This window comes from Alkalibacterium psychrotolerans, assembly GCF_054784355.1.
Genome location: NZ_BAAGPH010000011.1, coordinates 1 through 53,916, shown reverse-complemented (window position 1 = coordinate 53,916; position 53,916 = coordinate 1). Strand labels below are relative to the sequence as shown.

The window sequence follows — 53,916 nt, the reverse complement described above, 5'->3', positions numbered from 1 at the left end:
GATCATCAAAAGTGACTTTTTGAAATTTTTCTCCCCCATGGGGGAGAAAGCTCCATTCTTTCAAACAGTTAATCAATCAACTAAGTTAAGAACAATTCTTAACTACAAACTTATTATACGAGGAGGGTTACATCATGTCAGCTACAGATACACTTTGGGTATTGTTGGGAACCATTTTAGTCTTTTTCATGCAGGCGGGTTTTGCCATTTTAGAATCAGGTTTGACAAGAGCAAAGAATTCGGGAAATATTATTATGAAGAATCTCACTAGTGTTGCATAAAACTGAAAATCACTGTTACTTGTTTATTGTTAATTAAATCACATGTAGTTTTCGTTAAAAATTTCAAAAAAGTCAAATGCTGGCGCAGCGGATGACTTTTTCCAGAATTTTTTTGACTTATTTAGTTGTAGATAAATCGATTTGCAGCTTCTTTCACTTAGTCAGGTTCGAATATTTCCTTAAATAATTCGAACGGTTCATACTGTAACGCTCGTAAATGCCTTAAAACGTGGAAAACTGTTTGTTTTAAGTCTAATTCAAGCTTGATGAGTAAGGTCAGTAAGTAGACAATCAGTGCCAGTATGACTTGATTTTCCACACCTTCTTCTGACTTTGAAAAGTAGTTTTTAATCGTCATGTGTTGCTTGATATGCTTGAAAAAGAGCTCGATTTGCCACCGTGATTGATACATTTTACTAATCTCTTCAGCTGATACATCCATGCGGTTGGTGATAATTCTTAAATTGACTTGCTGCTTTCTTTCTATCGTCACAAGTCGAAAGAGACTCGTCAAGTAGACTTGACTGCCCAATTGAACCAACTGGTCACTGATAATACCCGTTCCTTTAGGAACGTCTAGATGGCCTTGCACATGTACCTTCGTATTCTTCTTAATCCGAGAAACGAAGAAATACCCATCCCAATGCATTTGATCGAATTGAGCAAAATCAAGATACCCACGATCAAAAACGTATGTAGCCAATGGCTCATTGATAAAGACCTCTAAGTGCTCATGATCATGTTCAGAAGCAGGAGATACTTCAAATTGTTCAGGGTGCACCCAACTTTCATTCATGAAGCAGACTTTTAAATGTAACTTTATGCCAGCTTTTGTCGGTCTAAAATGCGCCCATGGATAGGAATTCTTGCTAAATGAAAAGGTTGTGGAATCAATCAGATAGAGTTTTTCTTTCGACTTTACCTTCGTCTTTTTATGCACAAGAGAAAGTAAATGATTAAAAACCTCCAGTAATACACTTGGTTCAAGTGCCCGTAGGGCACGAGAAAGCTGAGAGTAACTGATAGAGTCTATCCCCATTACTTTTTTCAAATTCGGATTGACAAGTTGTTGATCTAGGTGTCGTAAACTTTCGGTTTCATCGTTAATGGCATACAGAAAGAGCTTTATTACTTTCTTAAATGTCAATTTCTTTGCATAACGATCAAATTGTTCGATGGTTTGACGAGAATCTAAGCTTAATTGTTCTAATTTAATATACGAAAACCATTTATTTATTGTCATTTTTGTTTTATACTTATCCATGCATAGATCCTTTGTATTGGTCTTGGATAAGTCATCCAAGTACTAGTATAAAGGATTTTTTTATGCCATGGAACAGGTTAATATTTTAATGCAACACTAGTGTTTAGCGATATTAGAACAGCTCATTATGCAACTGATTGCTGGTTATTCGGCAGACTCGTCAGCTAATCTGTTAANGTCATTTTTGTTTTATACTTATCCATGCATAGATCCTTTGTATTGGTCTTGGATAAGTCATCCAAGTACTAGTATAAAGGATTTTTTTATGCCATGGAACAGGTTAATATTTTAATGCAACACTAGTGGAAGAATCTAATGGATTTTGTTACAGGTTCTTTGCTTTACTGGTTTATTGGTTTTGGAATTATGTTCGGGCCTTCTTTATACGGCTTTATTGGCTCGTCAGACTTCTTCGTAACGCAGAATTACGATTCAAACATACCGGGATATGTTTTTCTCATGTTCCAGACGGTATTTGCTGCAACAGCAGCAACTATTGTGTCTGGTGCAATGGCAGAACGAACTAAATTCAGTTCATATCTTTTGTACACTGTTATTATTTCGGGGTTTATCTATCCTATCTCTGGACACTGGATTTGGGGTGGAGGATGGTTAGCTGGATTAGGGTTTGAAGATTTTGCAGGATCCGTAGCTGTACACATGGTAGGTGGTGTCACAGCATTGATTGGTGCAAAAATAGTCGGTCCTAGAGTAGGGAAATATGACAGGAACGGACAAGCTCAGACTATACCTGGTCATAATTTAGTACTTGCTGCTTTGGGGGTCTTCATCCTCTGGTTTGCCTGGTTTGGTTTCAACGGAGCGTCTACTCTTGAAGCTTCAGATGAAGCATCGCTGAGTTTAATTGGAACCATTTTATTAAATACAAATCTGGCGGCCGCCACAGGAACGTTGATTGCTATGAGTCTATCATGGGTAATACAAGGAAAACCCGATCTTGGCTTGACAATGAATGGGGCGCTGGCTGGCCTGGTAGGCATTACTGCGGGTTGCGCAGTCGTCAGTCCGTTCGGGGCCGTTGCCATCGGCTTGCTTTCCTCAGTAGCGATGATTTATGGTAGTGAATTTGTTGAACATAAAGCTAAAATAGATGACCCTGTCGGAGCCTTTGGTGTTCACGGTATTGCAGGTGGATTAGGAACTGTACTAGTCGGACTATTTGCAGTGGAAGGTGGATTGTTTTATGGCGGAGGATTTGCCATGCTGGGGGTTCAGTTCATTGGTGTAGGTGCTGTGGCGCTTTGGGTCATAGTGACCATGACAATAGTCTTTAAACTTATTGACAAGACTATTGGATTGCGCGTTACACCAGAAGAAGAAGAGGCTGGCATGGATGTGAGCGAACATGGATTGAAAAGTTCTTATCCAGACTTTGCTCTTCCAGCTATTGTTCCCTCACAAAAATTACCAGAAGCATAATAGTGAGTATAAAAGAACAGTAATTTAGAGGAAACCTCTAAATTACTGTTCTTTTTCCTTGCAGGCATACTGTTCATCTAACTCTTGCTTTTCAGATTATTCTCCAGGAACAGAAGCGATAGTAGTGAGATCGCCATTGATTGTCCAGTTATCGATTCCGTAAGGCAGTACAAAGTGCATGCCCTGGTTCAAAGTATAGGAGGAATCCTCTATCGTTAATTCCCCTTTGCCTTCTAATACACTAACTAGAGTGTAAGGACCTTCAGCATTGAAGGTAACAGGTCCATTGACGGTCCATTTCTGAACAGTAAAAAAGTCATTGCTGACAAGAGTGGTGAGTGTCGATTGTCCAACTTTTCTAATGGTTTGATCCGGTTCTGGATCAGTATGCGGCACAGTGGTGACGGCAAGCGAATCAATGATGTGCAGGTCTCGCAGTGTACCGTCATTCTGCACACGGTCATAGTCATAGACACGGTAGGTCGTGTCACTGGATTGCTGGGTTTCCAGAATCATGATACCGGAGCCTATCGCATGAATGGTCCCGCTCGGTACGTAAAAGAAGTCACCGGCTTTAACAGGTATGCGTCTGAGAAGATTGTCCCAGTCCCCTTGAGTAATCATTTCTTCAAGCTCATCTTTCGTCTGGGCATGGTGGCCGTAAACAATTTCGCTGCCTTCATCTGCTGAAAGAATGAACCAGCATTCCGTTTTCCCCAGTTCGCCTTCTTTTTTCATTCCATAGGTATCATCAGGATGAACCTGAACAGACAAGTCATCCTCAGCATCGATGATTTTAGTTAGTAATGGAAATTCTCTTTCATCGGAGTGGCCGAATAGTTCGGGGTTTGACTGCCAGAGCTCATCTAAAGTCTGTCCCTTGTATGTACCATTCGAAACAGTGCTCGGACCATTTTTGTGCGCACTGATTGCCCATAATTCACCTGTTCTGTTGCTTGGAATAGTGTATCCAAACTGGCTTTCAAGTTTAGAGCCACCCCAGATTTTCTCTTTAAATACGCCTTCTAAAAATAATGGTTCATTCATATTGTCGCCTCTTTTCCTAGTCTTTAGTCATATCATAAATAGTTTAGCACATCCTGAGAGCCTTGTAAGCCAGAGTGAGGTATTTTTACACTGAAACAAGTCAGAGCTTGTACTTTTTTCTTGATTCGCTTATAATTTATAAGGATTGTACGGGTTAGACTTAGTTTTGTCTAATTTTTCAAGTATACTGAAGAGAGTGGGAAATAGAGCATGGCACAGCTGTTTTTTAGATACGGTGCGATGAATAGTGGGAAATCAATTGAAATATTAAAAGTTGCACACAATTATGAGGAACAGAACAAGCAGGTCGTTCTGTTTACCAGCGAGCTGGATGACAGAGAAGAAGTGGGTGTCATAGCCAGCCGAATAGGGATAAAGCGTAAAGCGACACCGGTCTCTGATGACACGGATATTTTTCAGTCTGTCAAAGACATGGATAAACCAGTGGCATGTGTGCTAGTCGATGAAGCTCAATTTTTAAGCAAGAAACACGTGAACCAGCTGGCGCAGATAGTCGATGAACTGGCTATTCCGGTTATGGCATTTGGTCTGAAAAATGACTTTAGAAACCAGTTGTTCGAAGGATCTGAGCAGCTGCTAATCTTAGCTGATAAAATTGAAGAGATGAAAACCATCTGCTGGTTCTGCCATAAAAAAGCTATTATGAATATGCGTATGCATGACGGCAAACCAGTATACACAGGCGAACAAATTGTTATTGGCGGAAACGAATCCTATTACCCGGTCTGCCGTAAGCATTATCACTTTCCACCTGCTGTGGAAGAATAAGAAAGGAGACCATTGAATGAGTCTATTTGACCGATTAGATGAAGTTGAAATTCATTATGATGAATTAAATGAACTATTAAGTGATCCGGAAGTTATCAGTGACACGAATCGTCTGATGAAGCTCAGCAAGGAAGAAGCGAATCTTAGAGAGACAGTGGCTAAGTACAGAAAATATAAAGAAGTGACATCAGAACTTGAGGACACTGAGGAAATGCTGAAGGAATCTCTGGATAAAGAAATGGAAGAAATGGCTAAAGAGGAAAGAAGTGCCTTAATCGAGGAAAAAGAGTCTCTCGAAGATGAACTGAAAATCCTCCTATTGCCTAAAGATGAAAATGACGAGCGTAACGTCATCATGGAAATCAGAGGTGCAGCCGGCGGGGATGAAGCCCAGCTGTTTGCAAGTGATCTGTTTGAAATGTATCAGAGATATGCAGATGCTCAAGGATGGAAAACTGAGGTAATGGACCGAAGCAGCGGAAATGCTGGAGGCTTTAAAGAGATTACGTTACTAATTACCGGAGCAAATGTGTATTCAAAACTCAAATATGAAAATGGGGCTCACCGTGTACAGCGTGTACCGGAAACGGAATCCCAGGGCCGAATTCATACATCGACAGCGACTGTGGTTGTTATGCCGGAAGCGGAAGATGTTGAAATCGACATTGATGAAAATGACATTCGAGTCGATATCTATCATGCGAGTGGAGCGGGGGGACAGCACGTCAACAAGACAGCCTCTGCTGTAAGACTGACACACGAACCAACAGGCATTGTCGTAGCTATGCAGGACGAGCGTTCGCAACTTAAAAATAGAGAAAAAGCCATGAAAATTCTCCGTTCACGTATTTATGACAAGATAACTCAGGAAGCACAAGCAGAAGTGGATGCAGAAAGAAAATCGGCTGTCGGAACAGGAGACCGTTCAGAACGTATTCGAACGTATAATTTCCCGCAAAGCAGAGTCACCGATCACCGTATCAATCTGACTATCCAAAAACTGGATCAGATTTTATCCGGAAAAATGGATGAGATTATCGATGCGCTATTGATGTGGGAACAGTCCCGAAAAATGGAGCAACTGAAAAATGACTACTAATTCTGAACCGACGGGCACCACATATGAAGAAGTCCTCCAGTGGGCTTCTTCTTTTTTAAAAGATAAAGGACAGAGTCCCCACAGCGCAGAATGGCTTTTGAAAGAAGAGATGGGCTGGTCAACTACTGAGCTGCTGACCAGCAGAAAAACCGACATGCCGCTGAAAGTACGCAAAAGCTATATAGATGGAATCTTAGACGCTTCAAAAGGAATTCCTGTCCAGCATATCATCGGACACGAATGGTTTTTCGGGAAACAATTCAAAGTGACTCCTGATACACTCATTCCAAGGCCGGAAACTGAAGAATGGTTCCATCGTTATCTATCCAGACTGCCGGAAAAACCTCTTACAGTTCTGGATATCGGAACAGGCAGCGGGGTGCTGGCCATAAGCCACAAACTAGAAAGACCACAAGATAAGGTAATAGCAGTGGACATCAGCCCAGAGGCCGTGGAAGTAGCAAAAACGAATGCAGCAAGACTGCATGCAGAAGTTACTTTCATAGTGAGTGATTTAGCCCAGTCGCTCAGCGAAAAAGTAGATGTGGTCATCTCTAACCCTCCATATATCAGTGCGGAAGAGATTACAGTCATGGATGCCTCAGTTATTAACCATGAGCCTCATTTGGCTTTATTTGCCAAAGATAATGGACTCGCTATTTACAACAGACTTGCGCAGGAATTGCCGTCTGTCCTGAAAGCAGAGGGCTGGGTCATACTCGAGTACGGATATAAGCAGAAAGACAAGGTAGAGAGTATTTTTAGAGAGGCTTTTCCTTCCGCACAGATTGAAATGTGGCAGGATATGAGCGGGAACGACCGGGCTCTTTATTTATCTAAAAAGGAGGGAATTCATGAAGACAGAGGTACTGACTAAAGAGGACATTTCAAAAGCAGTGAAGTTGCTTAGAGAGGGAGAAATTGTGGCTTTTCCGACAGAGACCGTTTATGGTTTGGGTGCAGATGCCACGAATGAAGAGGCAGTCCAGAAGATTTTCCAGGCTAAAGGCAGACCATCGGATAACCCGCTGATTATTCATGTGGCGAGTGTGGAGCAGGCAGAAGAATATGTGTCAGCTTTCCCTGAAAAAGCGAGACAGGTGGTCTCTCATTTCTGGCCAGGTGCCTGCACACTGGTCCTGAATAAAAAAGGGAGCATTGCCTCCTCAGTGACTGCGGATTTAGCTACTATTGCTGTTCGTATGCCTGATCATCCAGTGGCTCTTGAATTAATCCGACAGACCGGAGTGCCTCTGGCAGCACCGAGTGCCAATTCCTCCGGCAAGCCGAGTCCGACAACCGCTGGGCATGTTTACACGGATTTAAACGGGAAAATACGCGGGATAATTGATGGAGGAGCTACCGGAGTGGGGCTGGAATCAACGGTTCTGGACATGACCAATCCTGAGAAACCGACGATACTCAGACCTGGTGGTGTAACAGCAGAACAGCTGGAATCAGTCTTAGGGACAGTTTATTATGAACAAGCCAACACTTCTGAAAACTTTGCTCCCCGCTCCCCCGGAATGAAGTACCGTCATTATTCTCCTGATAAACCTGTATATATTTTGCCAGTAAATGTAAAAGAGGCAGCGGTTCTCGTTAAGGAGTATGAAAAAAAGAATCAGCGTATCGGACTGCTGGTCAGTGATGAAACGTTTGCGGTTTTGGAAAACAACACTGCTCTGTACTTTCTTTTGGGAAAAAAAGATCACCCGGAAGAAGCGGCCAGCAGGCTTTATAACGGCTTAAGAAAGCTGGATGAATCTGAGGCTACAGTGATTCTCGCGGAAGCATACAATAAATCGGGCATTGGCAGGGCCTATATGAACCGACTGGAAAAAGCTGCGGAGTGGCTGAAATAAATGCATCTGCTGATTTTTCTGGAATGTTAATCCATCTTTATGTACAATGGAATAGGAAAAGAATAAGTAAAAATAAAGGAGCTAAACCATGGGAAAATTTCAAGTCATTGATCATCCACTCATTCAACATAAACTGACCATTATTAGAGATAAAAGCACAGGAACTAAATACTTTAGAGAAGTCGTAAACGAAATTGCTCGGCTGCTCGCTTACGAAGTTTCAAGAGAAATGCCCCTTGAGGACGTTGTTATTGAAACACCTCTCGTCAAGAGTACACAAAAAAGACTGGCCGGTAAAAAAGTCGTTATTGTACCGATTTTAAGAGCCGGTTTAGGGATGGTTGACGGAATGCTGGATTTGATACCAGCTGCTAAAGTTGGTCATGTGGGAATGTATCGTGATCATGAAACGATGGAACCTGTGGAGTACTTCATCAAAATGCCTTCTGATTTGCCAGAGCGCGAGCTCCTGGTTGTTGACCCGATGCTAGCGACTGGTGGATCTGCAGTAGCTGCGATTGACGCCCTTAAAAAACGCGGCGCAACAAATATTAAGTTTGTCTGTTTGGTAGCAGCTCCAGAAGGTGTGAAAGTCCTTCAGGAAGCTCATCCAGATGTGGATATTTACACTGCTTCTCTTGATGAAAAGCTAAATGAAAAAGGATATATTCTTCCTGGTTTAGGTGATGCAGGAGACCGTTTATTCGGAACATTATAGCAATAAAACTAAAAAAGAGTTTAGTTCGTCAGGCAATTTTGTCTGGCGGATTTTTTTGGCATAAAAAGCGTCCGATTGTTACAAATGTATCATAAGCATAACAAATGAAATATAATACGTTCTATGCTATTATTAACTCGAAAGGATGAAGGACATGACAATTATCGCTATGCAGTCTATTGTTCAGCTTGTTTCACATGTGTTTTTTGTAATGGTTGCTTTTTGGGCACTTCAAGCACTGCGTACCGATGCTTTGCTGAAAAAATATCACATCCCTCAAGCACGAACCCTCTACATACTAGTGGCAATTGCAATAGGGTATACAGCAAGTAATTTTTTTATTGATTTTATTCTTTCGATTCAGAATTTATTTCTTTTATTCTAAGGTGTTCGACAGATGTGAACAAAGTTGTGTCTAATGTCACAGAAATGTCATGCTTAAAGGGATTTCAAATAGTTTCCCTTTCAAATATTATCTGTTATACTATATCAGGCATTCATTTCGAATGGATGATTAGAGATTTTTACACACAAACAATTAATTGACGGGTATTGAAGACAGACGATGAGAAGTAAGCTTGGTTTATAAAAACGGAGGGCATAGAATGGACAAGATTTTAGTAAGTGGAGGACGAAAACTATCGGGAAGCGTCGAAATAGATGGAGCGAAGAATGCCGCTTTACCTATTTTGGCAGCTACGGTATTAGCCAGTACAGGACAGAATGTGTTAACTAATGTTCCGCTATTATCTGATATTTATACTATGAAAGAAGTGCTGGCACACTTAAATTTAACAGCAGAATTAGACGAAGATAACAAGCAGATGGTTATTAATACTACTGACCAGTTGAACAGTGAGACACCATTTGATTTCATGAGTAAAATGCGTGCATCGATTGTCGTAATGGGACCACTACTGGCACGTACTGGATACGCTAAAGTAGCTTTGCCTGGCGGATGCGCCATTGGTTCAAGACCAATTGATTTGCATCTTAAAGGTTTTGAAGCTATGGGAGCGGAGGTACATATTGGCAATGGTCATATAGAAGCCACTGTCGATAAGCTGAAAGGTGCGCACATCTACCTTGATTTCCCTAGTGTTGGTGCAACACAGAATATCATGATGGCTGCAACTTTAGCTGAAGGAACAACAACAATTGAAAACGTAGCAAGAGAACCGGAAATCGTTGATCTAGCTAACTTCCTGAATAAAATGGGAGCAAAAGTTGTTGGAGCAGGAACTGAAACACTTAGAATCGAAGGAGTTAAAGAACTTAAAGGCATTGAACACGCCATCCTTCCAGATAGAATTGAAAGTGGCACGTTCATGGTTGCCGCTGCCATTACGCAGGGAGATATCCTTATTAAAGAGTGTGTTTCTGAGCATAACAAGCCGCTCATTTCGAAGCTGACTGAGATGGGAGTTGTGTTCACTGAAACTTCAGAAGGGTTACGTGTTATTGGACCTGAAAAATTGAAGCCGACAGACGTCAAAACCATGCCGCATCCTGGTTTCCCAACCGATATGCAGGCGCAGATGACGATTGCACAATTAGGAGCCCAAGGCACAAGTATTATGCGTGAAACAGTTTTTGAAAACCGCTATATGCATATGGAAGAGTTGCGTAGAATGAACGCTTCTTTCCAGATTGACAGTCAGAGCCTGATTATTCAAGGCGGACGTACTTTGCAAGGAGCTGAAGTAGCTTCCAGCGATTTGCGCGCTTCTGCCGCACTAATCTTAGCTGGCTTAATTGCAGAAGGCTACACGCGTGTGACGAAGCTGAATCACTTGGACCGTGGGTATTCCAATTTCCACATAAAAATGAAAAATTTAGGTGCGGATATCGAACGCATCTCTGAAGAACAAACAACGGTTGTGAAGACTGAAAAGTTGGCAACAAACTAAACAAACCAATATTAGAGAGCTTACTTGCTTATTCATTGAGTATAGTAAGTTCTTTTTTTGTACACTTTATAACAATTTTCAAAATATGGTTGCTCTTTTTTTCTATCTTAAGTATCATAGAAAGAGTGAATATAATTATGAAGAAGTATCCCGAATTTATTAAGGCACCGGAGAGTTGAGAGGAGACAAACGATGGCTAGAGATATTGGCATCGACTTGGGAACAGCAAATGTGCTTGTTCACGTTAAAGGTAAAGGAATCGTTTTGAATGAGCCTTCAGTAGTAGCGCTCGATACAAAAACTAATGAAGTACTGGCTGTAGGTGAAGATGCCTACATGATGGTTGGACGAACACCTGGAAACATTAAAGCGGTAAGACCCCTTCAAGGTGGTGTCATTGCTGATTTTGATATTACAGAAGCGATGCTGACTTATTTTATTGATAAACTGAATGTAAAAGGTTTTCTATCTAAACCCAATATTTTAATCTGTTGCCCGACAAACATAACTGCAATCGAACAGAAAGCAATTATTGAAGTCGCTGAAAAGAGTGGCGGGAAGAATATTTATCTTGAAGAAGAACCGAAAGTAGCGGCTATTGGTGCGGGAATGGATATTTTCCAGCCAAGCGGGAATATGGTTATTGATATTGGTGGAGGCACCAGTGATATCGCCGTGTTATCTATGGGGGGCATTGTTACCAGCCGATCCGTTAAAATCGCCGGCGACACACTGGATAATGACATTACGCAGTATATTAAGAAAAAACACAAATTACTGATTGGTGAACGAACTGCAGAGACCATCAAAAAGGAAATTGGCGTTATCTTTGATAATGGTCAAAACGAGGAAATGGAGGTACGCGGACGAGACATGGTTACTGGTCTACCGCGCACTATCACTATTTCTTCTCTTGAAGTACTTGAAGCAACACGCGAATCAATGGTAATAGTAGTAGAACAGGCGAAAGCGGTACTCGAACAGACGCCGCCGGAACTGTCAGCTGACATTATTGACCGCGGAATCATACTGACTGGCGGAGGCGCATTGCTGAACGGCATTGAGCTGCTCTTTGCAGAAGAACTGAAAGTTCCAGTTTTTAAAGCTGAAGATCCACTTGATTCAGTTGCTTTAGGGACAGGAATATTGCTGGAAAATCTTAAAAAATAGAACAAATTAATCTAATGTTGACGAAAAACGATTAAACGGTCTGAGTTGGGGTGATCACTGATGACATGGAAAAGTATATTAAAAGATGTCGGTTTTTACATTTTAAAAATTCTTGTTGTCCTTCTTCTGATTGCAGCTGCATTCATTGGAGGAACAATGTTAGGTTATAGTGTCATTGGCGGGTCTGGAGATCCAATGGACGTATTTAATCCGGAACTTTGGCAGCATATAATGGATTTCATTTTTTAATTGGATAAACTGTGAAAAAGCGTAACGCTCTAATTGAGCGCTGCGCTTTTTTTGACTTTATAAGTGCATAATCGTCTCTTGGTCAAACTCAAACAGGTTAGAGTATATGAACAATGATTATCAGAGTGATAATCATTGTTTGCTGCCTAAATAATTTATGAAAGACGATTATCTTGAGTTAATCATCCTTCAGGTTGAACGGCTTCACCTGAAGGATGATTATAGGATCTATAATCATTGTTCAGGTCATTAAAACGCTCTGAGTTGACCTGGCGGACAAAATACAAGTTCAGGCTATAGTGTGTGTGCTTTTTTCATGTATCCGACTAAAAAATATCTTAAAAGACTAATTTCTTGTATTTTTTTCGTGAGAATTTAAATAACTTGGCAATATGTAATAGTAGGGAAAGAAATTCTTTCCACTATTAATGAAATGAGGAAGATGGATGAACACAATAGCACTAGTCGGACGAGTGACAAAACCTTTTGAACTGCGGGAAGTGAAAGACGGACTGACGGTAACTAATAATACCTTAGCCGTCCGGAAGAATTTTAAAAAAGACGGTGGCAATGAAGCGGATTTCATTCCATTTGTTGCCTGGGGCAAACGGGCTCAACTGCTGGAAGAATACTGCTCTAAAGGGGATCTCATCGGCTTGATAGGCAAGATGCAGTCCCGGTCGTATAAGAATGACAAGGAAGAAACGAAGTATGTGGTGGAAATGCTTGTAGAAGATATTGAATTTATTCAAAAAAAAGCGCCTGAAAAGATGCCAGTGAAAAACGACGCGTGAACAATTATTAAGCCGGTCAGCCTCAGTTGACTGGCTTTTCTTTTTAATCTGGACACTTTGTGACAGATTAAGCTATTCTTTATTTAATGGACGGATTTACATAGAAAATTCATCAATTTTAGGTATACTGATAGAAAGATAGTGGATAGAAAGAAGGCTAAGTATGCATATATTGATGATTGAAGACAACGAATCCGTTTGTGAAATGATTGAAATGTTTTTTATAAAAGAAGAGTGGGAATCAACCTTTATTCATAATGGCAAAGCGGGGTTGAACACCTATTTAGACAGCCCAGAGACGTTCGACTTAGTCGTACTTGATTTAATGCTGCCTGAGATGGATGGCATTACCATTTGTAGAGAAATCAGAAAACAGTCGCCAACCGTTCCTATTATTATGTTGACCGCTAAAGACTCTGAAAGTGATGAGGTTATTGGCCTGGAAGTGGGAGCCGATGACTATGTGACGAAGCCTTTCAGCCCATTAACACTTGTAGCGCGAATCAAATCTTTACTAAGACGGGCACATCAGAGCAGAACTGATTCTGATAGTATTCAATATGAAATCGAAACAGAACATTTAAAAATGGATCGGACGACGAGAGAAGTCATTTTATATAATAAGCTTCTTGATAATCTGACACCAAAAGAATTTGATTTGCTGTATACATTAGCCAACAGTCCGAGACGGGTCTTCTCGAGAGAGCAGCTGCTGCAGCTGGTTTGGGATTATGAATACTTTGGCGATGAGCGAACAGTGGATGCACACATTAAAAAGTTGCGCCAGAAACTGGCTGAAAACGGTCCGCAGGTTATTCAGACCGTCTGGGGAGTTGGGTATAAATTTGATGACACGGAATCAATCGATTAAAATGAAACTGCCATACTTTTACCAGCAGTTTCTGGGCTTTTTAGCCGTTATAATCATTTTAATGACGGTAACGGTTATTTCTCTGGTCATTTTCGGCAGAAACAGTGCTTTTCAAAGCATAGAAAACCGCTTGTTTCAATATGCAGAATCTATATCTGATGAAGATATAGATAATCAGGAACTGGCGACAATCCAGCAGGTGTTAATGGATCAGGAAGTCTCTTTTTTCCTATTTAATGAGAGAGGGACATTAGTGTATCCCACTTTGCCGCCTCATATTGAAGCAAGAGTCGCATCTGAGCGTGAAGATCGGCTTCGTTCGGGAGAAGCATTTGCTATCCGGACTGAACAGGAGGATATGCTTGGAAACCCGAGAGAAATTGTCCTGGTCTATAGACCTTATTATGACGATGTAACCGGAGACTATGACGGCTTCGTGACGGTTAGCGCTCCTATTAGTCATATCGATCAGCAGATGGTGGATTTGAAAGCCAATCTGTTTAACGCATTCTTGATTTCTACTATACTGGCTGTGGTTATGAGTATGATTTTTGCACGCTATCAGGTCAACAGAATCAATCGTCTAAGAAAAGCGGCCCACTTAGTTGCTGAAGGAGAGTACAGCATAAAGCTGGACCACAAGGAAAGAGATGAAATAGATTATTTATCCAGAGATTTTAACCGCATGATTGATGCCTTGAAACAGTCACGCGAAGAAGTGAATCGTCAGGAAGAAAGGCGTAAAACCTTCATGCAGGATGCCGCGCATGAAATGCGTACGCCCCTGACAACGGTTAATGGAATTCTTGAAGGTCTGGAGCATGATGTCATTCCGGAAAACCAGAAGCTGCGAAGTATCAAGTTGATGCGGAAAGAAACGAGACGCCTCATTCGACTGGTTAATGAAAACATGGATTACGAAAATATCCGTTCGAATCGAATCATTTTAAACAAGCAAGTAATCCCGCTAGACGAACTGCTTGAAGAAATTCAGGAGCAGATGAAAGACATTGTCTCCGCCTCCACCAATTCACTGGTGATTAAAGAAGTCAAAGGTAAGAACGTTTACGCAGACTACGACCGGATTAAACAGATCCTTGTTAATCTGATTAAAAATGCTATTCAGTTTACGGAGAACGGTACGATAAAAGTCTATGCAAGTCAGACTGATACAAACACTCGGATCTGTATTCATGATACGGGTATTGGGATGACAGACGAAGAACTGCGCTTTATTTGGGATCGGTACTATAAAGCTGATACGTCGCGCGTGAATACAAAATACGGGGAATCTGGTTTAGGTCTGGCGATTGTTAAACAACTCGTCGATTTGCATGATGCCAAAATTACTGTCGAGAGTACGCCAAATGAAGGCACCCGTTTCACATTGGTTTTTCCGCTTTCTGATAGCAAAGCAGCCGCTGATAGTTGAACTAAAGCCAATAAAGGCAGCGGTTTGTGGTATACTTGATAGTGAACGATTAGGTGCGAAAGAAGGAGTGGGATTGTGAAAGTAGTAAAAGTAAAATCACTGGCAGCCAACCGTATAAAAAAAGGGTATCCGGCGCTTGAAAGCTATGACTTTAAAGACAGAACAGAAGCAGAAGAAGGCGACTTGATTAAAATAGTCGACACAGCTAGACGATTCGTAGCCTTAGGTTATATAGGTGATGAAAAGAAGACAGCTGGCTGGGTTCTGTCACTTGATGAAAAAACTAAGATTAATGACCGTTTTTATGAAGATTTATTTAGAAAGGCCATGGATACGCGCAGTGCCTTTTATGCCGATGATCAGACTACGGCTTTCCGCTTTTTCAATGGAGAAGGCGATGGACTTGGTGGTCTGACTATCGATAATTATGATGGCTACTACGTATTCAGCTGGTATAGTGAAGGGATTTATACATTCAAGAAAACTATTCTGAAAGCTTTCAAAGCTGTGGTCCCGGATCACATCGGAATATATGAAAAACTACGCTACCCTAATCCGCCTGTTAAAAGCCGTTTTGTAGAAGGCAAGGAAGTTGAATCAGTCACTATTAAAGAAAATGGTATCCGTTATAAAGCTTATTTGAATGACGGCTGGATGACAGGTTTATTCCTGGATCAGCGTAATGTCAGAAGACGCATCATGGAAGACTGGGGAATGGGACGAACCGTTCTCAATGCATTCAGTTATACAGGTGCCTTTTCAGTTGCTGCGGCAATGGGAGGCGCGTTGAAAACCGTTAATGTGGATGTTGCAAATAGAAGCAAGGAACGGACGCAGGAACAGTTTGAGCTAAATGGTTTAAGCACGGATAATCATGAGATCAGAGTAATGGATGTCTTTGACTATCTGGACTACGCGAAAAAACATAAGCTGCTGTTTGATTTGATTGTCCTTGATCCGCCGACATTTGCACGCACTAAAAAGCGTACATTCAGCGTCGACACGGATTATACAGAACTGGTTAAAGATGCCCTGGAGGTTCTGGCACCTAACGGCATTCTGATAACCTCTACTAATTCATGGGGAACGTCGCGAGATGATTTCTTTGAAATGGTCAATGATGCCTTGGAAGAAAAAGATGTGGATGCTTATCTGATGGATGAGCAGGGCTTGCCGGAAGATTTTGCAGTAAGCGCCGGTTATCCAGAAGGACATTATCTGAAAGTGTTTGTCCTGGAGCGAACGAAATAATCAGTTTGGCAATATAATGACAGTCAATTTAAAAATCACGTTCTCAATTTTAGCAGCTGTTTCTGCTGATGGTGAGTGCGTGGTTTTTTTACAATGATGATTAGCAGGTCGAGGTGTCGCCATCTGTCTTTCTGTAAATATGATGAAAGTATGAATATTCGCCTATTTTAAGCGGTTTTTACTTTGAATCAGGAATAATATGATAAAATAATAAAGATACAGAGTGAGAGGGAGAGAAATATGACTGCGTATATATCAGTGAAAAATGAAGTGAAAAAATATAAGTCCGGTGAAACGGTTGTAGTAGCAAATGACGGCATAACATTTGATATCGAAGAAAATGAATTTGCAGTTATTGTTGGACCAAGTGGTGCTGGAAAAACGACCGTATTGAATATATTAGGTGGAATGGATGCTGCAGATAGTGGTGAAGTGATTATTGATGGAACTAATATAGTAGGGTTTGATTCAAAACAGCTCACAGAATACCGGAGAAATGATGTCGGCTTTATCTTCCAGAATTATAATCTCATTCCAAACCTGACGGCAAAAGAGAATGTCGAACTGGCAGCAGAAATTTCACCCGATGCACTGGACGCGACTGAGGTGCTGAAGAGTGTCGGACTTGAGCATCGGATGGATAATTTTCCCGCGCAGTTATCTGGTGGAGAACAGCAGCGAGTGGCCATTGCCCGAGCGCTAGCGAAGCAGCCGAAACTACTATTGTGCGATGAACCTACTGGGGCATTGGATTATGAAACAGGCAAACGCGTACTGGATTTGCTGCAGCGTTCAAAAGAAGAATTTGGAGCTACTGTTGTAGTGATTACACATAACCGCGCTATAGCGCCTATGGCTAATCGAGTCATCGATATTAATAATGCAAAAGTGCGTAAGGTTACGGTAAACGAACAGCCTGAACTGGTTGAGAATATAGAATGGTAATCATTTTAAGACTGAGGTGTATTTATGAAAACTAAAGCCGTCTGGAAAGACACGGTTAGAGAAATTGGACGGTCAAAAACCCGTTTTCTATCCATATTCGCTATCATAATGATTGGTGTCGCTTTTTTTGCCGGACTCAGTGCAACGGGACCGGTCATGCTCCATACTGCTGATGCTTACTTTACAGATACGCAGCTGAGTGATCTGCATATCTTTTCAACGATGGGGCTTGAAGACCAGGATCAGGACCTGATTGAAGAGCTGGAAGGGGTCGAGGCAGAATTTACTTACAGTAGAGATGTTGTTTTCGAGGGAAGTGGTTTGTCTTCAAAAGTGATGGCTTACTCTGACGAACGGACCATTAATAATCTGGTCATTGTGGAAGGCCGACTGCCGCAAGCTGACAATGAAATTGCACTGGATAACACGGGAAGTTACCGTGATGAATATGAAATTGGTGATACTGTCAGGATAGAAGAGGGTACGCCGGATGAATTTGAAGAGTTTTTCCATCAGACTGAATTTGAAGTAGTTGGCTTTGTCAATCACCCGAGGTACATTGAGCGGGGAACACGAGGCGGCACTCAAGTAGGAACGGGCACACTAGCCGGTTTCTCAATTGTTCCGGAAAGTGTGTTTGACAGTGAATTCTATACCGATGCTTTTTTGCTGTTTGATGAAAGCCAAAGCTATGAGGCTTACTCAGCTGAGTACAATCAGTATATTGAGAGCCGGAAAGAAGAAGTAGAAGACCTACTGGCAGACCGGCCGGAAGAACGGCTCGAGAACCTGACAGAGGAAATACAGGAAGAAATAGATGAGGGTTACGCTGAAATCGAAGAATCCAGACAAGAACTGGCTGATGCCGAAGCGGAACTGGACGAGGCCAGACAGGACATAGATCAAGGCCTAGCGGATTATGAAGCTGGGCTGGCTGAGCTTGAAGATGAGGAAGCACAGGCAAGAGCAGAAATTGAAGCCCAAAGAGCAGAGTTACAGGCTGCTCAAAGTGAAATTGAGGCGAACAGAAACCAGCTTGAAGCCGCTCAAGTTGAAGACCCGGAAGTCTGGGCTGAAATAGAAGCTCAGGAAGCTCAAATTGCCCAAGGGCTTGAAGAGTTGAATCAGGCTGAAAATCAGCTGAACACAGAACTGGAACAGGCACGATCGGAGCTGGAAGAGGCCGAGAGTGAACTGGCGGAAGCAGAAGCAGACTATGAAGAAGGCTTAGCAGAATTTGAAGAGGAACGAGCCGATGCGGAAGCAGAAATCGATGAGGCCCTTGACGAGCTGGAAACAGCTGAAGCAGAATTGGCAGATCTGGAAGAGCCTGAGTATTTCATAAACGACCGCTCTTCCTTTCAAGGGTATGCTGAATTTGATGAAAATGCTGAACGCATCAGTGCGATTGCACAGATTTTTCCAGTGTTCTTCTTCCTTTTAGCCGCTCTCATATCCTTGACTACTATGACACGTATGGTTGATGAAGGAAGAAATCAGATTGGAACTCTGAAGGCACTGGGTTATGGTAATGGAACCATTGCGATGAAGTATTTTACCTATGCTTTTATTGCTACCTTTTTCGGTGGAGTAATTGGTCTCTTTGCAGGTTACTGGATTTTCCCGAATGTAGTAATGGATGCATACAGTTCGCTGTATAACCTGCCATCTGCCGACACACAGTTTTACTGGACCTATGCAGTTATCTCAATCGCAGGAGCACTGCTGGCAACAGGGCTCTCTACTCTCATTTCTGTGAGGTTATCCTTGAGAAGTAACGCAGCTGCACTGTTACAGCCAAAAGCCCCAAAAAAAGGGAAACGAATCTTTCTGGAATATATGCCATTTATCTGGAATCGATTTACCTTTACCCAAAAAGTGGCTTCGCGAAACTTGTTCAGGTACAAGCGGCGAATGCTGATGACTATTTTTGGAGTGGCCGGGGGAACAGCACTTCTCCTCACCGGCTATGGGTTGTCGGATTCGATTGCCGATATCGGCGATATTCAGTTTGGTGAAATTAATTTATACCAAGCAATCGTATCTGAAAATACAAACGCATCGGACAGTCAGCTTGCATCTTATGAAGAGACATTAGCATTCCTGGATGAACTGGATGATGACTTGGCAGTCAGTATGGAAAATGCAACTGCCGGTTTTGGGGAGGAATCACAGGATGTCAACGTGATGGTTCCGAGTGATCCAGACGAATTGAGTCGTTTTATTGTTCTTCGAAATCTGGAAGATACTTCTGAACAGCTTTCACTGCCGGCTGAAGGAGCGATTATTACCGACAAGCTGTCAGACCTCCTGGAAGTGGAGACCGGAGACGTTATTTCGGTAGAACTGAATGATTCAGGTACAGTAGATATCGAAGTAACTGGAGTGGTCGAGCATTATATTCAGCACTACGTCTATCTTTCACCAGTAGCTTATGAAAGTCTGACTGGAGAAGAAGCTGTATACAACAGTCGTCTGCTGGTTTATGATGAAGCTGAAGTGGATGAAAGTCAAATGGGTGAGTTGTTGACCAATGAGGATGCCGTACAAGGTGTTTTATTTGCAGAGTCAGTCCAGGATGCTTTTCAGGATTCCATGGATAGTCTGGATGTCGTAACTGTTGTGCTGATAGTTTCAGCTGCCTCTCTAGCTTTTGTTGTGCTATACAATTTGACGAATATCAATGTGTCTGAGAGAATCCGTGAACTGTCTACGATTAAAGTTCTGGGATTCTTTGACAAGGAAGTGACCATGTATGTGTACAGAGAGAACTTTGTGCTGACTATCCTGGGCATTATATCGGGCTTTGTCCTGGGGTTCTTTATGCACCGATTTGTACTTCAGACAGCGGAGATAGACATCATGCGTTTTGCGAGACAGATTAATTTAAGCAGTTATGGTTATTCATTCCTGCTGATGTTCTTCTTCTCAAGTATGGTTATGTTAGTCATGCATTTCAAATTGAAACGTGTAGATATGGTAGAAGCACTCAAAACACAAGATTAAATAGAAGAGAGGGAGGAGGAATAAAATGGATGGATTTCAAGAAGCCCAGTCACTTTCAGAAGTGAGAGCTGTGGTTGAAGAGAACGATTTGGCTTTTGTCTTCTTATACGGTGAACACTGTTCAGTCTGCCACGGTGTGCTTCCTCAAGTTAAACCCATCGTAGAAGAATACGAGCAGATAGCAACCGTTCAAGCCGATGTGGAACATATTCCTGAGCTGTCTGGAGAATACACCGTTTTTACAGTACCCGTCATTCTTCTCTTTTTTAATGGAAAAGAAGTGCTGAGGATGGCTCGATTTATTGGAATGGATAAGCTTTCTCATCAATTAAAAAAAATAACGGAAGCTGTTTAAAAAGGAAGCAGCACCCCAGCAGATTGCTGAGGTGCTGCTTGAGTTTTTTTGAAGCACTAAATTCTATAATGTTGATAGGTCAATAGAATCAGAAACGAACCGCTTCTTTTTATCTGCCAGCTTAAATACTTCTTCCCGATCCTGCGGGTTTAAACTAGTCAGTTTTATGCAAACGACATGCTTTTTGGCTTTCAATGCCGTTAGAATAGTATGTTATAGAATGCTATCTGGCACTGCGATAAAGACACTATGGATTTCTGGATCATAAGCAAGCTCTTCGTGACTGCCATAAGCTTTCTTTAAAGCGTATTTTTCTGAAAAGTCAAAAGCCTTTTGCAGTGTTCTAGAGGAAACAGCTGTTAACTCAGCAGACTCTGGAGCAACTGACTCTGCAAACTGCCGGGCCAGATTATCTGTCCCCATAATGCCCCATTTTACTTTATCCAATAAGGAATCCCACTTTCTGTGAACAATTTGTTTTATTATAACAAAAAAGATCCACTACGAGAGAGAATCTTACAGTCACGTCTATCACGATTTGCTGTACTTATGGTAAAATGAGAAGAAAGTAATCTGTCCTGGTGAGATATCAGGCAGTTGAATAATGAAAGATGTAACGAGGTCACTCATAACAAAGGAGGAATGACTTTGTCTAAAAGAAAGAAGAAGACGAACGGTCTTTCCTTGCTTAAAAGAAGTACGATAGTAATACTTGCGTTTATAGCAACGCTACTACTTTTGGCGCATTCAGTAGAGCAGGAAAGAATTGAACAAGAGTCAGAATTTAATGACCGGCAGTCCTTTATAGATGCCGTGGCCAGCTATGCTGTTCCGCTTCAGGAAACGCACGGCATTAAACCCAGCATTGCCATTGCTCAGGCTATTGTAGAATCAAACTGGGGGAAAAGTGGTTTGTCTGTCAGAGAGCATAATTATTTCGGCATCAAGGGATCTGCTTCAGAGCCTGCCTATGCCACGCTTGAATATGACGAAGAGTGGATTGAAATCAGAGCCTCTTTTAGAACCTATTCTTCAATGGAAGAATCAGTGAGAGATTATGCCAATCTTCTTGCTGGGGGGACACAGTGGAATCCGGATTTGTATCAGCCCGTTCTAGAAGCAGACGACTACAAGGAAGCGGCCCACGCGCTTAAATCGGCGGGTTACGCAACGGATCCCACTTATCCTGAAAAGCTGATTGAAATAGTGGAGTTATACAGCTTATATGAGTACGATAATTAACTTGAAAGAATAGAGGTTTTTTAAAATGGATAAAAAAAGATACCCGCATGTGCGGACGCATTTGTTTCAAAATTACGTAGCAGTGCCGGAAGTCATTAGGAAGTCAAGCGGAATACTAATCAATGGAAAACGATTTAAGGCTCTGCTATTTACTACTGATATTGCACTGATAATGAATAATGATGCTGATGCCATTATGGCAGTCTATCCATTTACCCCACATCCGGCAATTATACGAGCCATTACATCTGTCTCAACTATTTCCATTATGGCTGGAATTGCTGGTGGGACGACTCAAGGTATCCGTTCAGCAAATATGGCTCTCTTCGCAGAATCCCATGGCTGTAAAGCCGTCGTCATCAACGCACCGACGCCAACGGAAACGATTAAACGGATTAATGAAGTAATCGATATTCCTATTATCATGACAGTTGTCTCAGAATACACAGATATTGAAGAAAAAATTAATGCCGGAGTCGATATCATAAATATTTCCGGAGCCGGAAAGACCAGTAAAATTGTCCGTCAGATGAGAGAAAAATACCCGGACCTTCCTATCATTGCAACCGGTGGACCGACCGACGAAAGCATTCTGGAAACCATCGAAGCCGGAGCGAACGCCATCACCTATACCCCACCATCAAATGGAGAACTTTTCAGCAAGAAAATGATGGATTACCGAGAAAGAGAGAAAGATCGTTTTGAAGAAGAATAAGTTATAAAAGGGAGTTGCTGACTTGAAGAACAGAAGAAGTACGTCGTCTAACAAACAGTCTAAACGCTGGATCGGTTTTGCTGCTGGAGGGATTGTTTTAATTATTCTGGCAGTAGTCGGCTGGTTTTTCTACCGTGACTGGCGAGAAGAACAGCAGGCTATCCAAAGGCAGGAAGCAGTGGAAGACCGAGTCGAAGACTACCTATCTGCTCTGACCGATAACCGATATGAAGAGTTTACTGCGCACCTCAGTGATGAGTCGATGTCTCAGTACGGGTACACACCGGAAGAATTAGCCAGTCGCTATGAAACTGTATTTCAAGGGATAGGGGCCAGTCAGTTCACAGTAGATGAGTATGCTATCACACTTGATGAAGAGACCGACGAATACAGTCTCCAGTACTCGCTTTCGATGGAAACAGTGCTGGGGCCGTTACCATCCCTTCAGTACGAAACAGTCATCAATGAAACGGAAGTAGAAGACGGAGAGAACGAGAAAACCATCGTCTGGTCTCCGTCGTTACTTCTTCCTGGAATGGAAGAAGGCGACAGTGTCAGATTATCGTTCTCTGAACCTGAAAGAGGCTCTATCTACGACCGGCACGGGAACATGCTGGCGGGTATGGGAGAAGCCTATCAGGCCGGTCTGTACCCAATCATGCTGGGTGAGGGAGAAGAAAGAGAAGAAAATCTGGATAGAATCAGTGAAGAATTCGATGTATCCATCAGTCACCTTGAAAACCTGCTGGGACAGGCATGGGTAACTGATGAAAGTCTGGTGCCTTTCAAGACAGTTGATGTTGGAAGTACACCAGAGGTCCAGGGGGTTATGTATCAGCAGACGACAGACCGTCTGTATCCGCTTGGAGAGGCTGCTGCCCACCTAGTCGGTTATGTCGGTGATGTCACTGCTGAAGACATTGAAAATAACCCAACACTGGCTTCCGGTCAAATAGTCGGAAAAACCGGGATGGAAGCAGTGTTTGATGAGCAGTTAAGAGGGCGCACGGGTGGACAGATTACCATCGTGGATGCTCAGGACGAACTTAAAGAGGTCGTTATAGAAAATGATGAAGAAGATGGCCAGTCGGTCAGACTGACAGTCGATAGTGACGTACAGCTTGATTTGTTTGAAGCTTTTGATGGTGAACCGGGGTCAGGAGCGGTGATGCATCCTGAAACAGGCGAAATGCTGGCTTTAGCCAGCTCACCTTCTTATGATCCACAGCTGTTCAGTAGAGGAATTACAGCAGAACAGTATGCAGCTTATAATGAAGATGAACTGACACCTTTTGTCAATCGTTACACAGCACGTTATGCACCCGGTTCAACTTTTAAAATCATTACGGCCAGCCTGCTGATGGAGCAGGATGATTTTGATCCAGAGTATGTTCATGAAATTGAAGGGCTGCAATGGTCTCCGGAAACGGAAGCTTTTGGCAACCATAGCATTACTCGAATTAATGATGCCGAGTCCAATGTGGATCTTTCAGCCGCTCTTGTTTATTCAGACAACATTTACTTTGCGAGGGAAGCGCTGGACATGGGGACGGAGACATTTGTAGAAGAACTGAACCGTTATCCGTTCGGGGAAGACTTACAAATGCCATTCTCGATGTCACCTGCGCAGTTTGCCAATGAGAATGCAATCGAAAGTGAAACTTTATTGGCAGATACAGCTTACGGACAAGGGCAAGTCTTAATGAGCAGTATTCACCAGCTGGTTTTTTATTCAACTGTTTTGAACTCAGGGCAACTAACTTACCCTACACTGCTTGAAGATGATACGACGATTCAAGAACCGATTATTTCAGCAGAATCAGCTGAACTTGTGAGAGATCTTCTGATTGAAACGGTCACACATCCTAACGGGACGGCAAGAGACTTATCAGATTTAAACTATTCTGTCGGTGCCAAGACAGGTACGGCCGAAGTAGCCGGTGAAGAAGGCAATGACACAAACGGGATGCTGTATGTATTTGATGCAGATGATCAGACGTACTCTTTCCTCGGTTTTCTTGAAGGCCAAAGAAGCGGAGACGTCATTGAAAAATTCAGTCCGTTTCTGAACGAGTTAAAACCCATGATAAGTGATTATGCGGTGCAATAGTTAAAGTAGGTAATGATAAGTATTGTAACCGTGATAACAGTATGATATAGTAACCATGCTTTTTATAGAATGGTAAGAAAAAAAGGAGACAGTTATGAACAGTGACCCTTGGAGTATTCAGCCCTTAATTGGGCAAATATTACTTATAGTCAGTTTAATAGTCATCCATGGTCTGCTGGCAGCAGCGGAATTGGCCATGGTATCAATAAATCCAAATAAAATGATGGAACGTTCGCTTGATGGCAACAAAAAAGCGAAAAAGGTCCTGAGCTTACTCGATAGAGCGGATGCATTTTTGACAACAATCCATGTTGGATTAATGCTTACAGCCCTAATCGCTAGTGTGCTTACGTATTCACTGGTCTCAGTTCTGACATCTGCCTACGAACTGACAGGTATTTTTGATAACAGTGTCATACTGCTTATTTCATCAATACTCATGACAGGGGTGTTTATCCTATTTGGGGATAAGCTGCCTAAGGCTATAGCAACTCAAAATCCTGATAATACAGCGATGGCACTGTCATCATTGGTGCATGCGCTAAAGGTCGTGGCCTTCCCTCTAGTCTGGTTTATGAACATTGCGCTTAGAGGACTGAAACGTATTATCCCTATGGAGTTTGAGACGAATGAAGAGTCAATTACAAGAGATGAGTTCCGTTCGTTTATTGAACACAGTCATCAGCACGAAGTTATCGATGTGGATGAGTTTTCAATGCTTAAAGGGGTACTTTCACTGGATAACAAGATTGCCCGTGAAGTAATGGTCCCCCGAACCGATGCATTTATGCTGGATTACGATGATCCCAACGAAGAGAATATTCAGGAGATGCTCGAAACCCCGCACTCACGTGTTCCTCTGTATTTTGAAGACAAAGACAATATACTGGGGATTGTCCATGTGAAGAACCTGCTTCAGGCTTCCAAACATCAACCCTTGTATTCGATAGATTTGAAAGAAATTTCAAATGAACCGCTATTTGTTCCAGAAACGATTTTTATTGATGATCTGATTTTTAAAATGAAACGAACACAGAATCAGATGGCGATTTTAAATGATGAATATGGTGGAGTCGTCGGCATTGTAACTTTAGAGGATTTACTTGAAGAAATCGTAGGCGAAATCGATGATGAGTACGACGAATCAAACAAACTGATTGAAGAAATTGACGAGATTCATTATAGTGTAGATGGAGCAACCCCGCTCGACAAGTTTAATGATTATTTTGAAACGTCCATCGATTCTGAAGATGTGGATACAATAGCCGGCTATTTCATTACAGAGTACGGGAGTATTCCATCCGAAATAGAGCGAGCCACAATTAAAGTAAATGGATTGCAGATGACTGTCGATAAGATGGATGGCTCGCGAATCAGTACACTTGTCATTTGTAAAGAAAGTACAGACGAAAATGAAAATGAAGAAAATGAAGAAGAGTAACGAAGGGGAAACCTGAACTCTACTAGCAGGCTGAGGCAGGTCGTTTGTCTCGGCCCTTCTTCATATTAAATAGAAGGTGTGAATAGATTAGTGGATTTAAATTGGGGAATGCTCATAGCGATTTTTTTAATCAATGTTGTGTATGTCACTTTAAGTACTATTAGACTTATGCTGACGATGAAAGGGTACCAAAGCGTTGCTCCTTTTGTCGCAATGGTTGAAGTAGCCATATATGTTGTTGGTTTAGGTCTCGTACTTGATAACCTGGACAATGCAGTCAATGTCATGGTGTATGCTGTAGGGTTTGGTGCGGGTATCTATGCAGGCATGAAAATTGAAGACAAGCTGGCATTGGGCCACATTCTGGTCACCACCATTGTTCCGGAAAATGGCTGGGAAGTAGCCGAAGAAATTAGAGGAGACGGGTACGGTGTTACCATTTCTCAAGCTTATGGTCGTGAAGGCAGCCGTTTTGTACTCGAGATTCTAACCCCAAGATCCAATGAGCGGTCGCTGTATAGATTGATACATGAAATCGAACCGAAAGCATTCGTAATCTCATATGAGCCTAAATATATAAATGGCGGTTTCTGGACTAAGCGTATGAAAACAAACAAAGCTCAAGTGAGAGATAACCCGAAAGATGATCCGTTTGAGGAAGAGTAAAAATTGGAGTGAAGTCATATGGCTAACTGGATAAGACCAGGCAGTACAATAGGGATAATTGGAGGAGGCAGTGTGTCTCGTCTGCTGACATTTTCAGCAAAGAAACTGGGATACCGTGTGGGTGTATTGGATTCCGACCCGAATTGTCTGGCTAAAAACATAGCAGATTGGCATATTCAAGCTGATTTGAACGACGAAGAGGGATTAATGAACCTGGCAATGAAGAGCGATGTGGTAATATATGAAACGGAAGCTGTTCAATATAATCACATCAGGGAAATTAGCCGGGCGGTTTCTGTGCCGCAAGGAGAGGAGCTGCTGAGTGTATCTCAGGATAGAATGCTTCAAAAGGCATTTCTTGAGTCGGTCCGCGTAAATATAGCGCCGTTTGCCACTATAGTAACTGTCGATGACATCGCGGAAGCGGTCAAAAGCATTGGTTTTCCCTGTGTACTTAAAACGAACAACACAGACGAGCGGTTCAAGCAGCACTATGTTCTGTATGGTGAAGAAGATATCAAAGGTGCAGAGTCCTTTCTAGCTCGCGGGACTTGTGTGCTGGAAGCCTGGATTATTTCAGATAAAGAACTATGCATCGGCATTGTTAAAGATGCCAACCATAAAGTTCAAGTTTATCCGGTTACTGAAATGAAGTATGAGCAGGATGTATTTTTCCAGTCTATTTCTCCGGCACGGGTCAACGAGACGATTACTGCTGAAATAGAACGAATTGGTAAAGTGATAGCTGAAAACATCGATTTTATCGGAGTGATGGCAGTGGAGGTGTTCTCGACAGAGAGTGGAGCACTTTATGTTAATGAAATTGTTGCTCACCCTCATAGAGCCAATCATTTTACGTTCAACCTTCCGAGCGCTTCACAATATAACGCACTTATTAAGCTGGTAACAGGCTGGCCATTCAAACTTGAGTTAAACATGCCGAAGTCTTTCGTCATGCGTCCAATCAGCCAGAAGAAGTTGAATCAGGCTTATACGCAGGCTCAGTTAAAAGAAGAATGGGATTTCACATTTTATGGAAATCAGGCCAGTGAATCAACAGAAGAAGTCGGTCATGTTACTGTAGCTACAGAAAATGTTAGAGAAACCCTAAATCAGTTAAATGACACGTTCAGTTAGAGGAAAATAGATGGAAAGAAAAAGAAAGTACGAAGATAAAGCATACGTTTATATAAAAAAGAATATTGAAAACGGTGAGTGGAAACCTGGAAGACAACTTAAGGAACTGGAAGTGGCAAAGCTTGTTGACAGCAGCCGCACACCAGTCCGGAAAGCCTTTGTCCGCTTGGAAAGTGACGGACTGGTTTCGATTGTTCCTCGAAAAGGTGTCTTTGTAGAGTCGACTGAACTGGGGCTTAAGGCTATTAAAGACAGGCTATATACGCTTGAAGCTCTTTTCCAACATATCCTCTTCACGCTGGAACAATCTGAGGCAGACATCAACGGTACAAATTTAGAGACGAGTCTGAGTGAAATGGATAAAAGTATTAAAGAGTCTTCTAATCAATTTGAAACGGGTGAGATTCATTTCTGGGAAGGTGTATTTTCTTATCATGAGAATAATTACCTTAATGAACTGGTTCTAAAAACCCTCAGAGAGCTCCAGCAGGTGGAACCCGGTATGGCAAAAATACTGACCGGCAGTCGTCAGACAAAATTCACTCATTATCAGCAGATAAAAACGAAAATCGAATCAGGCGATTTTGTTTATGCCAGAAGAGAAATTCGTATTTTATTGAACCAGCTGTTAATCAATGTGATTCAAGGTATCGACTGATATTCAACCCCCATCAACTGCTTGTCAGTTGATGGGGGTTTTTAACAGCACTGCCTCTTATTAAGCTTTTTACAAAAGCAGTCTAATTAGTCTGAAAAGACACGAACAGCAGGTGACTAAAGTCTGAATCATTGTCTGGAAATGTGGAAACAGAGCTTTATTTTCTGTATAATGAAACAATGTATGAAGAGATGAAAGGAAGGATAAAGTGGTACTGCGAGATGACATTTTAGCGGGTATGAACCCCAAACAGAAAGAGGCAGTTGCCTATACCGAAGGCCCCCTTCTGATAATGGCCGGTGCCGGATCAGGGAAGACACGAGTTTTGACTCACCGTATTTCCTATTTGATTCAAGAAAAAGGGGTTAGTCCGTGGAATATCCTGGCAATCACTTTTACCAATAAAGCTGCCTCGGAAATGAAGAGCAGAGTGGCAAGACTGATTGAAGAAGGCGGTCGAGACGTGTGGGTGTCCACATTTCACTCGATGTGTGTGCTTATCCTGAGGAGAGAAATAGACCGCATAGGGTACAGTTCATCTTTTACAATCGCTGACCCGTCAGAACAAGTCACGCTTATAAAAAAAATACTTAAACGATTAAATATTGATCCAAAAAAACATAACCCAAGAGCCATTCTTTCAGAAATCAGTAATGCGAAGAACAAGCTTCAGGACGCGCAAGAATTTCAGCAGGAAGCCCACGACTACTTTAGTAAAATCGTTGCGGACTGTTATGTAAATTATCAAAGAGAATTGAGACAATCTGAAACTGTTGATTTTGATGATCTGATTATGCTTACGGTTAGACTTTTTGAAGAACACGAAGACGTACTCAATTATTATCAGAGCAAGTTCCAGTATATTCACGTCGACGAGTATCAGGATACAAACCATGCACAGTATAAACTGGTTAACTTACTGGCTGCCAAGCTGCGAAATATCTGTGTAGTGGGAGATGCCGACCAGAGTATTTATGGCTGGCGCGGTGCGGATATGGAAAACATCATGAACTTTGAAAAAGACTATCCGGATGCTAAAGTTGTCTTCCTGGAACAGAATTACCGATCAACTCAGACTATTTTAAAAGCAGCCAATGCTGTTATTGCGAATAATGTAAATCGTAAAGACAAAAAATTATGGACTGACAATACAGACGGCGAACTGATTACGTATTACCGAGCCGGTAATGAGCATGAAGAAGCCCGTTTTGTGGTTCAGCAGCTGCAAAAAGAGATGGAGAAAGATTCTAAAAAGCAGTATGGTGACTTTGCGGTTCTGTACCGTACAAACGCCCAGTCACGGGTAATGGAAGAAACGCTGATCAAAACGAATATTCCTTACCGCATGGTCGGCGGTCATAAATTCTACGATCGCAAAGAAATTAAAGATGTACTGGCTTATCTGACTTTGCTTGCCAACCCGAAAGACAACCTCAGCTTCACACGTGTAGTCAATGAACCAAAAAGAGGTATTGGAACGAGCACGGTTGAAAAATTAGCTGCAGCTGCGGAAGAAATGGGCTGGAGTTTGTACGAAGCTGCGCTCAATGCCTCTAGTATTAATTTATCACCGCGGGCAGCTAAAAAAGTGGAAAGCTTTGCAATGATGATACAGGACTTTCGTAAAATGGCCGATTTTTTGAGTATTACAGAGCTGACAGAAGAAGTGCTGGATAAATCAGATTACTTGCCAACTTTGAGGAAAGAACGCACGCTTGAAGCAGAAACACGCGTTGAGAATATCGAAGAGTTTCTGACAGTAACCCAGCAATATGACAAAGAAGAACAGGAAGAAAAAGGATTGATTGATTTCCTGACGGACCTTTCTCTGATTTCCGATATCGATTCTCTGGAGGAGGAGCCGACGAGTGAACTGACACTGATGACACTCCATGCGGCAAAAGGGCTTGAATTCCCTGTTGTATTCTTGATTGGCATGGAAGAAGGATTATTTCCGCTATCTCGTGCAGAACTGGATGAAGACGAACTGGAAGAGGAAAGACGTCTGGCTTATGTGGGCATTACCCGGGCAGAAGAAAAACTTTTTTTAACAAATGCATCGAGCCGAACCATATATGGCCGAGTTCAGGCGAATCGAGCCTCCCGTTTTCTGGATGAAATTGATGAGGACGCAGTTGAAAGAGAAGAGTCCAACACATTAAAGCCTTTCTCCAGCGGTATGTATAAAGGGTTTGGAAGCAGTGCAAATGATCCCTTCTCTAAAACTGCTAAAAAGAAAGTTAAATCAAAGATATCTTCACATCCTACCGGAAACAGCGGGGCAGAAAAGCTGGAGTGGACAGTCGGAGAAAAAGCGAAACACAAAGTATGGGGAGTGGGAACAGTTGTCAAAGTCAGTGGTAGCGGAGATGATCTGCAGCTGGATATTGCCTTTCCCGGAACCGGAATCAAACCACTACTTGCAAGTTTTGCGCCAATTGAAAAAGTTTAGCGGAACATTAAAATAGGAAAGAAGGGGACTCTATGACAGAAAGCAATCTGTCTTTTGAACAGGCTAAAGAAAGGGTACAGGAACTTGTTGCCTTATTAGACCAGTACAGTCATGAGTATTACGTACTGGACAGTCCGACAGTACCCGATGAACACTACGATGAACTGTATAATGAACTGAAAACCATAGAAGAAAAGTATCCGCAGCTGATTCAAAATGATTCACCAACGCAGCGGGTAGGCGGAGCGCTACTGGAAGGGTTTGAAAAAGTTCCGCATGATTCGCCGATGCTTAGCCTGGATAATGCCTTTTCACAAGAGGACTTATCTGATTTTGACCGACGCATCTCTCAACTGGTCGATGGACCATACAGTTACCACTGTGAGCTCAAAATAGATGGACTCGCTGTGTCATTGAAGTATTCAGAAGGAAAGCTGGTTCAAGCAGTGACTAGAGGCGATGGAACAGTCGGTGAAAATGTTACGGCTAATGTGCGTACAATAAAGTCAGTGCCGCTGACTCTGAAAGAGGCGCTCACACTGGAAGCACGTGGTGAAATTTATATGCCCAAAGACTCCTTTCTGAAGATGAATGAACAGAGAGAAGAAAACGGGGAAGCGGTATTCGCCAATCCACGAAATGCGGCAGCAGGAACATTGAGAAATCTGGATCCTAAAATTACTGCGTCTAGAAACCTCAATGTGTTCTTATATGCTCTGGCAAATACAGAAAGTACTGAGGTTGAAACTCAGAGTGAAGCATTGAATCTTCTTGACAGAGTCGGTCTCAGAACGAATCCCGACCGTCAAGTGTTTGACACGATGGAAGAAGTCTGGTCTTATGTTGAAGAATATCAAAACAGACGGACGACTTTGCCGTATGAAATTGACGGTATTGTTATAAAAGTGAATGAACTGGCTAATCAGGAAGCTGCAGGGTATACAGTCAAGGCTCCCAAGTGGGCAATTGCCTATAAGTTTCCGGCAGAGGAAGCACGAACAGTTATCCGTTCCATTGAATGGACAGTTGGACGCACAGGTGTAGTTACACCTACAGCAATTATGGACCCTGTTCAGCTTGCAGGAACAACAGTACAGAGAGCGACCTTACACAATGTGGATCTTATGATAGAGAAAGACATCCGAATAGGAGATACGGCTATTGTCAGAAAAGCCGGTGATATTATACCGGAAGTAATTAGAGTCGATGCAGACGTGCGTAAAAACAGTGAACCTTACCAGTTTCCAGAACACTGTCCGGCTTGCGGAAGTGAGTTGATGCACCTGGATGAGGAGGTTGCTCTTCGCTGCTTAAATCCAAAGTGCAGCGCTCAGACTAAAGAACGCTTAAAACATTTCGTCTCACGTAATGCAATGAACATAGACGGAGTGGGGGAACGTATAGTCAGTGAGTTCTACGATAAAGAATTGGTTCAAGACGTAGCTGATTTATACTTCCTAGAGAAAGAAGCTCTGTTGAAGCTGGACAAGATTGCAGATAAATCTGCTGATAATTTGCTGAAGGCGGTTGAAGACTCCAAGGATAATTCACTTGAGCGATTGATATTCGGTTTGGGTATCCGTCATGTAGGATCCAAAGCTGCAAGATTACTGGCAGAAGAGTTTGAGACAATGGACAATTTAAAGAATGCGTCTGAAGAGGCAATTATAGCGATTGACGGTATTGGTGATAAAATAGCTGAAAGCATCTTTTCGTTCTTCAGACTTGAAGAAGTGACTGAGCTGCTGAACAAACTGGAACGTGCCGATATTTCCATGGTTTATAAAGGAAAGAAAAAAGAGGAACAAGCCAGTTCAGAAACGATGTTCAGTGGCAGAACGGTAGTGATAACAGGTAAGCTGGAACACTATACTCGAAATGAATTAAAAGAAATGTTAATGAATGCCGGAGCAAAAGTCACAGGCAGTGTGTCGAAGAATACAGACTACTTAATAGCCGGAAGTGATGCCGGAAGCAAGCTGACGAAAGCAGAAGAGTTGAATGTTCCTGTGATAAACGAAGCACGCGTAATAGAGGAGATAGAAAAATGATTAGAAACGAGAGTGGCAGCTAGTGAAGAAACAGACATTAATAGGCCTATTGGTTGCCAACGCACTAGTATTATCGGCTTGCGGAATGTTTCCGGAGCCTGTTGACCCAGATCAGCCGGAGGTAGAAAACCTGGACCAGGTTGAACAGCCGGGACAGGAAACCAACGGTGAAGAAGAAGCATCAACGGTTGAAGCCCAATTTGATTCAGGCTATTATCGTCCGGTAATAAACGAAGACGGCACATACTCCGTGAGTCAGTCTAGAGGGATAACCCGTGGATTGAACTCAAATATCAGTCTTGAGACTTTTGAGGGAGACTTGATGCGTCATTCGCAGCGATTTTTCCCAACGGAAGACCACTTTTTCCAGGAAGGTCAATTCATTCCGTCCAGCACAATAAATAGCTGGTTGAGCAGACAGGAACCTGAAGTGGAAGAATCAGATGAGGAAAATGAAGAAACAGCTGAGGAAACAGTGGACTTAGGACTGAATCCGGAAGAAAATGAATTCGATTCAGTACAGGATCGTAACCCAATCTACCTCAGTTCCGTGCTGGAACATAATTTCTATGTCCAGTCAGAAGACGGTCTGGAACTATCCGGTATCAGTATTGGTCTGGCTTTGAACTCTGTTGACTATTTCGGTCCTCAAGGAGAAAACGAACAAGTTATTGTTAGAGAAGAACTAATCGAACAGGGCCAGCGAATGGCAGACGAGATTCTGCCTCAACTGCGGGAAATGGACGGACTGGAAGAGGTGCCCATTATGATTGGCCTTTACGAGCATTCCCGCCGGGACAGTCTTGCACCCGGTACATTTATCGCTCAATCTGTCAGTGAAAACGGCAGTACGTCTGCTGGAAACTGGCAGGGGATTAACGAGCGACGTATTGTCTTTCCGCTTGAAGGTATGCAGAGTGCAGAAGGGAACAATTTTGCCAATTTCCGCTCAGAGATTGAGAATTTCTTTCCTAATGTGAGTGGTATTACTGGAATTGCTCATTACATTGAGGAACAGCTTGTGAATCTGGAAATCAGTATCGTGACTCAGTTTTATGGGAAAGGTGAAATCATTGCCTTCACTCAATACATCAATGAAACAGCCACATCATTTTTACCGGACACGGTACCGGTCGAAATAAAACTGGAATCTTTAAATGGGATGGAATCATTCCTATACAGAGAAGCTGACCAGGACAATTATGAAGTGTATATTTTCAACTAACCATTAAAACAACTGACAGATTAGAAGGGATGATGAACATGGCGATTAACGAAGAAACAGTTAAGGAAGTAGCTAAACTGGCAAAACTTGAAATCGAAGAAGAAGATATCCACTCGTTTACTAAAGAGATAGACTCCATTATTGAAATGGTTGAACAACTGGAAGGTCTGGATACAGAAGGCATTGAAGGAACCTATCACGGCCTGTCCAGTCATAATGTATGGCGAGAAGACAAAGCCGAAAAAGGTACAGATAAAGAGCTCTTATTCAAAAACGTTAAAACACGTAAGAATGGGTTCATTGAAGTGCCGGCAATGTTTGATAATGGAGGGAGCGAAGCCTAATGAATTTTTTGGATTATACTCTGGAAGAATTACATGAGAAACTAATAAACAAAGAAGTAACAGCTGTTGAACTGGCTGAAGCTTCCTTCAAGCGTATTGAAGAAACGGATGAAGAAGTCGGTGCCTTCTTGGCATTGAACAAGGAAAAAGCACTGGAAGCGGCAAGAGAAGTAGACGAAAAAGGCATAGATGAAAACAACATTTTAAGCGGGCTGCCTGTCGGAATTAAAGACAACATTATGACTAAAGATTTGACAACAACGGCTGCGTCCAAAATGCTGGAAGATTTCATTCCGGTTTATGACGCAACAGCAACGGAAAAATTGAATGAAGCGGGTATGATTACAGTGGGTAAACTGAACATGGACGAATTTGCCATGGGCGGTTCCACTGAGAACTCGGCCTTCAAGAAAACCCGCAACCCATGGGATTTGAATAAGGTTCCTGGAGGGTCTTCTGGAGGATCAGCTGCGGCAGTAGCGGCAGGTCAAGTACCTGTCTCACTAGGGTCAGATACTGGAGGGTCGGTTAGAGAACCGGCAGCTTTTACCGGCCTGGTCGGCATTAAACCGACTTACGGTCGCGTATCCCGTTACGGTCTGATTGCCTTTGGTTCAAGTTTGGATCAGATTGGACCGTTCACGCGTACAGTTAAGGATAATGCCTTAGTGCTGAACGCCATCAGCGGACATGATCCAAAAGATTCAACGTCTTATAAAGGAGAAACACCTGACTTTACAGAAGGCATTGATAAAGGCGTGAAAGGTCTGCGTATTGGTGTACCGAAAGAGTACTTCAATGAAGATGCCAAGGAAACAGGCGTCATTGAATCTGTTCGTGAAGCCATCAAGCTATACGAAAAAATGGGCGCTGAAATAGTGGAAGTCAGCCTGCCGCATTCCCGTTTTGGTATTCCGGCTTACTACATTATTGCATCTTCGGAGGCTTCAAGTAACTTGCAGCGATTTGACGGTATCCGTTACGGTTACCGATCAGAGAATGTCGAATCACTTGAAGATATCTATGTTAAATCCCGTTCAGAAGGATTCGGACTGGAAGTGAAGCGCCGTATCATGCTTGGAACATTCTCTTTAAGTTCAGGCTTCTATGATGCACACTTTAAAAAAGCTGCCCAGGCGCGTACGCTTATTCGAAAAGATTTTGATACAGTATTTGAAGAGGTTGATGTTCTTGTTGCACCGACAACGACAACGACTGCTTACGGAATCGGCGAAAAAATTGACGATCCACTTGCCATGTACATGTCAGACATTCTGACCGTTCCAGTTAACTTGGCGGGTGTGCCGTCCTTGTCTATCCCTTGTGGTTTCTCTAACAATATGCCAGTCGGTCTGCAGATAATCGGAAATCATTTTGAAGAACAGATGATTTACCGAGTGGCCCAGGCATTTGAGAAGGAAACAGATTTTTCTTCACAGAAACCGTCATTTAAAGGAGGGAAATAAGTCATGAATTTAGAACCAGTTATTGGCTTAGAAGTACACGTCGAACTGAAAACCGACTCTAAAATGTTTTCGCCGTCTCCAGCCCATTTTGGTGCGGAGCCAAACACCAACACAAACGTTATCGACTGGGGACACCCGGGTGTTCTTCCCGTTGTAAATAAGACAGCGATTGAATATGGAATGAAAGCAGCGCTGGCTTTGAACTGTAAGATTGCGAACCATACAAAGTTTGACCGCAAGAACTATTTTTATCCGGATAATCCAAAAGCTTACCAGATTTCCCAGTTCGATCAGCCCATCGGCTACGACGGTTGGATTGAAATAGAAGTGAACGGCGAAACGAAAAAAATCCGTATTGAGCGAGTCCACCTGGAAGAAGATGCCGGGAAAAACACTCACGGCGAAGACGGTTCGTCTTATGTGGATTTAAACCGTCAGGGAACACCTCTGATTGAGATTGTATCGGAAGCAGATATGCGTTCACCCGAAGAAGCCCATGCTTACCTGGAAACCATCAAACAACTGATTCAATTTACCAAAGTTTCAGATGTGAAAATGCAGGAAGGGTCTATGCGTTGCGATGCCAATATCTCTCTGCGTCCATATGGTCAAGAAGAGTTCGGGACAAAAGCGGAAATCAAGAACCTTAACTCATTCTCATATGTCAAAAAAGGACTGGAATATGAAATTAACCGTCAGGAAAAAGTTCTGATTGCAGGAGGCGCGCTTCAGCAGGAAACACGCCGTTATGATGAAGCAACTGGTGGAACGATTCTTATGAGAACGAAAGAAGGATCAAGTGATTACCGTTACTTCCCAGAACCGGATATTCCTAATCTTGAAATTAGTGACGAGTGGATTAATGAAGTGGCACGCTCACTTCCAGAAATGCCGAAAGAGCGTCAGGAACGTTACGTCAAAGAATACAGTTTACCCGAGTACGATGCGGTTGTCTTGACAGCGACTGTTGAGATGTCTGATTTCTTCCAGGATACTGTGTCACATAATGCGGATCCAAAACAGGCATCAAACTGGCTGATGGGAGAAGTGTCAGCTTACTTGAACAGCGAGCAGGTTGAGCTACACGATACGAAACTCACACCGAAGGCTCTTGCAGAAATGATTAACCTGATTGCAGACGGTACGATTTCTTCCAAGATTGCCAAAAAAGTCTTCAGAGAACTGATTACTAACGGCAGTGATGATGTAAAAGCGCTTGTCGAAGAAAAAGGCTGGGTACAGCTCAGTGATCCATCTAAACTGCTGCCAATGATTTCTGAAACGCTGGACAAAAACGAACAGTCCATTGAAGACTATAAAAACGGGAAAGACCGTGCACTCGGCTTCCTGGTCGGTCAAGTGATGAAACAGACGCGTGGTCAGGCTAACCCGGGAATGGTCAACAAACTGTTAAAAGAAGAACTCGATAAACGATAATAGGCACAAGATGGAGGAGGCAGGGATATGACCAGACGAGCGAGAATTATATACAACCCAACATCGGGTAGAGAAACTCTGAAACGCTCCATTCCTGATATATTAAATGTATATGAAGCAGAAGGGTATGAAACCAGTACCTACTGTACGACTCCTTCTCCTTTAAGTGCCCAAATAGAAGCGGACAGATGCACAAGAGAGGGATTTAATTTGATTGTCGCTGCAGGCGGTGACGGCACTATTAATGAAGTTATTAATGGTATTGCGCCTCATCGAGACAGACCAAAGCTTGCGATTATTCCGGCAGGGACAACGAATGACTATGCCCGTGCATTAAAAATTCCTCGAAATGATTTTGTTAAGGCCGCAGAGCTGATTCAAAATCATCAGTTTGTTAAAATGGATATCGGCAAAGTCAAAACAACGTCTCAAGAACGTTATTTTATGAATATTGGGGCAGCTGGTTTTTTAACAGAAGTCACTTATGATGTACCTGCAAATATGAAGTCTGTTTTTGGTTCGCTTGCCTATTTTGTCAAAGGTGCAGAACTGCTTCCTCAAATTGGTAAAGTTCCAGTTAGGATCACTTACGATTCGGGACACTATGAAGGAACGGCTTCCCTTATTTTTGTCGCGTTAACTAATTCGGTTGGTGGTTTTGAAAAAATTGCGCCAGATAAAAAACTGGGCGACGGAAAATTCACTTTGATTATAGTGAAAACGACTAATATAGCCGAAATCCTTCGACTGATTACTCAGATATTGAATGACGGCAGGCACATTCACCATCCTAAAATAATTTATACAAAGACCTCAAAAGTAGTTGCCGAAACGCTTAATCATAGTCAGTTAATGATTAACATAGACGGTGAATACGGCGGAGACGCCCCTGCGGAATTTACGATGTACAAGCAGCATATGGAAATTGTCGCAGACTTGAGGAATATGAATTTGTCCATTGACAGCCGCGATGCGATTACAGTTGAAAAGGAAAGTGAATTTATTGAAGGTGTGTCTCAATTAGAAGATGAATAAAGAATGCCAGCGCACAGAAATGGTCTGTGCGCTGTCTTTCTAGTAAGTGTATACTGGTAATAAATATGATAATTTAAGGAGACGTGTAATGACGAATAAACAAAATAAATCGACTGCACCTATAACAAAAAATGATGTAATCGAAGCAGCTGAAATAGTTGATTTAACCCATGAAGGCCTAGGCATAGCAAAAATCGAGGGCTATCCAGTGTTTATCGAAGGCGCTCTTATCGGAGAAACAGTCGACTTCAAAGTGATTAAAGAAGGTAAAACCTTTGGAGTCGGTAAATTGATGAAAATCGTCAAGGAAAGTTCGGACCGAGTTGAAATTAAAGATAAAGCGTATGCCCAGACTGGCACCATGCCTCTGCAGCATTTATCCTATGAAGCACAACTGGCTTTCAAAAAAAATCAGGTAGAAAATGTTCTGCAGAAGATTGCCAAACTGCCTAATGTTAAGGTAAATGAGACTATCGGAATGGACCACCCTTTTGGTTACCGAAACAAAGCACAAATTCCCGTCCGTAAACTGAAAGGAAAAATGGAAACAGGGGTCTTCAGAAAGAACAGCCACGACTTAATTCCAATGGAAGATTTCAAAATTCAGGATCCGGAAATTGACAAAGCTATTGTAGTGGTACGTGACATTATGCGTAAATACAGTGTCAAACCATATAATGAAAAAGAAAATACCGGAAATCTTCGTCATATTCTTGTTCGCCGTGGTTACCATACAGGTGAAATGATGATTGTTCTGGTTACTCGAACACCAAAACTTTTCCCACACAGTAAAATTGTTCCAGATATCCTTGAGGCTTTACCAGAAGTGGTTAGCATCGTTCAGAATGTGAACCCTAAAAAGACGAATGTCATTTTGGGACAGGAAGTTATTATACTGCACGGCGAAGACAAGTACCGTGACAAGCTACTCGGCCACACCTTTGAAATTTCTCACCGTTCATTCTTCCAGGTGAATACACCTCAAGCGGAGGTACTATACAGCAAAGTTCTGGAACTGGCTGAATTGACCGGAGAAGAAACGGTCATCGATGCTTACTGTGGAATCGGAACAATCACGTTAGCGTTGGCTGAAAAAGCCAAACAGGTTTATGGAATTGAATTAATTGAACCGGCAGTCGAAGACGCGAAACGCAATGCAGAACTCAACGGCATAGAAAATGTGACCTACCAGGCAGGCGCAGCAGAAGACGTGATGCTTGAGTGGAGCAAGGAAGACCGAAAAGCAGACCTTTTAGTTGTTGACCCGCCAAGAAAAGGACTCGATGGTCAATTTATCGATGCTGTACTGACCATGCAGCCGAAAAAAATGGTTTACGTCAGCTGCAACCCATCAACTCTAGCTCGCGACTTGGCTTTACTAGTTGAAGGCGGGTACTCTGTAAAAGAAGTTCAGCCAGTAGACATGTTCCCACAAACGAGTCATGTGGAATCTATCACACTATTGACAATGAAGTGATTAAAATAAACTTTATAGAAAATACATTCACTCAAGAAACGGAGTAGCTTAGCCTACTCTGCTTCTTGAGTTTTTTGTTTTGATCCATATAAATAATCAAATAATCTATTAACTATTATTGAAAATAAGTTATGAAACAGTAGGAGGGGGTTTCTATAGCATTAAAAACTAGTTCCGAAACTGTTAAGTTATGAAACTAGTTCTTCAATACATATTTGGAACAACATCAATAAAACAATTTAATTATAATGTGGACAACCGTTGCAACATTATAATTGAGCTTCACACTAGTTATTTCAGTAGTGATATTAATTCCTATATTAAATATAGTTGATGCTTGTTATAATTGGAACAGAACTTCTGTATTATGGATTGAACGTTTGATGACTTGTGGAATTAATGCAAGTTAGTATCTAGAGTAAATCTATACAGTAATGAGCTAAAAAGCGAATTATTCAAAAGGAGAATCACTAATGGCTATAAAGAAAAGTGAACTGTACAGTAGATTATGGGATAGTTGTAATGAGTTAAGAGGCGGGATGGATGCATCACAATATAAAGATTACATACTTGTTTTACTCTTTATGCGTTATGTCACGGATAAGTATTATGGTAAAGGTAATGCCCTAATTGAAGTTCCTCAGGGCGGAAGTTTCAATGATTTAGTTGCACTAAAGGGGGATAAAGAAATTGGTGACAAAACCAATAAGGTTATTAGAAAAATGGGTGATGCTAACGACTTAGTAGGGGTCATTACCGTTGCTGACTTTAATGATACAGATAAACTTGGCAAAGGTAAAGAAATGGTTGACCGCTTATCTAACCTAGTTGCAATATTCGAAGATCCTGAACTGGACTTTGGCGGAAATGGTGCTGAGGGAGACGATATTTTAGGTGATGCTTATGAGTATCTAATGAAGCACTTTGCCACAGAGTCAGGTAAGAGTAAAGGACAGTTCTATACACCTTCTGAAGTGTCTCGGATAATGGCAAAAGTTATTGGTATAGACAAAGCTAAAAGCCAGTCTCAGACAATATATGACCCGACATGTGGTAGTGGATCGTTATTGTTAAAAGCAGCTGATGAGGCTGAAAGAGGCGTTACTATATACGGTCAGGAAAAGGATAATGCGACGGTAGCCTTAGCTAAAATGAATATGATCCTTCATGGAAATGAAATTGCAGAGATTAAGCAGGGAGATACCCTTTCTTCTCCTGAATTTAAGGATAATGATGGGACTCTCAAGACATTTGATTTTGCGGTCGCCAATCCGCCTTTTTCGACGAAGTCATGGAGCAGTGGTATCGATCCGCAAAATGATGAATTTGACCGGTTCACCGGTTATGGTATTCCACCCGCAAAGAATGGGGACTATGCTTTCCTACTACACTTCATTAAGTCGCTGAAGAGCAAAAAAGGTAAAGGAGCAATCATCCTGCCTCATGGTGTGCTCTTTAGAGGGAATGCAGAAGCGGTTATACGAGAAAAAGTCATTAAAAAAGGTTATCTAAAAGGTATCATTGGATTACCTGCAAACTTGTTTTATGGTACGGGGATTCCTGCTGCTATTCTGGTAATTGATAAAGAAAATGCAGAAGCAAGAAAAGGTATATTTATGATAGATGCCAGCAAAGGTTTTATTAAAGACGGGAATAAAAACAGACTTCAGGAGCAGGATGTACACAAGATTATCGATGTATTTAATAATTATCATGAGAGACCTAAGTATTCAAGAATGGTCTCTGTAGAAGAAATTGAGAGCAATGAATACAATCTCAATATTCCAAGATACATCGATAATCAGGAAGAAGACGATATCCAAGATATATTTGCGCATTTAAAAGGTGGCATACCTGCAAGAGACATAGATGAGCTGCAGAAGTATTGGGACGTGTACCCTACCTTGAAAGAGACTTTATTTGAACCGAATGAAAGAGACGGCTATTACGATTTACAGGTAGTACAAGAACAAATAAATGACGTGATTTTTAACCATCCGGAGTTTATTCAATACTCTGAAGAAATTGATTTAGTTATTAACGGTTGGGCAAAGAGGCACAAAGATCGCTTTAAAAATATAGGTTCCAATGAAAATCCTAAAGAGTTGATAAGCGATATATCTGAAGATATTTTAGAATCTTTCTCTAAACGTACTTTGATTGATCAGTACGATATTTATCAGTACTTAATGAATTACTGGTTGACGGAAATGAAAGACGATGTCTATATGATTGTCGAAAATGGCTGGATAGCAGATAAGGACCTTGTACCAGAGGATGTAATTATAGACAAGTATTTTAATGAAGAAAAGACCGCTATAGAAAATTTTAATACTGAAAAAGAACAAATAACTGGACAGAAAGAAGAGTTCGAAGAAGAAAACAGTGGTGAAGAAGGTCTCCTGGAAGAAGTGAAGAATGACAAAGGAAACATTACTAAAGGCAATTTGAAGAAGCGTATCAAAGAAATTAAGAGTGATGCGGATTCTGTTGATGAACTAGAAGCTTTAGAAACGTATCTGCGATTACTGGATGAAGAATCGACAGCAAACAAAAATATTAAAGAAGCTACAAAGACATTGAGTAAAGAGGTTGATGTAAAATATAAGAAGTTGACAGAAGATGAAATAAAGGCTCTAGTAGTTGATATAAAATGGATTCCGTTTATTTCAGGAGAAGTCACTCAAGAGATGGATAAAGTTTCACATCGTTTGACAACAAGAATTAAAGAGCTTGCTGAAAGGTACGAAGAGACATTACCTCAACTTGAAGAACAAGTACAATTCTTTTCTGAGAAAGTTAATGAACACTTAGAGAGGATGGGAGTTGAATGGTAATAAAAAAAAATATTCCCAATAGCTATAAGTATACTGAAGCCGGAATTATACCCGGAAATTGGAATAGTATGAATGTGAAAGACTTGGTATCTTTCTCAGGGGGGGCTCAACCACCCAAAACTACATTTAGAAAAGAAAGAAAACCTGGATACATTAGGTTGATTCAGATTCGAGACTATAAAAATGATAATTATTTAACTTTTATCCCAGAAGTGCTTGCGAAAAAGAAATGTTCAACTGAAGATATAATGATTGGTAGGTACGGTCCACCAATATTTCAAATTTTAAGAGGAATAAGTGGTGCATACAATGTTGCTTTGATGAAAGCCACACCTAAAGAAAAAATAGAGAAAAAATATTTGTATTATTTCCTCAAGCAAGAATCATTGTTTAAATTCATAGAGCTATTATCTAGAAGAAGTTCTGGACAAACTGGTATAGATATTGTTGCGCTAAATAATTATCCTGTTGCTCTACCTCCTATAGAAGAACAAAAAGCCATAGCAGAGGTTCTTACGGACACTGATAATCTTATTCAATCACTTGAAAAACTGATTGATAAAAAGAAGAAGATAAAGAAAGGAGCAATGCAACAGCTTTTGACTGGCAAGAAGCGATTACCAGGATTTAATAGGGAATGGATAACTGAAAAGATTAAAAATATCGCAAGTATATCAACAGGTTCTAAAAATACTCAAGATAACAATCCCAATGGAGCTTATCCGTTTTTCGTGAGATCTTTAACAGTTGAAAGGATAGATTCATACTCATTTGAAGGAGAAGCAGTTCTAACAGCAGGGGATGGGGTTGGTACTGGTAAAGTTTTCCACTATATTGATGGTAAATTCGATTTTCACCAACGAGTTTATAAAATTAGTGATTTTAATAGTCAAGTTAATGGGTACTATTTCTATTTGTATTTTAGTTTTAATTTTTTGAATAGAATAATGGCTATGACAGCAAAGTCGTCTGTAGATTCGGTTCGTATGGAAATGATTGCAGATATGGAAATTCTTTTGCCAGAAATTTCAGAACAAAAAGCCATAGCAGAAGTCTTATCTGACATGGATGCAGAAATAAAAGTATTGGAAGAAAAGTTAGAAAAATACAAAAAAATTAAACAAGGCATGATGCAGGAACTCTTGACGGGGAGGATTCGGTTGATATGAATGGTGTAGGTCTAGTTGAAAGGAAAACGCAGGATAGGGTAATCAAGCTTTTTTCTAATACGCTTGATTACATCTGTCTTGGGAACTGGCATGATCGTGAAAATAATACTGCTGTCGAAGAAGAATATCTAAAAAAATATTTGAATAAGAAAGGCTACAGCAAGGAGCTTATTGATAGAGCAATAGATAAGCTGGTTAAAGCAGCTAAAACTCAGGTGGACAAGCTTTACTATGCTAATAAAGAGGTTTACTCACTTATCCGGTATGGTGCTCAAGTAAAAGAACACATAGGTGAAAATTATCAGACCGTATCATTTATCAATTTTGAAGATGTTTATGATAATGACTTCTATATTGCTGAAGAAGTATCTGTCGAGGGCGAGCATAAAAAGCGCCCCGACATTGTACTGTATGTAAATGGAATCGCTTTAGGAGTCATCGAATTAAAACGAAGTACCGTTTCTATCTCAGAAGGGATCCGACAGAACCTGGATAACCAAAACTCTACCTTCATAAGACCGTTTTTCAATACGATGCAGCTTCTTATGGCAGGTAATGATACAAGTGGTATGCGATATGGAACTATAGAAACAAAAGAAAAGTATTATCTCAGCTGGAAAGAAGACAGTAAAGCTGACGACGAATTATCAATGGAAATCGATGCTCTAATGAGCGGTGAAGACTATACCCTTGATAAGCAAATCATAGGCATGTGTCATAAGGAAAGACTGCTTGAAATCATTCATGACTTTATTGTTTTCGACAGAGGGGTAAAGAAGTTGTGCCGACCCAATCAGTATTTTGGCGTAAGAGCATCTGCTGATAAAGTGAAACAGCGTGAAGGTGGGATTATTTGGCATACCCAGGGGAGCGGAAAGAGCTTGACCATGGTATGGTTGGCCAAGTGGATAAGAGAGAATATAGCTAATTCCAGAATATTGATCATTACAGATCGGGACGAATTGGATAAACAGATCGAGAAAGTGTTTAAAGGTGTCGATGAAGAACTCTACCGTACTCAAAGTGGCAATGACCTTATAGAGAAGTTGAATGCTACAACGCCGCTTCTCCTGGGTTCCCTCATTCACAAATTCGGTAGAAAAGATGGTAATTTGAAAGAGTCTGACTATAATCAGTATATCGACGAACTGAAGAAGAACTTGCCAAAAGACTTCAAGGCGAAAGGAGATGTTTATGTCTTTGTCGATGAATGTCACCGGACACAATCTGGTAGACTCCATGAAGCCATGAAACTGATTCTGCCCAACGCCGTATTCATTGGATTTACAGGAACACCGCTACTTAAGAAAGATAAGCAGAAAAGCATAGAAGTCTTTGGTGGCTATATCCATACTTACAAATTTGATGAGGCAGTCAAAGACAACGTGGTCCTTGATCTCCAGTATGAAGCGAGAGACGTCGATCAGGAGATATCTTCTCAAGATAAAATTGACAAATGGTTTGAAGCAAAAACCAGAGGACTTACAGATTACGCCATTGTTAAACTTAAGCAAAGATGGGGAACGCTCCAGAAAGTACTTAGCTCTAAGTCACGACTGTCAAAAATCGTAACGGATATCATCTACGATATGGAGACCAAAGATCGCCTACAAAACGGCCAAGGCAATGCCATGCTTGTTGCCAGCAGTGTGTATGAAGCTTGCAAGTATTATGAGCTTTTCCAGTCAGAAGGATTTAAAAAGTGCGCTATTGTGACATCTTACTCACCAAACATATCAGATGTGAAAGGCGAAACGACAGGAGAAGATCAGGATACAGAAAATATAGAGAAGTATGAAATATATCAAGAGATGCTTAACGGAAAAAATCCGGAAGATTTCGAAGAAGAAATAAAGAAACAGTTTATTGATGAACCGGCCCAAATGAAGTTGCTTATTGTTGTAGATAAACTTCTTACAGGGTTTGACGCACCGCCTGCTACCTATCTCTATATAGATAAAAGCATGCGCGATCATGGTCTTTTCCAAGCCATATGCCGAGTGAATCGCTTAGACAGTGAAGATAAAGACTATGGCTATATTATCGATTATAAAGATTTGTTTAAAAGCTTGGAGCGGTCAGTAGAAGATTATACTTCTGAAGCTTTTGAAGATTATGACGAAGAAGATATTGATGGATTACTATCTAATCGATTAGACCACGCAAAGGAACGTCTGGAAACGGCCTACGAGAGTCTGGAAGCCCTCTGTGAGCCTGTAGCTCCACCTAAAGATACTTTGGCTTACATTAGATACTTCGTCGCTGAGGATACGTTAGAGAGCGAAGCAGTAAAAAACAATGAATCCAAACGACTGGCTTTGTATAAACACGTGACGGCATTTATTCGTGCTTATGCTAATATAGCCAATGATATGCATGAAGTAGGGTTTACTGATAAAGAAATCAGAGAAATAAGTGACGCTACAAAATATTATGACAACGTTAGACGTGAAGTCATGCATGCTGCCGGCGATTATATCGATCTAAAAAGCTATGAAGGTGGTATGCGCCATCTTATAGACTCATACATTTCAGCGAAAGACAGTGAGACAATCTCAGCCTTCGATGATATGTCACTTATTGATTTGATTGAAGTGAAAGGTGAGGAAGCCTTAGACTCTCTTCCAGAAGGCATCAAGGGTAATCAAGAAGCTGTTGCAGAAACAATTGAAAATAATGTACGGAAGTTGATCACCGATGAAACACCGACTAACCCAAAGTATTATGAGAAGATGTCGGTACTTTTAGATGAAATCATACGTTTAAGAAAAGAACAAGTGATTAGTTATAAGGAATACCTGCAAGAAGTCATTGCATTAAGCAAGAAGGCAAAAGATCCAGCACAATCTGAGAGCTATCCGAAAACTATTAACTCAAGCGGCAAGAGAGCCCTGTACGATAATCTAGATCAAGAAGAGGACGTTGTTATGGCGTTGGATAAAGACTTGCAATTGAACATTCCTGATGGATGGAGAGGGAATAAGATAAAAGAACGCAGAGTGAAAAATGTTGTAGTGAAGTATTTAGATGCTGAAGAACATTTGGATGTCGTCATGGAAATAATAAAGAATCAAGGTGAATATTAGAGTGAATGCCCTAAATATAAACGGCATAGAGATTGAATTCTATAGAAAAGATATCAAAAACGTCCACCTTTCAGTTCATCCGCCTGCTGGAAGAGTGAGACTGGCTGTTCCAGAGGACATGGATGAAGAAGCGATAAGACTTTTTGTTATATCAAAAATTGCCTGGATAAAGAAACAGAGAAAGCAGTTTAAGCTGCAAGATAGGCAAAGTGTGAGAGAATTTGTTTCAGGAGAAAGCCATTATTTCTTAGGAAGTCGCTACTTAATGAACGTTATAGAATCTCCTGAGAAACAACGAGTTGAACTACGGAACAAGAAGTACATGGATTTGTATGTCAGACCAGATAGTACTAGAGAGCAGCGGGAAAAGGTTGTTAATGAGTGGTATCGAACAGAGCTCAAGCAAATGGTTCCTGAGTATATTGAAAAATGGGAATCGATTATGGGCGTTACCGTAGAAGACTGGGGCATTAAGCTCATGAGAACAAAGTGGGGCACATGTAACGAAAGTGTCAGACGTATCTGGTTGAACCTGGAACTAGCTAAAAAGAATCCACGCTGCTTAGAGTACATCATCGTCCATGAAATGGTGCATTTTCTTGAAAGGAAACATAACGAGCGCTTCAAAGCCTACATGGACCAATACTTACCTAATTGGCGGGGAATACGAGCAGAGCTTAATGAATTGATATTTGATAGGAGCTTGTAAAAAAGCTCCTATCTGTTTCGGATGTTGATTTTAAAGGAGTACATTAAAGTGAAGTTTTAAGTAAATTTATTTTGTTAGTATCTTCTGAAAGAGACTATCTGTGAATACTAATATATTGAAAGGAAACGAAATATGAATAAAAACATATTTATATCCTATGCGTGGGAAGAAGATAAAGATGAAGACTCGAAAGTTAAAGATTTTGCTCAATGGCTAGCAGTTTACTTGAAAAAATGGGGTTTTACTGTTTCTTTAGATATTTTTGAAAATCGTCCAGGAACAAATCTCGAGAAGTATATGCAGGAAGGCATAAATAGTTCTCGTTATCTTATTTGCATATGCACAGAGACTTATGTTAAGAAGATGGAGAATGAAGGGACTGGAGTTAATAAAGAAATTAATTTGTTGAAGAAAATGGCTCAGAGTCCTTTTGTAATACCAGTTATAGAAAATGGGAACTTTCAGAATTTACCTGAAATTTTTAAAGAGGATTATGTTTCGAAATTAGTATTTAAAAATCCATTTTCATCAAAGAATGAAATAGGTATGACTGAGTTAATTAAAACCCTTAGAGAAGAATCGATTACGTTAAATCAAGTAAAACCTGAAACTAGTGTGGAGAAGTACTTTGATTATACAGAACGTATTAATTTTAAAGATAAGATAACAAAGCTGATGCATTATGAAGTTAAGACTGAGGGTACTGTTAGTTTTAGGTATTTACTTAATGGTGGAGATTTTAATATAGGAATTCCACCCATGGATTTTGTAACTAATTGGTCAACAGCTGGCGCAGATACTATATGGTCGTATAAGAAAGTATCTACTCTTATGAGCATGCCTAATTTTAATGACTTTGAGCAGATAAAGACACCAGATGATTTAAACCTTGATAACATGACGTCTATAGAATGGGCAGTCAAACTTAAGATAGGCGATGGACTTGTTTGGATTAACCAAGAAAATATTGTAGCTGTGGGAAAAGTTGTAAAAATAAATTTAGATAGAGAACATGAGTTAAATAGTACAGTCACTATCAAATACAAAATCTTAAATCCGATTGAATTAACTGACGAGTTTGTTTCAGAAGTAAATATGTAATTTTATTATTACAATTCAAGGATATAAAAACACGGTAAGTACTACTTCTATTTTTACAGTGTATGCACTATCATCTCAAGAATTATTAAGAAGGTAGTTTATTAGTCAATGTAAAGAAGTATTAGAGTAGAAACTTGTTAAATAAAAGCTTATCATAATTCGTGGTTTAGTTTAAGGAGAAGACATGAAGGTGAATATTACTAAGCATAAAGAAGAATATGTAATAAATAAAGATGGAGAGCAATTGGCTAAAGTTAAGACATATAGAAATCCTTATCATTTGAATAACTGTTATGTCGATTTCGATTTGTATAGTGTGGAAAGAATCGATGAAAGGAATATTTTTAAGATGATTTCTGAGGAAGAGAAAAGTCCGCTGCAAGTTATGTTATCTTCTCTTGAAACGCAGAAAGCTAATTTTTTAGCGTCTCAGGGATTTATTAAAGTTAGAATGTGCCATGAGATGGAAGTAAATAAAAAGGATTTGTTATCTGGTTTACCTTCTCGAAAAAGCAAAATTTTCAAAGCAAATCGGGATCAAAGTGCATATAATGAATGTAGTAACCTATTATTTAATTACTATAAGGAGACTCACGAAACGATAAATCCTTTGACAGCTACTTTCGATACATTTATAAAGGATATGACTACTGAGGTTTTCTATGCTAAAAGTAATGATAATATTCAACACGTCGCTTTTATAGAAGATAATGAAATTGCTTATATATGCTCAAGAGATGAAATAACATTTGATAGCTTTGCATTGTCTGTTATTGATGAATTACTCGTGGCTAATCAGTCGATTATTTTCGAGGCAGATAACGTAGATTGGGCTGACATGCGTCTGAAAAATCTTTTTCAGACAGATTCAAATGAAACATTCGATACCTGGGTATATAAGAAATAGACGGTCGCAAATGTAAAATTATTGACTTTGCTATGCACCATTTTATTATTTGTCGATGATTTCCCGCAAGCGTAGGTTTGCACTGGATAAGTTCCTTTAAACGATGATCAATTAAAAAGGAGAAATAGAAGACTTCCTTTGGCAGTTATCATTAATTACTAAAACCTGTTTAGGTTATAGTAGAATTTATTTTAAACGATACATGTATTTAAATAGGTGAATATTATATGTACTATGGCAAGTACTACTTCTATTTTTGATTTGTACGTACTATCATCTCCACACACATCGAGAGTGTAGTGAAGCTGTCATTAAAATAAGTAAGTATGTTTTATAGTCATGTTCAGATACCAGAGTTTCTATTCAAAGAGAAGTTCTGGTATTTAGAATATAACTAATAACTGTAATCAATTGAGCATTTATGTAGTGTTTAATGTGGAGGCCATAAGAAACGTTGGATAGATTAGAAGAACTGAGAGGGTAAAATCAATACATTATAAATAAAGAGTCAGGAGAGGAGAAGGACTAAATGTACCAAATGATTATTACTATTGTAGATCGAGGAAAAGCAGAAGATGTCATAGATGCTGCCAAATTGGCTGGTTCAAAAGGTGGAACAATTATCAATGCAAGAGGAGCAGGTATTCACGAAACCAATAAAATTTTCAATATGGAGATTGAGCCAGAAAAAGAAATGGTTTATATTCTGTCTAATTCTGATTCCACTGAATCAATTGTATCATCAATAAGAGAAGAAGTAGAAATTGATAAACCTGGTAAGGGAGTTATCTTTGTTCAAAACATCAATGAAGTATATGGTATGCTTGAATAGTTAGTGATTTCTAATGAGCATGGCTATAGAATAACTTAATTATAAAAAAGTCACTGTATTAAAATTTAAGAAAGGATGACTGTGTTGAATATTGCTAACTCCAAACTAAAGGAAGTATTATTCGCTGTTTTGCCAATTATATTCTTAGTGTTTTTATTAAATTTCACCATAGTTCCAATGGATTCTATCTATATTACTCGATTCGTTATTGGTGCTTTATTCGTCATAGTGGGTTTAACTATTTTTCTTCTGGGAGTTGACCTTGGTATTACTCCATTAGGAAATTATACAGGGAAGTCATTAGCTAAGACGAATAAGTTGTGGATTGTACTGATAGCAGGCGCTATCCTTGGTTTCTTTATATCTATTGCAGAACCGGGATTACTGGTGCTCGCCAATCAAGTTGAAAGTGTTACATCTGGCCAAATAGCTTCAACAAATATTTTAATTGTAGTCTCTTTAGGGTTAGCTCTTATGCTAGCATTAGGGTTCCTTAGAATATTTTATAATATACCATTGTTTAAAATACTTATGGCGTTGTACTTAACTATTTTCATTTTAGCTATATTTGCGTCTCGTGAATTTCTGGCTATTGCGTTTGATGCTTCTGGATCTACAACAGGAATACTAGCGGTTCCCTTTATATTGTCTCTCTCTGTAGGTATCTCTAAACTGAAAAAGGATACGAAAGCTTCAGAAAAAGACAGTTTCGGTTTGATCGCTATAGCATCTACAGGAGCCATCATATCCGTTTTAATTCTCGAGATAGTATCTAATTCAGAGCCGTTATCAGCTGGGATTGAGACGGAAGTGATTGAAACACAAACTATCCTTCAGCCTTTTATAGAGATGACACCAACATATATACTGGAAAGCTTTATAGCCATTCTCCCAGTATTAATGATTTTGCTGATTCTCCAGAAACTAGTCTTTAAATTGAAGAAAAAAGAGTTTCGTAAATTACTCACAGGGTTTCTTTATTCTTTTATCGGATTATTAATCTTTTTGGTAGGAGTCAATGCTGGATTCATGGATGTGGGTACTGCTATTGGGAATGATTTAGCATTACTTGATAACAAAGTCTATATACTCATAATTGGGTTTATTTTAGGTGTGGCGACTATTTTAGCTGAGCCGGCTGTTCACGTACTGACTCAGCAAATTGAAGATGTCACGAGTGGTTATGTCAAACGGCCTGCTGTTTTAGTTTCATTGTCAGCTGGTGTAGGAGGAGCCGTTTTACTGTCGGTCATTCGTATATTAGTTCCTTCTATTCAATTGTGGCATTACTTATTACCAGGTTATTTAATAAGCTTAGGGCTAATGTTTTTTACACCAAAACTGTTTGTGGGAATTGCCTTTGATGCCGGTGGAGTGGCAACAGGTCCAATGACTGCAACATTTATCCTGGCATTTATTCAAGGAGCAGCGGGTGCATTTGAAGGTGCTGATGTCATTATTGACGGATTCGGAATGATTGCCATGGCAGCGATGATGCCCATAATTACTTTACAGATGCTAGGTTTGATTTTCTCAATTAGATCAAAAAGAAAAGGGGATGTAGAAACAGATGAGTAGTCTAGATGGTGTTAAAATATACGATTTAATTTATGTCATAGTGAATCATGGCATAGGTACAAAGGTTCTGCGTCAGGCTAAGAAATATGGTGTTTCCGGTGGAACGATTCTCTTAGGGAGAGGCACAATCATTAATCCTTTTTTAAACTTTTTATCCTTGTATGATGAAAAAAAAGAAGTAGTCTTAATGATTGCCAATCGTGAGGTTGCTGAAAATACCTTAGATAAATTAAGCAAGCAATTTAAATTCGATAAACCCCATCATGGTATTGCGTTCACTACGAGTACAGTTGAAGTTATAGGCTCTCGGTCAAGTATCCTCAAGGAAGACAAAAGCCAAGTGGTTGATCAGCCGCTCTATCAAATTATTGTGACGATTGTCGATAGAGGAAAGGCAGACGATGTTGTAGAGGCTGCAAAGAGTGCAGGCTCAAGAGGAGGTACCATCATTAATGCAAGAGGTTCTGGTGTGAATGAAACAACTAAAGTTTTTGATATGGAAATAGAACCTGAAAAAGAGATGGTAATCATTTTAGCCAAAAATGATACCACAGAATCTATCATATCGTCCATCAGAGAAAAGCTTGAAATAAATAAACCGGGTAATGGTATTATATACACCCAAGATGCACTGAGTGTATATGGTGTTTACTAGTTAATTTCGATAGTAGTAAGGAAGCTATTTATACTGTACGAGTGTTCTGATATAGTTATCAATTTAGGAGGTAATAGCAATATGTATTCTAAAAACCACCCCAACAAATACATTATCTGTGGTTATGGTAAATTAGGAAAAAGCATTGCCGCTGAATTAAAAATCCATGATCAGGAATATGTTTTTGTTGAAAAACACGAAAAGAAATGCAAGCAATTAAAAAGTCTGAATGAACCTCATGTTTGTGGTAATGCTAAAAATGTTGACACGTTGATGAAAGCCGGTATAAAAAAATCTCAAGGGATTGTTATTACCTTTTCAGATAATAGTGAAGTACTTTATACCGTTTTTTCGGTAAAAGAATTAGATTCATCCCTAGATATTGTATGTGGGGCATCAGGAAAAGAAGCATATAGAAACTTAAAGAAAGCTGGAGTAAAAAAAGTTCTAATGATGGACAGATTAATCTCGGACCGGATGTTAGCACATATAGAGAAGCCATCGCTATCTCATTCTTTGGATCTGTTGACTAAGAATGATCAAGAGCAACTAGTTGTGGAAGAATTTACTATTGATGATCGTTCCGAATTTATTAATACGGACTTTGATAGTATTAAGGAATTAGTAACCTCTAAGGCAATCATTCTAGGAATGCTTCGAGCTGGCACTGATGAATATATTTTTAATCCAAAAGCTGATACCAAAGTATGTAAAGGGGATACTTTAACTATCATGGGATATTTAAGTGAACTTGAAGAAGTAAAAAAAGTATTAGGTAGTGAAAAATAATTTTCTCGAACAAGAAAAGAGTTTGTATAAAAAATCATTTGGAGATTTTTTCACTGTAACTACTATTATCTCAACACATGTGGAGAGCGAGACATTGTTAACACGTTCTGTCGTCTAGTACTTTTTTAGGACACTCCATTGAGTTACAGAGTATTTTTTAGAAAATTTACGTACCACTCAATACCCTGAATAATTCATAGCTCTATAATTTAAGCTGGTTTCTTGAATAAATTAATCGTTCTTGGAAAAATTGGGAATTTTTCTACAAAATAGTGCGTTCTCGAAGTAGATTTTAACTAAATGAACCTTCT

The 53,916-nt window shown here is 40.6% G+C and carries 46 protein-coding genes; 43 read left to right on the top strand and 3 right to left on the bottom strand.

What is annotated here, in order from left to right; translation table 11 throughout:
* The first annotated feature begins 134 nt into the window (after nt 1–134).
* Nucleotides 135–281, top strand: a complete 147-nt coding sequence (locus ACYVLS_RS02070; protein ID WP_460320698.1) for a hypothetical protein — start codon at nt 135–137, stop codon at nt 279–281.
* Nucleotides 282–438: 157 nt separating this feature from the next.
* On the opposite strand, the gene ACYVLS_RS02065 is transcribed toward ACYVLS_RS02070, so the two are convergent.
* On the bottom strand, nt 439–1,545 hold the full coding sequence (locus tag ACYVLS_RS02065) for an IS4 family transposase (RefSeq protein ID WP_460320696.1): 1,107 nt from the start codon (nt 1,543–1,545) through the stop codon (nt 439–441).
* A 315-nt stretch (nt 1,546–1,860) separates the two neighbouring features.
* Here ACYVLS_RS02065 and ACYVLS_RS02060 point away from each other — a divergent pair, with 315 nt between their 5' ends.
* Nucleotides 1,861–2,985: an ammonium transporter gene (locus ACYVLS_RS02060; protein WP_460320693.1), complete on the top strand. Its 1,125-nt coding sequence runs from the start codon at nt 1,861–1,863 to the stop codon at nt 2,983–2,985.
* Between the two features lie 96 nt (nt 2,986–3,081).
* Here the strand turns inward: ACYVLS_RS02060 and manA are convergent, their stop codons facing one another.
* The gene (gene manA, locus ACYVLS_RS02055; RefSeq protein WP_460320691.1) at nt 3,082–4,032 is read right to left on the bottom strand and encodes a mannose-6-phosphate isomerase, class I; all 951 of its coding nucleotides are present in this window, start codon (nt 4,030–4,032) and stop codon (nt 3,082–3,084) included.
* 210 nt (nt 4,033–4,242) lie between these two features.
* Between manA and ACYVLS_RS02050 the strand changes: the two genes are divergently transcribed.
* The 16 genes from ACYVLS_RS02050 (at nt 4,243) to ACYVLS_RS01975 (ending at nt 20,486) form a co-directional block, all read left to right on the top strand.
* A complete protein-coding gene (locus tag ACYVLS_RS02050; RefSeq protein ID WP_460320689.1) occupies nt 4,243–4,821 on the top strand; it encodes a thymidine kinase in 579 nt (192 codons plus the stop codon).
* Nucleotides 4,822–4,837: 16 nt separating this feature from the next.
* A complete protein-coding gene (prfA, locus tag ACYVLS_RS02045; protein ID WP_460320687.1) occupies nt 4,838–5,920 on the top strand; it encodes a peptide chain release factor 1 in 1,083 nt (360 codons plus the stop codon).
* On the top strand, nt 5,910–6,797 hold the full coding sequence (gene prmC / locus ACYVLS_RS02040; RefSeq protein WP_460320685.1) for a peptide chain release factor N(5)-glutamine methyltransferase: 888 nt from the start codon (nt 5,910–5,912) through the stop codon (nt 6,795–6,797). The genes prfA and prmC overlap by 11 nt, the downstream gene beginning before the upstream one ends.
* Nucleotides 6,775–7,785, top strand: a complete 1,011-nt coding sequence (locus ACYVLS_RS02035; protein ID WP_460320682.1) for an L-threonylcarbamoyladenylate synthase — start codon at nt 6,775–6,777, stop codon at nt 7,783–7,785. The genes prmC and ACYVLS_RS02035 overlap by 23 nt, the downstream gene beginning before the upstream one ends.
* Before the next feature lie 88 nt (nt 7,786–7,873).
* Nucleotides 7,874–8,503, top strand: a complete 630-nt coding sequence (gene upp, locus ACYVLS_RS02030) for a uracil phosphoribosyltransferase (protein ID WP_460320680.1) — start codon at nt 7,874–7,876, stop codon at nt 8,501–8,503.
* Nucleotides 8,504–8,657: 154 nt separating this feature from the next.
* Complete coding sequence (locus ACYVLS_RS02025; protein WP_460320677.1) at nt 8,658–8,888, top strand: DUF1146 family protein; 231 nt, start codon at nt 8,658–8,660, stop codon at nt 8,886–8,888.
* Between the two features lie 220 nt (nt 8,889–9,108).
* On the top strand, nt 9,109–10,413 hold the full coding sequence (gene murA / locus ACYVLS_RS02020; protein WP_460320675.1) for a UDP-N-acetylglucosamine 1-carboxyvinyltransferase: 1,305 nt from the start codon (nt 9,109–9,111) through the stop codon (nt 10,411–10,413).
* Between the two features lie 192 nt (nt 10,414–10,605).
* Nucleotides 10,606–11,583, top strand: coding sequence for a rod shape-determining protein MreB (mreB, locus tag ACYVLS_RS02015; protein ID WP_460320672.1), 978 nt, complete (start codon nt 10,606–10,608; stop codon nt 11,581–11,583).
* 60 nt (nt 11,584–11,643) lie between these two features.
* Nucleotides 11,644–11,832: a DNA-directed RNA polymerase subunit beta gene (locus tag ACYVLS_RS02010; RefSeq protein WP_460320670.1), complete on the top strand. Its 189-nt coding sequence runs from the start codon at nt 11,644–11,646 to the stop codon at nt 11,830–11,832.
* Between the two features lie 446 nt (nt 11,833–12,278).
* Nucleotides 12,279–12,626 carry a single-stranded DNA-binding protein gene (locus tag ACYVLS_RS02005; RefSeq protein ID WP_460320668.1) on the top strand — a complete coding sequence of 116 codons (348 nt, stop codon included), beginning with the start codon at nt 12,279–12,281 and terminating at the stop codon, nt 12,624–12,626.
* A gap of 163 nt (nt 12,627–12,789) precedes the next feature.
* Nucleotides 12,790–13,497 carry a response regulator transcription factor gene (locus tag ACYVLS_RS02000; protein ID WP_460320666.1) on the top strand — a complete coding sequence of 236 codons (708 nt, stop codon included), beginning with the start codon at nt 12,790–12,792 and terminating at the stop codon, nt 13,495–13,497.
* A complete protein-coding gene (locus ACYVLS_RS01995) occupies nt 13,475–14,929 on the top strand; it encodes an ATP-binding protein (RefSeq protein ID WP_460320664.1) in 1,455 nt (484 codons plus the stop codon). The genes ACYVLS_RS02000 and ACYVLS_RS01995 overlap by 23 nt, the downstream gene beginning before the upstream one ends.
* A 75-nt stretch (nt 14,930–15,004) precedes the next feature.
* Nucleotides 15,005–16,180 carry a class I SAM-dependent rRNA methyltransferase gene (locus tag ACYVLS_RS01990; protein ID WP_460320662.1) on the top strand — a complete coding sequence of 392 codons (1,176 nt, stop codon included), beginning with the start codon at nt 15,005–15,007 and terminating at the stop codon, nt 16,178–16,180.
* A gap of 240 nt (nt 16,181–16,420) precedes the next feature.
* Nucleotides 16,421–17,125 carry an ABC transporter ATP-binding protein gene (locus ACYVLS_RS01985; RefSeq protein ID WP_460320660.1) on the top strand — a complete coding sequence of 235 codons (705 nt, stop codon included), beginning with the start codon at nt 16,421–16,423 and terminating at the stop codon, nt 17,123–17,125.
* Nucleotides 17,126–17,149: 24 nt separating this feature from the next.
* Nucleotides 17,150–20,131 carry an ABC transporter permease gene (locus tag ACYVLS_RS01980; protein ID WP_460320657.1) on the top strand — a complete coding sequence of 994 codons (2,982 nt, stop codon included), beginning with the start codon at nt 17,150–17,152 and terminating at the stop codon, nt 20,129–20,131.
* Nucleotides 20,132–20,156: 25 nt separating this feature from the next.
* Nucleotides 20,157–20,486: a thioredoxin family protein gene (locus ACYVLS_RS01975; protein WP_460320654.1), complete on the top strand. Its 330-nt coding sequence runs from the start codon at nt 20,157–20,159 to the stop codon at nt 20,484–20,486.
* 213 nt (nt 20,487–20,699) lie between these two features.
* Here the strand turns inward: ACYVLS_RS01975 and ACYVLS_RS01970 are convergent, their stop codons facing one another.
* Entirely contained in the window at nt 20,700–20,933 is a 234-nt protein-coding gene (locus ACYVLS_RS01970) for a Gfo/Idh/MocA family oxidoreductase (protein WP_460320651.1), read from the bottom strand.
* A 195-nt stretch (nt 20,934–21,128) separates the two neighbouring features.
* Between ACYVLS_RS01970 and ACYVLS_RS01965 the strand changes: the two genes are divergently transcribed.
* From ACYVLS_RS01965 to ACYVLS_RS01845, 25 genes are all read left to right on the top strand, one after another.
* Nucleotides 21,129–21,728, top strand: a complete 600-nt coding sequence (locus ACYVLS_RS01965) for a glycoside hydrolase family 73 protein (protein WP_460320647.1) — start codon at nt 21,129–21,131, stop codon at nt 21,726–21,728.
* A 25-nt stretch (nt 21,729–21,753) separates the two neighbouring features.
* Nucleotides 21,754–22,443: a beta/alpha barrel domain-containing protein gene (locus ACYVLS_RS01960; protein WP_460320644.1), complete on the top strand. Its 690-nt coding sequence runs from the start codon at nt 21,754–21,756 to the stop codon at nt 22,441–22,443.
* Between the two features lie 22 nt (nt 22,444–22,465).
* A complete protein-coding gene (gene pbp4, locus ACYVLS_RS01955; protein WP_460320641.1) occupies nt 22,466–24,553 on the top strand; it encodes a penicillin-binding protein PBP4(5) in 2,088 nt (695 codons plus the stop codon).
* A 94-nt stretch (nt 24,554–24,647) separates the two neighbouring features.
* Nucleotides 24,648–25,994, top strand: a complete 1,347-nt coding sequence (locus ACYVLS_RS01950) for a hemolysin family protein (protein ID WP_460320639.1) — start codon at nt 24,648–24,650, stop codon at nt 25,992–25,994.
* A 108-nt stretch (nt 25,995–26,102) separates the two neighbouring features.
* Nucleotides 26,103–26,660, top strand: a complete 558-nt coding sequence (locus tag ACYVLS_RS01945) for a DUF2179 domain-containing protein (protein ID WP_460320700.1) — start codon at nt 26,103–26,105, stop codon at nt 26,658–26,660.
* Between the two features lie 18 nt (nt 26,661–26,678).
* Nucleotides 26,679–27,797: an ATP-grasp domain-containing protein gene (locus ACYVLS_RS01940; protein ID WP_460320636.1), complete on the top strand. Its 1,119-nt coding sequence runs from the start codon at nt 26,679–26,681 to the stop codon at nt 27,795–27,797.
* A gap of 10 nt (nt 27,798–27,807) precedes the next feature.
* Nucleotides 27,808–28,455, top strand: coding sequence for a GntR family transcriptional regulator (locus ACYVLS_RS01935; protein ID WP_460320633.1), 648 nt, complete (start codon nt 27,808–27,810; stop codon nt 28,453–28,455).
* Between the two features lie 208 nt (nt 28,456–28,663).
* Nucleotides 28,664–30,907 carry a DNA helicase PcrA gene (gene pcrA / locus ACYVLS_RS01930; protein ID WP_460320630.1) on the top strand — a complete coding sequence of 748 codons (2,244 nt, stop codon included), beginning with the start codon at nt 28,664–28,666 and terminating at the stop codon, nt 30,905–30,907.
* A gap of 32 nt (nt 30,908–30,939) precedes the next feature.
* Nucleotides 30,940–32,958 carry an NAD-dependent DNA ligase LigA gene (gene ligA / locus ACYVLS_RS01925; RefSeq protein ID WP_460320628.1) on the top strand — a complete coding sequence of 673 codons (2,019 nt, stop codon included), beginning with the start codon at nt 30,940–30,942 and terminating at the stop codon, nt 32,956–32,958.
* A 22-nt stretch (nt 32,959–32,980) separates the two neighbouring features.
* Nucleotides 32,981–34,183 carry a CamS family sex pheromone protein gene (locus ACYVLS_RS01920; protein WP_460320626.1) on the top strand — a complete coding sequence of 401 codons (1,203 nt, stop codon included), beginning with the start codon at nt 32,981–32,983 and terminating at the stop codon, nt 34,181–34,183.
* A 38-nt stretch (nt 34,184–34,221) separates the two neighbouring features.
* Nucleotides 34,222–34,527, top strand: coding sequence for an Asp-tRNA(Asn)/Glu-tRNA(Gln) amidotransferase subunit GatC (gatC, locus tag ACYVLS_RS01915; RefSeq protein ID WP_460320624.1), 306 nt, complete (start codon nt 34,222–34,224; stop codon nt 34,525–34,527).
* A complete protein-coding gene (gatA, locus tag ACYVLS_RS01910; RefSeq protein WP_460320622.1) occupies nt 34,527–35,993 on the top strand; it encodes an Asp-tRNA(Asn)/Glu-tRNA(Gln) amidotransferase subunit GatA in 1,467 nt (488 codons plus the stop codon). Before gatC ends, gatA begins: the two co-directional genes overlap by 1 nt.
* A gap of 3 nt (nt 35,994–35,996) precedes the next feature.
* Entirely contained in the window at nt 35,997–37,430 is a 1,434-nt protein-coding gene (gene gatB, locus ACYVLS_RS01905) for an Asp-tRNA(Asn)/Glu-tRNA(Gln) amidotransferase subunit GatB (RefSeq protein ID WP_460320620.1), read from the top strand.
* 27 nt (nt 37,431–37,457) lie between these two features.
* A complete protein-coding gene (locus ACYVLS_RS01900) occupies nt 37,458–38,465 on the top strand; it encodes a diacylglycerol kinase family lipid kinase (protein WP_460320618.1) in 1,008 nt (335 codons plus the stop codon).
* Between the two features lie 88 nt (nt 38,466–38,553).
* Nucleotides 38,554–39,942 (top strand): 23S rRNA (uracil(1939)-C(5))-methyltransferase RlmD, encoded by a 1,389-nt coding sequence (gene rlmD / locus ACYVLS_RS01895; protein ID WP_460320616.1) that lies wholly within the window; start codon nt 38,554–38,556, stop codon nt 39,940–39,942.
* 473 nt (nt 39,943–40,415) lie between these two features.
* Complete coding sequence (locus ACYVLS_RS01890) at nt 40,416–42,779, top strand: type I restriction-modification system subunit M (protein ID WP_460320613.1); 2,364 nt, start codon at nt 40,416–40,418, stop codon at nt 42,777–42,779.
* Nucleotides 42,773–43,948, top strand: a complete 1,176-nt coding sequence (locus ACYVLS_RS01885; RefSeq protein ID WP_460320610.1) for a restriction endonuclease subunit S — start codon at nt 42,773–42,775, stop codon at nt 43,946–43,948. The genes ACYVLS_RS01890 and ACYVLS_RS01885 overlap by 7 nt, the downstream gene beginning before the upstream one ends.
* On the top strand, nt 43,945–47,034 hold the full coding sequence (locus tag ACYVLS_RS01880) for a type I restriction endonuclease subunit R (RefSeq protein WP_460320606.1): 3,090 nt from the start codon (nt 43,945–43,947) through the stop codon (nt 47,032–47,034). Before ACYVLS_RS01885 ends, ACYVLS_RS01880 begins: the two co-directional genes overlap by 4 nt.
* Nucleotide 47,035: 1 nt before the next feature.
* The gene (locus ACYVLS_RS01875; protein WP_460320603.1) at nt 47,036–47,743 is read left to right on the top strand and encodes a M48 family metallopeptidase; all 708 of its coding nucleotides are present in this window, start codon (nt 47,036–47,038) and stop codon (nt 47,741–47,743) included.
* A gap of 132 nt (nt 47,744–47,875) precedes the next feature.
* The gene (locus ACYVLS_RS01870) at nt 47,876–48,844 is read left to right on the top strand and encodes a toll/interleukin-1 receptor domain-containing protein (protein WP_460320600.1); all 969 of its coding nucleotides are present in this window, start codon (nt 47,876–47,878) and stop codon (nt 48,842–48,844) included.
* A gap of 184 nt (nt 48,845–49,028) precedes the next feature.
* Entirely contained in the window at nt 49,029–49,751 is a 723-nt protein-coding gene (locus ACYVLS_RS01865; protein WP_460320598.1) for a hypothetical protein, read from the top strand.
* A gap of 529 nt (nt 49,752–50,280) precedes the next feature.
* Nucleotides 50,281–50,583, top strand: a complete 303-nt coding sequence (locus ACYVLS_RS01860; RefSeq protein ID WP_460320596.1) for a P-II family nitrogen regulator — start codon at nt 50,281–50,283, stop codon at nt 50,581–50,583.
* An 84-nt stretch (nt 50,584–50,667) separates the two neighbouring features.
* A complete protein-coding gene (locus tag ACYVLS_RS01855) occupies nt 50,668–52,161 on the top strand; it encodes a DUF1538 domain-containing protein (protein WP_460320593.1) in 1,494 nt (497 codons plus the stop codon).
* Complete coding sequence (locus tag ACYVLS_RS01850) at nt 52,154–52,816, top strand: P-II family nitrogen regulator (protein ID WP_460320591.1); 663 nt, start codon at nt 52,154–52,156, stop codon at nt 52,814–52,816. Before ACYVLS_RS01855 ends, ACYVLS_RS01850 begins: the two co-directional genes overlap by 8 nt.
* Nucleotides 52,817–52,897: 81 nt before the next feature.
* Entirely contained in the window at nt 52,898–53,605 is a 708-nt protein-coding gene (locus ACYVLS_RS01845; RefSeq protein ID WP_460320589.1) for a potassium channel family protein, read from the top strand.
* Nucleotides 53,606–53,916: the final 311 nt, after the last annotated feature.

Coding starts and splice junctions, on each gene's coding strand:
- ACYVLS_RS02070 (WP_460320698.1), top strand. CDS start 135: ATGTCAGCTACAGATACACTTTGGGTATTGTTGGGAACCATTTTAGTC.
- ACYVLS_RS02065 (WP_460320696.1), bottom strand. CDS start 1,545: ATGGATAAGTATAAAACAAAAATGACAATAAATAAATGGTTTTCGTAT.
- ACYVLS_RS02060 (WP_460320693.1), top strand. CDS start 1,861: ATGGATTTTGTTACAGGTTCTTTGCTTTACTGGTTTATTGGTTTTGGA.
- manA (WP_460320691.1), bottom strand. CDS start 4,032: ATGAATGAACCATTATTTTTAGAAGGCGTATTTAAAGAGAAAATCTGG.
- ACYVLS_RS02050 (WP_460320689.1), top strand. CDS start 4,243: ATGGCACAGCTGTTTTTTAGATACGGTGCGATGAATAGTGGGAAATCA.
- prfA (WP_460320687.1), top strand. CDS start 4,838: ATGAGTCTATTTGACCGATTAGATGAAGTTGAAATTCATTATGATGAA.
- prmC (WP_460320685.1), top strand. CDS start 5,910: ATGACTACTAATTCTGAACCGACGGGCACCACATATGAAGAAGTCCTC.
- ACYVLS_RS02035 (WP_460320682.1), top strand. CDS start 6,775: ATGAAGACAGAGGTACTGACTAAAGAGGACATTTCAAAAGCAGTGAAG.
- upp (WP_460320680.1), top strand. CDS start 7,874: ATGGGAAAATTTCAAGTCATTGATCATCCACTCATTCAACATAAACTG.
- ACYVLS_RS02025 (WP_460320677.1), top strand. CDS start 8,658: ATGACAATTATCGCTATGCAGTCTATTGTTCAGCTTGTTTCACATGTG.
- murA (WP_460320675.1), top strand. CDS start 9,109: ATGGACAAGATTTTAGTAAGTGGAGGACGAAAACTATCGGGAAGCGTC.
- mreB (WP_460320672.1), top strand. CDS start 10,606: ATGGCTAGAGATATTGGCATCGACTTGGGAACAGCAAATGTGCTTGTT.
- ACYVLS_RS02010 (WP_460320670.1), top strand. CDS start 11,644: ATGACATGGAAAAGTATATTAAAAGATGTCGGTTTTTACATTTTAAAA.
- ACYVLS_RS02005 (WP_460320668.1), top strand. CDS start 12,279: ATGAACACAATAGCACTAGTCGGACGAGTGACAAAACCTTTTGAACTG.
- ACYVLS_RS02000 (WP_460320666.1), top strand. CDS start 12,790: ATGCATATATTGATGATTGAAGACAACGAATCCGTTTGTGAAATGATT.
- ACYVLS_RS01995 (WP_460320664.1), top strand. CDS start 13,475: ATGACACGGAATCAATCGATTAAAATGAAACTGCCATACTTTTACCAG.
- ACYVLS_RS01985 (WP_460320660.1), top strand. CDS start 16,421: ATGACTGCGTATATATCAGTGAAAAATGAAGTGAAAAAATATAAGTCC.
- ACYVLS_RS01980 (WP_460320657.1), top strand. CDS start 17,150: ATGAAAACTAAAGCCGTCTGGAAAGACACGGTTAGAGAAATTGGACGG.
- ACYVLS_RS01975 (WP_460320654.1), top strand. CDS start 20,157: ATGGATGGATTTCAAGAAGCCCAGTCACTTTCAGAAGTGAGAGCTGTG.
- ACYVLS_RS01965 (WP_460320647.1), top strand. CDS start 21,129: ATGACTTTGTCTAAAAGAAAGAAGAAGACGAACGGTCTTTCCTTGCTT.
- ACYVLS_RS01960 (WP_460320644.1), top strand. CDS start 21,754: ATGGATAAAAAAAGATACCCGCATGTGCGGACGCATTTGTTTCAAAAT.
- ACYVLS_RS01950 (WP_460320639.1), top strand. CDS start 24,648: ATGAACAGTGACCCTTGGAGTATTCAGCCCTTAATTGGGCAAATATTA.
- ACYVLS_RS01945 (WP_460320700.1), top strand. CDS start 26,103: ATGCTCATAGCGATTTTTTTAATCAATGTTGTGTATGTCACTTTAAGT.
- ACYVLS_RS01940 (WP_460320636.1), top strand. CDS start 26,679: ATGGCTAACTGGATAAGACCAGGCAGTACAATAGGGATAATTGGAGGA.
- ACYVLS_RS01935 (WP_460320633.1), top strand. CDS start 27,808: ATGGAAAGAAAAAGAAAGTACGAAGATAAAGCATACGTTTATATAAAA.
- ligA (WP_460320628.1), top strand. CDS start 30,940: ATGACAGAAAGCAATCTGTCTTTTGAACAGGCTAAAGAAAGGGTACAG.
- gatC (WP_460320624.1), top strand. CDS start 34,222: ATGGCGATTAACGAAGAAACAGTTAAGGAAGTAGCTAAACTGGCAAAA.
- gatA (WP_460320622.1), top strand. CDS start 34,527: ATGAATTTTTTGGATTATACTCTGGAAGAATTACATGAGAAACTAATA.
- gatB (WP_460320620.1), top strand. CDS start 35,997: ATGAATTTAGAACCAGTTATTGGCTTAGAAGTACACGTCGAACTGAAA.
- ACYVLS_RS01900 (WP_460320618.1), top strand. CDS start 37,458: ATGACCAGACGAGCGAGAATTATATACAACCCAACATCGGGTAGAGAA.
- rlmD (WP_460320616.1), top strand. CDS start 38,554: ATGACGAATAAACAAAATAAATCGACTGCACCTATAACAAAAAATGAT.
- ACYVLS_RS01890 (WP_460320613.1), top strand. CDS start 40,416: ATGGCTATAAAGAAAAGTGAACTGTACAGTAGATTATGGGATAGTTGT.
- ACYVLS_RS01885 (WP_460320610.1), top strand. CDS start 42,773: ATGGTAATAAAAAAAAATATTCCCAATAGCTATAAGTATACTGAAGCC.
- ACYVLS_RS01880 (WP_460320606.1), top strand. CDS start 43,945: ATGAATGGTGTAGGTCTAGTTGAAAGGAAAACGCAGGATAGGGTAATC.
- ACYVLS_RS01870 (WP_460320600.1), top strand. CDS start 47,876: ATGAATAAAAACATATTTATATCCTATGCGTGGGAAGAAGATAAAGAT.
- ACYVLS_RS01865 (WP_460320598.1), top strand. CDS start 49,029: ATGAAGGTGAATATTACTAAGCATAAAGAAGAATATGTAATAAATAAA.
- ACYVLS_RS01860 (WP_460320596.1), top strand. CDS start 50,281: ATGTACCAAATGATTATTACTATTGTAGATCGAGGAAAAGCAGAAGAT.
- ACYVLS_RS01850 (WP_460320591.1), top strand. CDS start 52,154: ATGAGTAGTCTAGATGGTGTTAAAATATACGATTTAATTTATGTCATA.
- ACYVLS_RS01845 (WP_460320589.1), top strand. CDS start 52,898: ATGTATTCTAAAAACCACCCCAACAAATACATTATCTGTGGTTATGGT.